We start from the raw sequence: 54,813 nt of genomic DNA, 5'->3' as shown, positions 1-54,813 counted from the left end.
CTGCCGCTGGAGTCGTTCATCCACGTCCAGATCGACCGCATCAGCGACGCCGAGCTGCTGGCCAAGCTGGAAGCCGAGCTCAAGCGCGTGCTGGCCGATATCCGCCTGGTGGTCAGCGACGAGCCGAAAATGCGCGAAGTGCTGGCCGGCATCGGCAAGGACCTGGCCAAGGTGAAGGGCGAGCGCGCCGCCGAAGCCAAGGAAGCCGTGGCCTTCCTCGACTGGATGGCCGCGCGCAACTTCCTGTTCATGGGCTATTGCGATTACGATCTGGTCAAGCGCGACGGCAAGGACAGCCTGAAGATCGTCAAGGAGTCCGGTCTTGGCATCCTGAAAGAGCAGGGCGACAAGGAATACTCCGCCAGCTTCGAACAACTGCCGCAAGAGCTGCGCGAACTGGCCCACCTGCCGCAGCTGATCATCCTGAACAAATCGCAGACCCGCTCCATCATCCACCGTTCGGCCTATGTCGACTTCGTCGGCATCAAGCGTTTCAACGACAAGGGCCAGGTGATAGGCGAGCGCCGCTTCCTGGGCCTGTACACTGCCAGCGCCTACCAGATGTCGCCCAAGGATGTGCCCATCCTGCGCCAGAAGGTGTCCACCGTCGTCAAGAACTGCGACTTCGTCGACGATAGCTACAAGTCCAAGACGCTGGGCTTCGTGCTGGAAAGCTATCCACGCGACGAGTTGTTCGAAATCCCGGCCGAAGTGCTGGCGCCGATAGCCGAAGGCATCGTCAGCCTGCAGGAACGCCCGCGCGTGCGGCTGTTCGTCCGCGCCGACCGCTACCACCGCTATGTCAGCAGCCTGGTCTACGTGCCGCGCGACAGCTTCAGCACCGAAGTGCGGCTGAAGATCGAAAAGGTGTTGATGAACGCCTTCAACGGCGCCAGCGCCGAGTTCAGCGTGCAGATCGGCGACGGCACCCTGGCCCGCGTCCACTACATCATTCGCACCGCATCCGCCAAGCTGCCGGAATTCCACGCCGCCGACATCGAGGCTGAAATCGCCCGCCTGGTGCGCGGCTGGAGCGAAGAGCTGCACCAGCAATTGGTGGAAGCCCACGGCGAAGAGCGCGGCAACGGCCTGTTCAACCGCTACAAGGATGGTTTCCCGCTGGCTTACCGCGAAGAATTCGCGGTGCGCAACGCGGTGCTGGACGTCCAGCATCTGGAGGCGATCTGCCCCGAGCAGCCGCTGGCGATGAAGCTGTACCGTCCCTTCCACCGCGTCGGCGCGGCCTTCAATCTCAAGCTGTTCCGCGAAGGCGAGCCGCTGGGCCTGTCCGCCAGCCTGCCCATTCTCGAGAACATGGGCGTCAAGGTGCGCGATGAGCATCCGTACTGCGTGAAGCGCGCGGACGGCAGCCAAGTGTGGATCAGCGATTTCGGCCTCGACGTCGGCGGTTTCGGCGAGCAGATGGCGCAGGACCAGGTGCAGCAGGACTTCCAGGAGCTGCTGGCCCAGGTGTTCGCCAAGCGCTGCGAAAACGACGGCTTCAACCGCCTGGCGCTGGTGGCGGGCCTCGACTGGCGCGAAATCTCGCTGGTGCGCGCGCTGGCCAAGTATCTGCGCCAGGGCGGCCTGACCTTCAGCCAGGCGTACATCGAGCAGTGCGTGGCCAACTACCCGGCCATCACCCGCAGCCTGGTCGAGCTGTTCTACGCCCGCCTGGACCCGGCAGGCTTCGACGACGACAAGGCCGAGTTGCTGCTGGCCGCCGTGCGCGGCATGCTGGACGGCGTGGCCAATCTGGACGAAGACCGCATCCTGAACGGCTTCCTGGCCGTGATCCTGGCCACCCGCCGCACCAACTTCTGGCAGAAGGCGGAAGACGGCCACTTCAAGTCCTACATCTCGTTCAAGCTGGAATCCAGCCAGGTTCCGTTCCTGCCGCAGCCGCGCCCGATGTTTGAAATCTGGGTCTACAGCCCGCGCGTGGAGGGCGTGCACCTGCGCGGCTCCAAAGTCGCCCGCGGCGGCCTGCGCTGGTCCGACCGGATGGAAGACTTCCGCACCGAAGTGCTGGGCCTGGTGAAGGCGCAGATGGTGAAGAACTCGGTGATCGTGCCGATGGGCTCCAAGGGCGGCTTCGTCGGCAAGCAACTGCCGGCGCCGTCCGAGCGCGAGGCCTTCCTGGCCGAGGGCATCGCCTGCTACAAGATCTTCATCTCCGCCTTGCTGGACGTCACCGACAACCTGGTGACCGGCCAGATCATTCCGCCGACCGACGTTCGCCGCCTGGACCCGGACGATCCGTACCTGGTGGTGGCCGCCGACAAGGGCACAGCGACCTTCTCCGACATTGCCAACGGCATTTCCGAGTCTTACGGCTTCTGGTTGGGCGACGCCTTCGCCTCCGGCGGCTCCGCCGGCTACGACCACAAGGGCATGGGCATCACCGCCCGCGGCGCCTGGGAATCGGTGAAGCGCCACTTCCGCCATCTGGGCATCAACACCCAGGAGCAGGATTTCAGCGTGATCGGCATCGGCGACATGGCCGGCGACGTGTTCGGCAACGGCATGCTGCTGTCCGAGCACATCTGCCTGAAGGCGGCATTCAACCACCTGCACATCTTCCTGGACCCGACGCCGAACGCGAAGAAGAGCTTCGCCGAGCGCGCACGCCTGTTCAATCTGCCGCGCTCCAGCTGGTCCGACTACAACCGCGAGCTGATCTCCAAGGGCGGCGGCATTTTCGAGCGCAGCGCCAAGTCCATCCCGCTGTCGCCGGAAGTGAAGGCGTGGCTGGAAACCAGCAAGGACAGCATGGCGCCGAACGAGCTGATCCATGAGATCCTCAAGGCCAAGATCGACCTGCTGTACAACGGCGGCATCGGCACTTACGTCAAGGCGTCCACGCAGAGCCACGCCGACGCCCGCGACCGCGCCTGCGATCCGGTGCGCGTCAACGGCAACCAGCTGCAAGCCCGCGTGGTGGCCGAAGGCGGCAACCTGACGTGCACCCAGCTGGGCCGCGTCGAGTTCGCGCTGGCCGGCGGCCGCATCGCCACCGACGCCATCGACAACTCCGCCGGCGTGGACTGCTCCGACCACGAGGTCAACATCAAGATCTTGCTGGGCGCGGTGATGCAGGCCGGCGACATGACGCTGAAGCAGCGCAACGAGCTGCTGGCCGAGATGACCGACGAAGTGGGCCATCTGGTGCTGCGCAACAACGTGCTGCAGACCCAGGTGCTGGCGATCAAGCGTCTGGAAGCCGCGTCGATGCTGTCCACCCATGCGCGGATGATCGCGCACATGGAAAAGACCGGCGAACTGAACCGCGAGATCGAGTATCTGCCGTCCGAAACCCAGATCAACGAGCGCCGCCTCGCCCGCCAGGGCCTGACCGTGCCGGAGATCGCGGTGCTGCTGGCCTACAGCAAGATTTCGCTGGATCAGGCCATCCTGGCCACCGATGTGCCGGACGACAAGGACTTCCTGCCGATACTGGTCAACTACTTCCCGAAACCGCTGCAGCAGCGCTTCGGCAAGCAGATGGAGCAGCATCAGCTGCGCCGCGAGATCATCGCCAACCAGCTGGCCAACCAGATCATCAACCGCATGGGCACCACCTTCGTGTTCCGGATGCAGGAGGAGTCGCCGTTCTCCGCGGCCGACATCGCCCGCGCCTGGTGGATCGCCAGCCGCGTGTTTGACGCGGAAAGCCTGTGGGGCCAGATCGAGGCGCTGGACAACAAGGTGCCGGCCGACCAGCAGATGCAGTTGATGGTGCTGGTGCGCACGCTGGTGGAGCGCGTGACCCGCTGGGTGCTGCGCAACAAGCGTCCGTTCGGCTCCGTTAACGCGGTGATCGAGCAGTACGCGTCCAAGGTGCAGAGCCTGCTGGCGCAGCTGCCCAAGCTGATTCCGGCCGCCGACTACCCGGCGGTGGCCGCGCTGGAGCAACGCATCGCTCACGCGAATCTGCCGCAGCCGCTGACCCAGGTGCTGGCGCGCCTTGAGTTCGCGGTACCGCTGATGGACATCATCGAGATCAGCGAGGGCAGCAAGCTCAAGCTGGAGCAGGTGGCCGCCAACTACTACCAACTGGGCAGCACGCTGCAGCTGGATTGGCTGCGCGACGCCATCACCGGCCTGCCGCGCGACAACCGCTGGCAGTCGCTGGCTCGTTCGGCGCTACGCGACGACCTGTACAGCGTGCACCGCAATCTGGCCCGACAGGCGCTGGAAGGCGTGTCGGCGGCGGACTTCGCCGCCAAGTGGCTGGTCAACCGCCAGGGCGCGGTGGAAATCTGCGGCCAGATGTTCGCCGAGCTGCAGTCGTTCAGCGCGCTGGACCTGGCGATGCTGTCCGCCGGCATGCGCGAGCTGAACAACCATCTGCTGGCCTGATGCTGATGTCCTGAAAATTCCGGCCGCGAGGGCGGAATGAAAAACGCCGCGAGGATTCCTCGCGGCGTTTTTGTTGATATTGCCGGAATATCGGATTTGCATCGGTTTTGTGGATTTTAGTAGCTCAAATGTCACTGAAATTGTGTATCTTTTCCGATCTCGACGTCATGCCGTGGCAGCGGCGGGCTTCGAAAGAACAATACACAAGGAGCAAGTGATGAAACTGATTCCGCTGGGCATGACCCTGAGCGCCGCGCTGGCGCTGGGCGGCTGCATGTCCGATTCCTCGTCCGTGGGCGCGACGCGCACCCAGACCGGCGACGAAGCCGCCGCCAGCCAGGTGGCGGTCAAGATGATCGCCTTCAACGATTTCCACGGCAACCTGGAAGCGCCGGGCACGCTGGCGATTCCCGATCCGAAGGACCCGAGCAAGACTGTCAAGGTGACGGCCGGCGGCGTCGACTATCTGGCCGCCTGGGTCAAGCAGCTGCGCGCGCAGTCGCCGAACACCGTGGTGGTGTCGGCCGGCGACCTGATCGGAGCCAGCCCGCTGGTGTCCGGCCTGTTTCACGATGAGCCGACGATAGAGGCGATGAATCTGCTGGGCCTGGACATCAACGCGGTGGGCAACCACGAGTTCGACGACGGCCAGGATGAGCTGCTGCGGATGCAGAACGGCGGCTGCAAGGCCGGCGCGGTTGAAACCTCCTGCTTGTACGGCGGCGGCTTCTCCGGCGCCAAGTTCAAGTTCCTGGCGGCCAATGTGCAGAAACAGGACGGCGGCACGCTGTTCCCGGCTTACGAGATCAAGAAGTACGGCAATATCCCGGTCGCCTTCATCGGCATGACGCTGAAGGGCACGCCCGACATCGTGTCGCCCACCGGCATCCAGGGCCTGAGCTTCAAGGACGAGGCCGACACCGTGAATGCGCTGGTGCCCAAGCTGAAAGCGCAAGGCGTGGCCGCGGTGGTGGTGGTGGTGCACGAGGGCGGCTACCAGAGCGGCAACTACAACGAGTGCAAGGGCATCTCCGGCCCCATCGTCGACATCGTCAAGAAACTGGACAAGGCGGTGGGGCTGGTGGTCACCGGCCACACCCACCAGGCTTACAATTGCCAGATCGATGGCCGCACTGTCACCAGCGCCAAGAACTACGGCCAGCTGTTCACCGAGATCAACTTCAAGCTGAGCCCGGCGACGCGGACTTTCGTGCCGGGGTCGATCCAGGCGGTCAACCGTCCGGTGACGCAGGACATCGCGCCGCTGGCCAGTATCAGCAGCCTAGTGCAGTTCTATCTGACCAAGGCCGCGCCCATCGCCAATAAGCCGGTGGGCACGCTGGCGGGCGCCTTGACCCGCACTGCCAGCGCGGCGGGCGAATCGACACTGGGTGACGTGCTCGCGGATTCCCAGCTGGATGCGGGCAGGGCGCAGGGCGCAGTGGCCGCCTTCATGAATCCGGGCGGCATCCGCGCCGACCTGGCGCCGGCGGCAGACGGCAGCATCAGCTACAAGCAGATCTACACCGTGCAACCCTTCGGCAACACCATGATGACGATGACGCTGACCGGCGCGCAGATAGACCGCCTGCTGGAGCAGCAATGGAGCAACCCGTCCCAGCCCAAGATCCTGCAGGTGTCGTCCGGCTTCAGCTACAGCTGGAGCCAGTCTGCGCCGGCCGGCAGCAAGGTGGACATCAACAGCATCACCATCAACGGCGTGAAGATCGATCCCGCAGCCAGCTACACGGTGCAGGTGAACAACTTCATCGCCGGCGGCGGCGACGGCTTCACCGTGCTGACAGAAGGCGGCAACCGCGTCGGCGGCGGGGTGGATGTGGACGTGCTGCAAAGCTATCTGGCCAAGCGCGCCAACTTGCCGGTGCCGGCGCTGAACCGCATCGTTCAGCTGCCATGAGCGATGGGCCTCTCCGCCTGCGGGCAGGTGGAGGGGCTCTGCGCCTGTTCAAAGTCCGGCGAGCGAGGGCGAGGCAAGGCGAAAACAGATGAAGAAGCGCAGCGCGGATACGGCGCGCGAGATTCCGAAGCTGTTCGCAACGCCGTGTCGCCGACGCGCGGCAGGCATTGGGCGGGCTTTCAGAAGTAGTCTATCTGGTCGGCGATGAGCGGGGATTCCAGCTTGCCGCCGGCCACCAGCTTCTCAAAGCCGCATACCTGGTCGCGGCCGTGGCTCTTGGCGTAGTAAAGCGCGCGGTCGGCTTGCTCCAGCAACTGGTCCGGCAACAAGCCCGGGGTGATGCGGGTGTAGCCGATGCTGATGGTGATGCAGCCCGCTTGGGGGAAAACGTGCCGCCGGACCGAGGCTCGGAAGCGCTCCAGCGCGACTTCGGCCGGTTCCGCGTCCCCGCATTCCAGCAGCAAGGCGAATTCTTCGCCGCCATAGCGGAACAGTCCGTCTTCTTCGCGGAAGCTTGCCTGCATCAGCTGAGCCATCAGCAGCAGCACCTCGTCCCCGACCATGTGGCCGAAGCGGTCGTTCACCTGTTTGAAATGGTCGATGTCCAGCAAGGCCAGCATATGGGTGGCCGCGGATTCCGCTTCATGCTGCAAGGAGGCGATCAGGTTATAGAAGCGCAGGTCGAACTTGCGCCGGTTGTGCAGGGCGGTCAGCATGTCGCGGTCGGCCTCGAACAGCAGCCGCAGGAAGTTCTCGTGTATCCGCGCCATCGCCAGCAGCATGTCCCGGTTGACGTCGGCGTCCGGACCGCAGTGGATGACCACCAGCGAGGTGATGTTGCCCATGCAGTGCAAGGGCAGACACAGGCCGCTGGGAATGCGCAGCAGCGCCGTGTTGTCGTGATGGGTGTGGCTGAACAGATCGCGCAGGAACGGGGAAGGGGGCAGCCAGCCGTCTGCCGGGGTTTCGCGGACCTCCGGCTTGCCAGACGCGGCCAGGGCTTCCAGCCGCCGGCAGAGATAGGGCGAGCCGTTGACCCGGCGGCAGGCGAACAGCTCCACCCTGTCGACATGCATCAGTTCCACTAGAGTGGACAGCAGGCTGGACTCCAGCATTTCCTGCTCGCGCTGCGAGGTCAGCTCGACCAGATTGTCGAGCAGCAGCTTGCTTTCATCCTGCTCCGCGGGAGGCGTCGGCATGGCGGGAACTCCTGGAATGGCCGTGATGCGGCGCGTCCGCGCCGCAAGTTCCCAGAATTATAGGCAAGCCGCCGAAGAAAACAGTCCTAGCCGCGACCAGTGCTGCCGAAGCCGCCGGCGCCGCGGTCGGAAGCGTCGAAGTCGTCGACGATATTGAAGCCCACCTGCACCACCGGCACGATCACCATCTGGGCGATGCGCTCCATCGGCTCCAGGCGGAACGGTTCCTGGCCGCGGTTCCAGACCGAGACGAACATCTGGCCCTGATAGTCGGAATCGATCAGGCCGACCAGATTGCCCAGCACGATGCCGTGCTTGTGGCCGAGGCCGGAGCGCGGCAGCAGCATGGCGGCCAGGCCCGGATCGTTCAGGTGGATGGCGATGCCGGTCGGGATCAGCTTGGTTTCGCCCGGCTGGATGGTCATCGTTTCTTCAGTGGCGGCGCGCAGATCCAGGCCGGCCGAGCCGGAGGTGGCGTAGGCGGGCAGATTGTCGCGCAGGCGCGCGTCCAGGATCTTGACGTCGATAACGGGTTGCATGGTGTTTCCTTGTGATGCGGGGCGGCCGGAAAGCCGCCCGATGGTTGATTCTTCAGCGCTTGGCCAGCAGGGCGGCCAGGTGGCGGACGATGGCGGCGGCCACGTCGTCCTTCGGCATCTGCGGCAGCGGGTGCTCGCCGGCGTCGTCCAGCAGCACCACTTGGTTGTCGTCGGCGCCCATCGCCTGCTGGGCGAGGTTGGCCACCAGCATGGGCAGCTTCTTGCGCCTGCGCTTGGCCTCGGCGAATTCCAGCAGGTTCTGGCTTTCGGCGGCGAAACCGACACAGAACGGCGCGGCGGGCAGGCTGGCGACGGTGGCCAGGATGTCCGGGTTTTCTTCCAGCTCGATCGTCGGCGCGGCGGCGCCTTTCTTGATCTTGTGCTCGCTGCGGTTCTTCACCCGGTAGTCGGCCACCGCCGCCACGGAAATGAACACATCGCTGCGGCCCACCTCGGTCAGCACAGCCTGTTGCATCTCGGCCGCGCTCTGCACGTCCAGCCGGCGCACGTTCAAGGGCGCGTCCATGCCGGTGGGGCCGGATACCAGCGTGACTTCGGCGCCGGCGTCGCGGCAGGCGCGCGCCAGCGCGTAACCCATCTTGCCGGAGCTGATGTTGGTGATGCCGCGCACCGCGTCTATCGCTTCATACGTCGGGCCCGCCGTCAGCAGCACTTTCTTGCCGGCGAGCAGCTTGTCGGCGAAAAAGCCGCGCAGCAGCTCGACGATTTCATGCGGCTCCAGCATGCGGCCGTCGCCGGTCTCGCCGCAGGCCTGGAAACCGTTGCCGGGGCCGAACACGGTCGCTCCGTCCGCTTCCAGCTGGGCGATGTTGCGCTGGTTGGGCGGGTTTTGCCACATTTGCAGATTCATCGCCGGGGCGACGATCAGCGGGCAGGTCCGAGCCGCGGCCAGCGTGGAGACCAGGTCGTCGCAAGCGCCGTGGGCCAGCTTGAACAGCAGGTTGGCGGTGGCTGGCGCGATCAGGAAGGCGTCGGCGCGGCGCGACAGCTCGATATGGGCCATCGCATTGCTGGGGCGCGGATCCCACAGATCGGTGTAGACGGTATGGCCCGACAGCGCCTGGAAGGTGGCGGGCGTCACGAAATGGGTGGCCGATTCGGTCATCACCACTTCCACTTGGTGCCCGGCCTTGATCAGCTGGCGGGTCAGCTCGGCCGACTTGTAGGCGGCGATGCCGCCGCCGATGCCGAGGAGGATGCGTTTGGCAGTCATCTCTATGGTTTCGAAATCAGCCGTAAACTGGCCATTCTAGCGGATTTGTCCTTTCGGGTGGTCGTGTCGTCGGCAGTTCATGCCAATGTTAATGTCATTGCCTGCTTCTATCTTGTTGGCCTGACCCCACAAACAATGCTATAGCCAGAAGGAGAGCGCGAGATGTCCATCGCCAGTTGGCCCGAGTCCGAGCGTCCACGGGAGAAGCTGTTGTCCCAGGGCGCCGCGACGCTGAATGATTCCGAATTGCTGGCCATCTTCCTGCGCACCGGCATCAAGGGCGTAAACGCGGTGGAGCTGGCGCGGCGGCTGCTGCAGGAATTCGGCTCCCTCTCGGCGCTGCTGGCCGCGCCGCTGCCGGCGTTCAAGGCCAAGCAGGGCCTCGGGGAGGCGAAATACGCGCAATTGATGGCCTGCACCGAGCTGGCGCGGCGGGCGCTGTCGGAGCAGCTGAAACTGGGCGACGCGCTGTCCAGCCCGCAGCAGGTGAGGGATTATCTGAGGCTGAGCATAGGCAGGCGGGAGGTCGAAACATTTGTTGTGATTTTTCTGTCGGCACAAAACCGGCTGATCGAAGTCGAAGAAGTGTTCAAGGGAACCTTGACCGAGACCCGGGTGTATCCGCGCGAAGTGTTGCGGCGGGCGTTGCGGCACAATGCGGCGGCGCTGATTATCGCGCATAATCACCCGTCAGGCGTCAGCGAGCCGTCCAGCGCCGATCGGGTGCTGACCGACACGCTCAAGCGGGCGCTGGAACTGGTCGATATCAGGTTACTTGACCATTTTGTCGTAACCGGCGGGCACGCGGAGTCGTTCGCCGAGCGAGGCTGGCTGTAAAGGCGTGTGAGCGCGGGGCTTGATGCGATGGCGGTTTGACAGTGCCGCTCCCGATGGCGGGGCCCGCGAACAATAACTGTCTGCTTGACCTTTGTTCTCCACCGCATCATAAGGAGGTCGTCATGAACATCCTGCGTTTGCTGAATGAATCGGATTACATTCAGGTCAACAACCAGTTCGTCAAGCCGGACTTCCACACGGTTTCAGAAGAGTTTTCAGACGACGACGACGTGGTGCTGGAGGCCACGCTGGATGGCCAGGAGCTGGTGCTGACCGTGGCCGACCTGACCGACGCCACGCCGCTGGCCGATGGAGGGTTCTGGCTGGAGGGCCTGGGCTACCTCCGTTTCCTGTCGCAGCAGAATCTGCATTGACGCTTAGTCTCCGCATTCCCCGATGGCCCGGCCGACGCCGGGCCATTTCGTTTGGCGGCCGTGGTTTGACCTGCCTCAACTCCGGCACGGGCGCGATGTTCTAGAGTGGCGGCTGTTATTTGCCAGTCATAAATCGGGAGCGTGGAGCGCGTATGCAAAAGTTCAGGATAGGCATGGTGGGAGTGGGGGAAACAGGCACGCCTTTGCTGAAGCAGTTGCTGGATGCGTCGTTCGTCGATCTGGTCGGCGTGGCGGATCTGGATCTGCAGTTGCCGGGCATTTTGCTGGCCAAGGAGCGCGGCGTGCCGGTGACCGATAACTTCATCGAGATCGCAGAGCAGGGCGAGCGCGTCGACATCATCATCGATGTCACCGGGTCGCGCAAGGTTAGGGAGGATTTGCGCCGTTACATGCAGTTTTCCGGCAACACTCATACCGTGATCGTGCACGAGCGGGTCGCCTTGCTGATGCTGTCGCTGGGCGCCGGCCGCTGGGTGGAAACCAGGCATGACGAGCTAAGCTATTGATCTGAAATGTTTGGAATGTGAGGCTGTCCCAGCGATAAGGGAGAGCTGCACGAGGGGATGCGGGAGGCTTGCGCCTCCCGCTTTTTTATTCTCCAGTCGGCGGTTCCGGCGGGGCCGCGTTCTTGTATGCTGAGAGTGTAGTCCGCGCGGTATGGCGCCGCGGGCTATCCTTCATCGCCGTGCAAGGGGAATTCAATGATCAAGCCATCTTCATCCGCCTGGCTGCTGCTATTGCTGCCCGGACTCGCCTTCGCCGCCCTTGGGCAGCGCATCGATTTATCGTCTTCCGCGCCGGTGGCGGGCCGTCAATTGACGGCGGCGGCCATCGGCGCGCCTTATCGCGTGGTGCAGGATCAGGATGCGGCGGGGCGGGTGATACGCCAATTTGTCGCCGGAGACGGCACGGTGTTCGCTGTAGCCTGGAGCGGAGCGACGCTGCCGGATCTGCAGCAGTTGCTGGGCGGCTACTTCCCCGCCTTTCGCCAGTCTCAGCAAGGCAATCGCCAGGGGCTGAACGGGATGCGGGGGCAGGTTGGCAGCTTTGTGGTGCAGTCCAGCGGCAGGCTGGGAGCATTTTCCGGCTTTGCCTACGACAGCGCGCTGTTGCCGGCGGGCGTGACGGTTGACCAGCTGAAATGAGGGCGAAACGATGCGCAGAATAATGTCGATATGCCTGATGCTGTTGTTGAGCGCCTGCGGTGGCGGCGGCGGCGGGGGGGGAGACAATCTGTCCAACGGCGGCAACAGCGGGAGCACTTCCGCCAATAGCGTGACGATGACGGTGGACTCGGGGCCAAGCGGCGCGCAGGGGGCGTTCAACATTCCTTATGTCTCGGTCACCGTGTGCGCGCCGGGCAGCACCAGCAATTGCCAGACCATAGATCATGTCCTCGTCGACACCGGCTCCACTGGCCTGAGGATACTGGGGTCGGCATTGAACTCCTCGCTGCTTGCCGGATTGGGCAGCCAGCAGGTGAGTAGCCGCCAGGTCGTGGAGTGCATGCAGTTTGTCACGAGCATCACCTGGGGCGCGGTCAAGCTGGCCGATGTCAAAATGGCGGGCAAGGTGGCGAGTTCGTTGCCGATGCAGGTGATATCTGACCCGGTTTACACCACGGTTCCTAGCGGCTGCGCGTCGCGGGGCACCAATGCCGGCAGTCTCGCCGGTCTTGGAGCGAATGGGATCATCGGCGTCAGCCAGGCTTTGCAGGACTGCGGCGGCAGTTGCGCGAACAGCTCGCTGAACAGCGTGTATTACCTATGCTCGGGAGCATCCAGTTGTGTCGGCGGCGCGGTGCCTGTTTCGCAGCAGGTGGCGAATCCGGTGGCGGCGTTCAGCGGCGATAACAATGGCGTATTGCTGCAGTTGCCCAGCGTGACTGTAACCGGGACGGCGACGGCGACGGGCTCGCTGATCTTCGGCATCGGCACGCAGTCGAACAATGCGATTCCAGGCGGAGCGCAGGCCTTCCCCGCCGCCAACGCCGGTTTTACCATCAACACCAGTTACAAGGGCGTCAGCTATTCCAGTTTCATCGACAGCGGCTCCAATATCCTGTTCTTCCCGGATAGCGGCATCAGTACTTGTACAGTATACAGCTCGACCTGGTTTTGCCCGTCCTCGCAGCAGAATCTGAGCGCGGTGCTGTCCAGCGGCTCCAGCAGCAGCACCATCAACTTCAGCGTGATCAGCGCGCAATATCTGACGAGCAACAACTATGCGGCCATGCCGGGCATTGCGGCGCCGGCCTCGGGCTCATTGTCCACTCAATTCGACTGGGGCCTGCCGTTCTTCTATGGGCGCAGCGTGTTCATCGGTTTTGTCGGCGGCAGCAATCCCTTGGGATCAGGACCTATGTATATTTTCTGATCTAGTCCGATCTTGCGGCGCAACAATATCTGATCTATAACGCAATCGTCATCACGATGACATCTCCTCTGTCTTTGTGCTTGAGGATAATGGCAAACAGGCCCGGAACATTCCGGGCCTTTTTTTGTTATATGGGCAGCACGAAATATCAGTTAAGCCGGCATTCGTTCCATGCTACATTTCCATGTCATTTTTATTTCGGAACAAGCGTGAACGCGGCGAAGAAGATACGCCAGTTGCTGGATCAGAGCGAAGAGCCGGAACAGGTGGAGGTGTTGCTGCAAATGGTGGCCGGCTTGCAACTGGGGCAGCCGTTCGACCTGAGGCGGTTGTGCGGGATCGAGCAGTCCTATTTTGAGCTGGGCATGGCGCTGTTGAAGGATTGGCATGCCGATCATCACATCGCCGCGCGCAGCAAGTTGGTCGAGTCCATTCTGGCGCGCGACCATGGCCTGCAGCAGCAGCTGTGCCATCTGGACGCCTCGGCCGGCTGACGCTTGCTGTTAGAATGGTCGTATTTGCGCGACGGAGACGACCATGCTGGCGGATGTGGAACTGGCCAAATCCTATCGTTTGTTGAACCACGGGCCGACGGTGCTGGTGAGCAGCGCGGCGGGCGGCAGGCGCAATGTGATGGCGGCGGCTTGGGCGATGCCGCTGGATTTCGATCCGCCCAAGGTGCTGGTGGTGGTGGACAAGTCCACCTATACCCGCGAGCTGATCGAGGCCAGCGGCGAATTCGTGCTCAACATCCCGTGCCGCGCCCAGGCGGCGCAAGTGGTGCAGGTCGGCAGCGAGAGCGGCCACGGGCAGGACAAGTTCGCCTCCAGCGGGCTGGAGCCCATGCCTGGGCTGAAAGTGGGCGCGCCGCGGGTGGCCGGCTGCATCGCTTACCTGGAATGCAGGGTGGTGCAGGAGCCGCATAACCAGCGGCAGTACGATCTGTTCATCGGCGAAGTCGTCGCGGCCCAGGCCGACAGCGAAGTTTACAGCGATGGCCGTTGGCATTTTGCCGATGACGCCAAGCGCAGCCTGCATTACATCGCCGGCGGCGCTTTCTTCGCCACCGGCGAGGCGTTCAGCGTGTAAGAAAAGAACCCGTTTATGATCGCGAACAGGCGCCAAACGCCGTGACTGTGATCCGATAAAAAAAGCCCGCCATCACGGCGGGCTTTTTTGTTGGCGTCGCGGCGCTTACTGCCAGTCCACCAGCGCGTACAGCTTCTTGCCGCGCTTGAGCAGCGAGTATTGGCCGAACAGGCGTTCGCCGTCGCCGATCGCGTGCTCCAGGCTGTCCACCTTGATGCCGTTGACGCTGACCGCGCCGCTCTGGATGAAGGTGCGCGCCTCGCTCTTGGACTTGGCCAGGCCGCCGGCGGCCAGCGCGTCGATCAGGCCGCTGGCGCTCTTGTCCAGGCGGATGGTCGGCAGGCCGTCCTGCGCCAGCTGGGCGAAGTCGTCGGCGGTCAGGCTGGACAGATCATTGCTGAACAGGCTGTGGGTGATGCGTTGCGCAGCTTCCAGCGCGGCCTTGCCATGCACCAGCGCGGTCACTTGCTCGGCCAGGATGCGTTGGCCTTCCGGCTTGCCCTCGCGGGTCTTGTCGGCCTCCTCGATCGCGGCGATCTCGTCCACCGACAGGAAGGTGAAGTAGCGCAGGAACTTGTACACGTCGGCGTCGGCGGTGGAAAGCCAGAACTGGTAGAAGGCGTAAGGCGAGGTTTTGCTCGCGTCCAGCCAGACCGCGTTGCCTTCGCTCTTGCCGAACTTGGTGCCGTCAGCCTTGGTGATCAAGGGCAGCGTCAGGCCGTACACCTGGGTCTGATGGATGCGGCGGGTCAGGTCGGTGCCGGCGGTGATGTTGCCCCACTGGTCGGAGCCGCCGATCTGCAGCTTGCAGCCGTGGCGGCGATACAGTTCGGCAAAGTCATAGCCCTGCAGCAGGCTGTAGGAGAATTCGGTGAAAGAGATGCCCTGGTCTTCGCGGGCGATGCGCTGTTGCACGGCCTCCTTCTTGATCATGGCGTTGACCGAGAAATGCTTGCCGATGTCGCGCAGGAACTCCAGTGCGCCCATCTGGCCGAACCAGTCGTAGTTGTTGGCCATGATGGCGGCGTTGCCGCCTTCGAAGGACAGGAAGGGCTCCACCTGCTTGCGGATTTTATCCACCCAGCCTTCGATGATGTCCGGGGTGTTCAGTTTGCGTTCGGTGGCCTTGAAGCTCGGGTCGCCGATCATGCCGGTGGCGCCGCCCACCAGCGCCACCGGCCGGTGGCCGGCCTGCTGGAAGCGCTTGAGCATGAGAACCGGGACCAGGTGGCCGAGGTGCAGGCTGTCCGCCGTCGGGTCGAAGCCGCAATAAAGCGTAACCGATTCCTTGTTCAGCAGTTCTTGCAGCGCAGCCATATCGGTGGTTTGCGCGATGAGGCCGCGGGCCTCCAGATCCTGAAGAAGGGCGGTTTGCGTCATTTGACTGGGTCTCCAACACGGTAGAAAACAACGGCCCGTTGCGGGGCCGTCATGGGATGCGGTTCCGGCGCCGCTTTGCGCCGCCGGGAAAAACGTCCATCTTAACCGAAAATGGAGCGAATTGCGCCTCCGGGCGTAGAATGGCCATACCCGTAGCATGGGCGGGTTTGCCCAGATGCCGCATTGCGGCAAAATGTCGGGCGGGAAATCAGGAAAGGAAAAAATCGATGTCGCAGCAGGTAAAGGTATGGGATGTCCCCACTCGTTTGTTCCACTGGACGCTGGTGGGATTGTTCTGCGCCATGTGGTACTGCGCGGAGCAGGGCGGCGAATGGCTGCAATACCATATCTATTGCGGCGTCGCGCTGGCGTCGCTGCTGGTGTTCCGTCTGATCTGGGGAGTGATCGGCAGCCAGACCGCGCGCTTTTCCAGTTTCGTGCGCGGTCCGAAAGCCATCCTGCGCTATCTGAAGGGCGAACTGCCGGAGCATGAAGCGCCGGGCCACAACCCTCTGGGCGGCTGGATGGTGGTGGCGATGTTGCTGGCGCTGGCCGCGCAGGTGCTGACCGGCTTGTTCGCCGCCGATGTGGACAGTTATCTGTACAATGGCCCACTGGCCAAACACATCGACAGTGGTCTGGCGGAATCCGCCACCGGCGCGCACAAGCTGCTGTTCAACGGCCTGTTGGGCCTGGTGGCGCTGCACATCGCCGCCATCGTCGTCTACCGGGTGGTGAAGAAGCAGAACCTGGTGGGGCCGATGCTCACCGGCTACAAGAGAATGGCCGGAGAGAAGCCTAGCCTGCGTTTCACGCACGGCGCGCTGGCTTTGGCGGCGCTGTTGCTGTCGGCCGGCGGCTTGTATTTCGCGCTGCTGCGGTAAGCGCCAGCCCATAGTCTGCGCCGTGTCGTCGAAAACGGCTTTCGCTTGCGTGCCGGTTGTCAGGTAAGCGGGATGAGGCTGCCATCGCGGCGGCGCGTCGGTTTTGCGGCGCGCCGCCGTTGTGTTTCAGCTTGTCAGCGGGGCCCCAGGATTTGCCGCAGGCTGTTGGCAGGCGGCGCGCCTTGCACCTTCTGCATTTTCCCTTTGTCATCCTTGAAGAAAATCATCGGCGTGGCGAACGCGCCGAAGCGCTCCATCAGCCGGTGGTTGCTGTCCAGCTTGGCCTGAACGGCTGGCGGAATAGCGGTTAATGGTTTGACGCCGCCGCTGGCGTGTTGCCGCTCGTGGCGGTCGAAAGCGGCGGCCGGGTTGCTGTCGCCCAGAATGGCCGCTGCCTTGCCGGGGCTGTCCGGTTTGATGATGCCCACCATGATATGGCGGATTTGCACTTTCCCGGCTTTGACCCAGGGGCGGGCATCATTCCAGAACTTGTTGCAATAAGGGCAGTTGGGGTCGGTGAAGGCGTAGAGCACGCGCGGCGCTTTGCTGTCTCCATCGGCGATCCAGAAACTGCCTTCCAGCTGTTGCCACCGCGCTTGACCGAACTGTTTGTCCAAGCCGGCCTGATTCCAGGCTTGCCCCTTGCTATCCAGCATGGCGCCGACAATGGCCTGCTTGCCGTCGGCGGTGAGGTAGATGGTTTGCGGCCGGCTCAGGTAGAGCGCGGCGTAGCCGGTCATGCCGCCGGGGGCGGCGAAGCGGTCCAGGATTTCATAGCCTTGCTGTTCCAGCGCCCGCAGTGGCGCGGGCAAGGGTTTGGCCGGTGCGGCCAGCGCGGGCAGGCTAAGCGGCAGGGCCAATAGTGGCAGCAGCCAGTTTCGGCGCGAGGTGGTCATCGGGTGTCCTTTGCGGAATGGGGGGCGTCGCGCAGCGCGGCCAGCTTGCTGGCCAGCGTGGCGGCGGAGAGTTCGCCCAAGTGGGTGGCGGCCAGGCGGCCTTGCGCATTGAAAAACAGGGTGGTGGGCAGCGCGGCGGAGCCGTATTCGGCGCCCAGCGCGCCGCCGGGGTCGAGCAGCACATGCCCCAGCCGCAATCCTTCCGTTTGCAGGTATTGATTGACCGTAGCGGCGTCCTCGCCTTGGTTGGCGAAGACGAAGCGGATGTCCGGCTCGTTTTGCTGGGCGCTCTGCAAGAGAGGCATTTCGCGGCGGCACGGCGGGCACCAGCTGGCCCACAAATTCACCACGGTGGGATGGCCTTGCGCCAGCGCCGGCAGCGTCATGGGCGAGCCGGACAGGCTGCGCAGGACTTGGCCGGAGAGCGGCGGGGCTTCCGTTCGGGCGAGCCAAGCCTCGGCGGAGGCCCAAACCAGCGCGCCGGCCAGAAGCGCAGCCGTGAGCGGCTGGCGCAGGGCGGGTTGCCTCCCGCCGCGCCACAGCGCCACGGCCAAGGCGCCCAGCGCGCCGGCCCACGGCGAAAAGCCGCCGTCGCGTAGGTCCAGCATGCTCCAAGGCTGCGTCCGGTATTGTTCGAACCAGATGGCGACGAAGCCTAGTCGCGCGGCCAGCGCGCCCCATAGCAGCATGTCGTTGAGATAGCCGGCCACGCTGACGCCCTGGCGGCGTCCGGCCAGCCAGCCTGCGCCATGGGCGGCCAGCAAAGCGCCGCCCAGCAGCGCGGCGGCAGCGGGAATGGCCAGCGGGCCTAAGTGGAAGCTCAGCATGGTCATCCTTGTTCTTTGGCCTGTTTCAGGCGGGCGAGGAAGGCATCGGCGCTTAACTTGCCGATGATGCGTTGCGCCCGGCGCTCTTTGCCGTCCGGGCCGATCAACAGCAATGTGGGCGGTCCCAACACCTGGCGCGAGGCCATCAGCTGGCTGCTGTCGTCGTTGGCTGCGGTGACGTCAGGGCGCAGCAGGCGCATGTCGGCCAAGGCTTGTCGCACGCGGGCATCGCCAAACACTTCATGCTCGATCTCCTTGCAGGCCACGCACCAGTCGGCGTAGTAGTCCACCAGCGTCCATTGCCCCTTGGCGCGGGCGGCGTCAAGTTCCCGTTGCAAGGCGGCGGGGCTGCGCAGCGTGGTGAAGGCATCCATCGCCGAGGCCGGCGCGCCGGCGCTTGAGGACAGGGAGAAGGCCAAAGGCTGCAGCGGGTTGCCTTGGCCGGCGGCCGCGCCCAGCAGCATGGCGGCAGACCACAATCCCAGCAAGACGGCGCTGCCGCGCAGCAACCATTGCCGGCCGCTGGCTTGCCAGGGATGGCTGATGCTGAACAGCCACACCGCCACGGCGAACAGCCACGCGCCGGACAAGGCCAACGCGGCGGCGGCGGGCAGCACCCGCTCCAGGAACCAGATGGCCATCGCCAGCAGCACAAAGCCGAAGGCTGCCTTGACGCGGTTCATCCACAAGCCCGGACGCGGCAGCAGCTTGGCCCCCAGCGCGCCCACCGCCAGCAGCGGCGCGCCCATGCCCAGGCCCATGGCCAGCAGCGCCAGGCTGCCTTTGAGCATGTCGCCGCTTTCGCTGATGTACAGCAGCGCGCCGGCCAGCGGCGCGGTCATGCACGGGCCAACCAGCAAGGCGGACAACACGCCCATGCCGGCCGCGCCGCCAAGGGTGCCGCCTTGCTGGCGCTGGCTGGCTTGGTTCAGACGGTCGCGGAAGAAGGCGGGCAGCTGCAATTCGTAGACGCCGAACATCGCCAGCGCCAGCAGGACGAACAAGGCTGCGAACACGCCTAACGCCCATGGCGTTTGCAGGGCGGCTTGCAAATTGGCCCCCATGGCGGCGGCAGCCGCGCCCAGCGCGGCGTAAGTCAGCGCCACCGGCAATACAAAAGCCAGCGCCAGCACGAAGCCGCGCTTGGGGCTGGCGCCGCTGCCGACGATCAGGCTGCTGAGTATCGGCACCATAGGCAGCACGCAGGGGGTGAAGGTCATCAGCAGGCCCAGGCCGAAAAAGGCCAGCAGCGCCCAAGCGATGCCCGCTTGCGCCAGCCGGTCGGCCAGCGCCTGGTCCTCGCCCTGCGCGCTGGCGTCGCTTGCGGCGGCATCCGGCGCGATGTCGGCTGCGGCGCCGGCCGGCGGCGCGTGGTTTTGCAGCGTGATCACGCGGCTTTGCGGCGGATAGCACAGGCCGGCCTTGGCGCAGCCTTGCCAGCCTATGCGCAGCTGGCGCGCTTGATTGGCTTGCGCCAGCACTTCCAGATGCTTGAAGTACACTTCCGACTCGCCGAAGAATTCGTCGGAAACGATTTGGCCCGCCGGCATTTCCAGCGATGGCGCGTCGCCGGCCGGCACGGCTTCCACTTTGATGTTCTTGCGGTACAGATAGTAGCCGTCGCTGATGTCCCAGCTCAGCTTGACCTGGCCGTCTCCCAGTTCGGCCACGCTAAGCCGGAACGCTTGCTCCGGCGGCAGAAAATCGGTTTGCGCGCCGGCGGGCGCGGCCCACGCCAGGGCGAGCAGGAACAGGCTCCAGATTAAGCGCAACATTGGCATCTCCTCATGGTTGGGATGCCGGGAAGCCTGCTGGCGGGGGATTAAGGCGGCGTTAACTATGGGATAATCCGCCGCGCGCAAGCTTGGCGACAAGGAGGGCGGCATGCGGGTATTGCTGGTGGAAGACAATGAGCTGATCGCGCTGGGCATCATCGCCGGTTTGCGCGCCCATGGCTTGGTGGCGGATGGAGTGAGCACGGCGGCGCAGGCCGAGGCGGCGTTGGCCACGCTGGACGCCGACGCCATGATTTTGGACCTGGGGCTGCCGGATGAGGATGGCATGCGCTTGCTGGCCCGGCTGCGCGCCAAAGGCGTCGCCTTGCCCATTCTGGTCCTCAGCGCGCGCGACGGCGTGGCGGACCGGGTGGCCGGGCTGCGCGCCGGGGCGGATGATTACCTGCTCAAGCCATTTGATCTGGACGAACTGGTGGCGCGCTTGCACGCCTTGCAGCGCCGTGCCGGCGGGCGCTGCGTGGATGCGATGGAGGACGGCCCTTTGCGGCTGGACCCGCTGCGGGGCGAGGCTTGGCTCAATGGCCAAGCGGTGTCGCTGGCGCGGCGCGAGCTGGCGCTGCTGGCGGCGCTGATGCAGGCGCGCGACCGCATCCTGAGCCCGGAGCAGCTCAAGGACCGGCTGTACGACTATAGCGAGGAAATCGAAAGCAACGCGCTCAACGTCCACATCCACCACTTGCGGCGCAAGCTGGGGCCGGACATCGTGGAGACGGTGCGCGGCCTGGGGTATCGCTATGGGCGGGCCGGCGCATGAGCTTGCGTCTGCGTTTGCTGCTTTTGATCGGCGTTTCGCTCAGCCTGTTGTGGGGGGCGGTGACGGCCTGGACCCTGCATGATCTGAATCGTCAGCTCAGCCGCACGCTGGACCAGCGGCTGGCGATGTCGGCGCAGATGGTGGCCGGATTGATGGCGCAGTTGCCGTCGCCGCGCGCGGGCGCCTTGCCAAGCTTTCCCGACATCCACGCCGGCATCGCCTGCCAGATTGTTTCGGTGCGCGGCGAGGTTTTGCTGCGTACCCCCGGCGCGCCCAAGGTGGCGGCGTCCCGCCCGCCGCTGGGTTACGCCGATCAGGTGATAGACGGCGTGCATTGGCGCAGCTACACGACGGAGGCCAACGGCCTGCGGGTAACCACCGCCGACAGGCTGACCGAACGCGACGCGCTATTGGCCAATGTGCGCTGGGCCGCCGCCGTGCCCTTCTTCGCCGCGCTGGCCGGCAGCTTGATCACCTTGTGGTTTGGCGTGCGCCGGGGCCTGCTGCCGCTGGAGCGCTTGCGCCAATCGCTGTCGCGCCGCGCGCCGGACGCTTTGGAGCCGGTGGATGCCCGTCATTTGCCCGGCGATTTGCAGCCCTTAGCCGCCAGCCTCAATGCTTTGCTGGAGAAAATGGGCCAGGCGCTTTCGCGCGAGAGGCGCTTGACCAGCGATGCCGCGCATGAGCTGCGCACGCCGCTGACGGCGATCAAAACCCATCTGCAAGTTGCCCGCATCACCCAGGGGCGGGATGCGAAGATAGCCTTGGAGCATGCGGAGGAGGGGGCGGACAGATTGCAAAACACCCTCAGCCAGTTGCTCACTTTGGCGCGGGTGGAGGGCGAGTTTGATTGGGAGGACGGCCATCCGGCCCTGGCTGGCGAAGTGGTGAGCCTGGCCGCGCGCGACGCCGCGCCGCGCCAGCCGGATCGCATCGCCATCGGCCCTTTGCCGCAGACTCCGCTGGCGTTGCCGCAGGCGCTGGCGGTGACCGCGCTGCGCAACTTGCTGGACAACGCTTTGCGTTATTCGCCGGCAGGCTCGCAAGTCAGGTTGAGCGTTTGGCGGGATGGGGCTTGCCTGCATTTTGAAGTCGCCGATCAAGGGCCTGGCTTGTCCGCCGAGGCCATGGCCCAGGCCACGCAGCGATTCTGGCGCGGAAGCCAGTCGGCGGCGGGCGGCAGCGGCTTGGGCCTGGCGATTGCGGCGGCCATCGCCGAGCGTTTTGGCGGGCGGCTGACGCTGCGCGCCGGAGAGGGGGGAGGCTTGCGCGCCATCTTGGCTTTGCCGGCGAGGGATTGATGTTGGCGGCGTGCCAGGTGTTTTGCGCGCGGTTGTCCCGCGCCAAAACTTTGAACAGACTCAAAACGATCCAAACGACAAAGCCGGCAAGCGCCGGCTTTTTGTTTTCCGCCGCGCCGGGCGCTTATTTTTCCGGGCCGCGGAAGGCGTCGTGACAGGTCTTGCAGTTTTGCGCCACTTGGCCGTAGGCCTTCTTGATGGCGGCCAGGTCGCCGGCTTTGGCGACGGCGGCGAGGTTGTCAACCGATTTCAGGAAGACGTCGCGGTCGGCCTGGAATTTGGCCGGCTGGCTCCAGATTTCCGGTTTGGCGCGGCTCTTGCCGGTGACGCTGTTCGCCGGGAAGTGCTTGAACGGTTCCGCGGCCAGCGTCTTCATCGCTTCCGCCTGCTGCTCGAACTTCGCCTTGTCGTAGGGCGCGCGCTCGCGCACCGCCATGCCCATCGGCTCGAACGATTGCAGCAGCATCTTCTTGAAGGCCTGGCTGCGGATCTCGGCCGGCGTGTCGGCGTGGGCGGCGGGAATGGCGATCGCTGCCAGCAGCAGCGCGGTCAATGTCTTGTTCATGGCGTCTCGAATGGATGGGCTATGCATTGTCGAATGCCGGCGCGCGCGGCGCCGAAAGCCGATTATATCGATGACGGCGGGAAATGGGGCCGGGTGGGCGGCCCAGATCAGGATCAATCCTTGCGGAAATCCTTGTGGCAGGCCTTACAGGTCTGCTGGGTGGCGCCGAACTGGGCCTTGATCGCGGCCAGATCGCCGGTCAGCGCCACCTGCTTCAGCTTGGCGGTGGCGGCCTTGTGGTTGTCGATGGCTTTCTGCCAGTCGGCGGGCTTGCTCCAGATTTCGGGCTTGGCGTCAGTCTTGCCCGCGCCGCTGCCGGCGGGGAAGTATTGCCAGGGTTGCTGCGACAGCTGTTCCAGTTTGGCGGCCTGCTTGGCGAATTCGTCCTTGTTGTAAGGGATTTCGCCTTTGACCATCTTGCCCATCTCGCCGACCACCGGCTTGTACTGCTTGAACGCCTCCTTGCGCTGGCTGGCCGGATCGGCGGCAAATGCCTGGCCGGCGACCAGCAGCGCCAGCGACGCCATTAACATCTTTTTCATCGAAAGCTTCCTTTTTTGGCATGAAAAGACGCCCGCAGCCTATCACAGCGGGCGGACCGTCAAAACCCGCATTATGTAAATGGTTGAATGGTTGTGATGTTATACAGTAACATTCGTTCATTATTCAGCCTATGCCTATCAATATGGACCCCACCGTCTATCTCGCCGCCGCCGAGCGCCATTGCGCCGCGCGCGGCAGCAAGCTCACCAATCTGCGCCGCCAGGTGCTGGAACTGGTGCTGAACCGCAGCGGCGTGGTCAAGGCCTACCAGGTGCTGGCCGACTTGCAGCAGCAGCGCGGCTCGGCCGCGCCGCCCACCGTCTACCGCGCGCTGGACTTCCTGGTGGAGCACGGCCTGTTGCACAAGGTGGATGCGCTGAACGGCTTCATCGTCTGCGAGCATTTTGATTGCCAGCACGAGAGCCTGATCCTGGTGTGCGAACAATGCGGCCGCGTCAACGAAGTGGACGCCGCCAGCGGCCTGGCCCGGCTGCGCGAGATGGCGCAAGCCGCCGGCTTCGCGCTCAGCCCGCAAAACCTGGTGCTGGCCGGACGTTGCCAGTCCTGTGCAGCCTGAATCTGAAGAAATCATGAACAAGACCAAAGTCAATCTGTTTACCGGCTTTCTGGGCGTGGGCAAGACCACCGCGCTGCGCCATCTGATCGCCAACCGCCCGCAACACGAGAAGTGGGCGGTGATCGTCAACGAGTTCGGCGAAGTCGGCATCGACGGCGCCGCGCTGCTCAACGATGAGCTGGCGGTGGCCGAGATCGCCGGCGGCTGCCTGTGCTGCGTCGCCGGTCCGCAAATGACCGCCACCGTGGCCACGCTGCTGCGCCGCGAGAAGCCGGACCGCTTGCTGATCGAAGCCAGCGGCCTGGCCCACGCCGCTGGCGTCATCGACGAATTGCGCGCCAAGCCCTTGGGCGAGGCGCTGGAGGTGGCCGCCGTGCTGACGCTGGTGGACCCGCGCCAGTTCATCCAGCCCGATTACCACCGCCAGCCGCTGTACCGCGATCAAATCTCCATCGCCGACGTGCTGGTGGCCAACAAGATAGACACCGCCGACATCCCGACCATGGAAGCCTTCCGCGCGCAGGCGGCGGCGCTGTTTCCGCCCAAGTCGCTGGTCGGCGAGGTGCGCGACGGCCAGCTGGACGTCGCCTGGCTGGACGCCGAGCTGGCGGCCAAGCCGCGCTACCGTCCGGCGGCGCTGCCTGATAACACAAGCGCGTGGCAATCGGCCGGCTGGACTTTTGAGCCGGAATTGAATTTCGACGGCGAGCGGCTGACGCGGCTGTTCGACGACCTGCCCGCCAAGGTGCCTGGCCTGGTTCGCGCCAAGGGCGTGTTCCGCGTGCTGGACAGCTGGGTGTGGCTGAACTGGGCGGCCGGGCAGTGGGGCGCCGCCCAGGTGTCCTGGCGCCGCGACAGCCGCTTCGAGCTGATCGCGCCGGAGTTCGACGCAGCCGCGGTGGAAGCCTGGCTGAAGGAGTGCCTGGAATGAGCGAACCGCATTCGCACGATCACGGGCACGGCCACGCGCCGCACCGCCATGTGACCGCCGCCAACCTGCGCCCGCCGCTGAGCCTGCTGGCCATGTCCGCCGTTCAGCGTGTCGCCCTGACGCTGCTGCCGCTGGCTGGCTTGTGGCTGCTGGTGTGGTGGGCGCTGAAGGAGCTGGCATGAGCATCATTCTGAACAATCTGACCGTCTCCTATCAGCGCCATCCGGCCGTTCATCATATCAGCGGCCGTTTCGCCGACGGCGACGCCACCGCCATCTTCGGGCCCAACGGCGCGGGCAAGAGCACCTTGCTGAAGGCGATGATAGGCGCGCTGACGCCGGATTCGGGCAGCGTGGACCTGAACGGCCACCGCCGCAGCGACATCGCCTACCTGCCGCAGCAGGCCGAGATAGACCGCAGCATGCCGGTCAGCGTGCTGGAGCTGGTCGGCACCGGCCTGTGGCACAAGAGCGGTCCATTCGGCCGGGTGGGGCGTGATGGCATGGCCCGCGCGATCGAGGCGCTGGAGCAGGTGGGACTGGCCGACTTCGCGCTGCGGCCGATCGCCGCGCTGTCCAGCGGCCAGTTTCAGCGCGTGCTGTTCGCCCGCATCCTGGTGCAGGACGCCAAGCTGATCCTGCTGGACGAGCCCTTCAACGCGGTGGACGCCAAAACCACCGAAGACCTGCTGGGCCTGGTGGCGCAGTGGCGGCGCGAGAAGCGCACGGTGGTCGCGGTGCTGCACGACGCTTTGCAGGTGAGGGCGCATTTCCCGCACACGCTGCTGATGGCGCGCGAGGTGATCGCCTGGGGAGACAGCGCCTCGGTATTGAACGATGACAATCTGCGGCGCGCGGTGGACACCGCCGCCCACTGGCAGTCCCAGGCCCCGGTTTGCGGCCTGGATGGAGCGAGAGCCTGATGCAACATTTGTACGATCTTCTGGTGTCGCCCTTCGTCGAATTCGCCTTCATGCGCCGCGCCTTGGCCGGTTGCCTGGCACTGGCGCTGGGCTCGGGCCCGATCGGCCTGTTTCTGGTGATGCGGCGGATGAGTTTGATGGGCGACGCGATGAGCCACGCGGTGCTGCCCGGCGCCGCCATCGGCTTCATGTTCGCCGGCCTCAGCCTGCCGGCGATGAGCCTGGGCGGCTTCGTCGCCGGCGTGCTGGTTGCGCTGCTGGCTGGCCTCGCCACCCGTTTCACCAGCATCAAGGAGGATGCCAGCTTCGCGGCTTTTTATCTGTTGTCGCTGTCGCTGGGCGTGCTGTTGGTGTCCAAGGGCGGCAGCAATGTCGACCTGATGCACATCCTGTTCGGCTCGGTGCTGGCGGTCGACGACGCCGCGCTGTACCTGGTGTCCGGCGTGGCCACGGTGACGCTGCTGACGCTGGCCATCATCTACCGGCCGCTGCTGCTGGAGAGCCTGGACCCGGTCTATCTGCGCGCGGTGGGCGCGCGCGGCGCCTGGTGGCATCTGCTGTTCCTGATGCTGGTGGTGCTGAATCTGGTGGCTGGTTTCCAGTCGCTGGGCACGCTGATGGCGGTGGGGTTGATGATGCTGCCGGCGATCACCTCGCGGCTGTGGACCGAGCGCATCGAGACCATGCTGGCGCTGGCGGTGGGCATCTCCTTCCTCAGCGGCCTCGGCGGCTTGCTGTTGTCTTATCACTTCGAACTGCCATCCGGTCCCGCCATCATCCTGCTGGCCGGCCTGGTCTACCTGTTGTCCTTGTTGTTCGCGCCGGTGGGCGGAGCCTTGCCCCGCTATATCCGCGCGCGGCATCTCGAATCTTGAACCGATAGGGGGAAATCCATGAAGAAGACTCTAGCTGCCTTGCTGCTGCTGGGCATGCCGGCGTTGGCGCTGGCCAAGGTGCCGGTAGTGGCCAGTTTCAGCATCATCGCCGACATGACCCGCGAGATCGGCGGCGACCGTGTGGAAGTGGTGTCGCTGGTCGGTCCGGACCAGGATGCGCACGTGTTCCAGCCGTCGCCGGCCGACATCAAGAAGGTATCCGCCGCCAAGGTGCTGGTGACCAATGGCCTGGGCCTGGAGGGCTGGATGACCCGTCTCGACAAAGCGGCCAACTTCCGCGGCGCGACCGTGGTGGCCTCCAAGGGCATCAAGACCCGTCAGGCGCCGGAAGAGGAGCACGCCGACGAGGATCACGGCCATGACCACGGCGACGTCGATCCGCATGCCTGGCACGACCCGGCGCGGGTGCAGACCTATATCAAGAACATCAGCGCCGGCCTGATCCAGGCCGATCCGGCCGGCAAGGCCGAGTACCAGCGCCGCGCGGCCGATTACGCCGCCAGGGTGAAGGCGGTGGACGACTGGGCGAAGCAGCAGTTCGCCGCGGTGCCGGCGGCCAAGCGCAAGATGCTGACCTCGCACGACGCCTTCGGCTATCTGGGCGAGCGCTACCAGCTGAAGGTGCTGGCGATCCAGGGCGTCAGCACCGAGTCCGAGGCCTCGGCCAAGGGTGTCGCGCAGCTGACGCGCCAGGTGAGGAAAGAAGGGGTGACGGCGATCTTCATGGAGAACATGAGCGACGCCAGGCTATTGAAGCAGCTGTCGGCTGAAGCCAAGGTGCGGATAGGCGGCAAGCTGTACGCCGACGCGCTGTCCGGCCCGAGCGGCCCGGCCGCCAGCTATCTGCAGCTGATGCGCTACAACGTCGACACCATCATGAAATCGTTCCGCTGACGAGCTGAATCAGCTTCCAGAAGCCGATTCCCGCCACGCCCAGGCCGGCCGCCAGCCGCACCGGGCGTTTTTGCATCCAGCGGCGCAGGCCGTCGGCGAACACGCCCATCAGCAAGAGATTGGGCAGCGTGCCCAGGCCGAAGGCCAGCATGGCCCCGGCGCCGCTCCAGGCCGAGCCGCTGGCCAACGCCGAGATCGACGCGCTGTACACCAGGCCGCAGGGCAGCCAGCCCCAGGCCGCGCCGACCGCGACAGCGCCGCCGGCCGACCGCACCGGCAGCATCCGGCCCACCAGCGGCTGAACCCGCCGCCAGACTGGTTGTCCCAGCTTTTCCAACGCGGTGACGGCCTGGGCGAATCCCGCCAGATAGAAGCCCATCGCGATCAGCATCAGATCGGCCAGCGCCGCCAGACCCAGCTGCCAGGCATGGGTGGAGGCCAGGCTGAGGCCGCCCGCCGCGAGTCCGCCCAGCAAGGCGCCGATCAGCGCGTAGCTGGCGACGCGTCCCAGATTGTAGCCGGCCAGCACCCGCCAGCGGGCGTAGCCGGGCGGCTGATGCAGGGTGAGCGCGGCGACGATTCCGCCGCACATGCCGACGCAGTGCCCGCCGCCCAGCAGGCCGGCGAGGAACAAGATCCAGAAATTTGTCTCAATCATGCCGCAAGCGCTTCAGGAAAGCTCTATGGTAACAGAGGGCATGACAGAGCGGCTTGAACGCGCCGATTTGGCTTGACGACGGGGTTTGCGGCGGTTTGTTCGATTCTTTTTGGCATTGTTGAAACAGTCATTCTACAAAAAAGGTTGAAGATAATTGTTTCGCCTACTGGCCAAAAGTACAGTTTGCAAAGAAAATGGCGGTTTGGGCGAGACAAGAAGGGCGGCGCTGTCTATAAGACGGACGCGGTCCAAGCCCGGAGCCAGGCTGGGATATGGGAGCGATTGCCGCGTAAGGCGGATCGATCCGGCCTGGGCTGCAATGAAAAGGAATGGGGATACATGAGGAACACAATATGGCCAGGTATCTGACACTTGAACGGCTGGGCAAATCGGCCATCATCACGCTTTCCAACCTGCCTGCCAATCTGCTGACGACCGATGGCCTGAACGAGCTGACGGCGACGCTGCAGGCGCTGAATGCGGATGATGACGTGCGTTCGGTGGTGATTACCGGCGCCGGCGACGCGTTTTTTTCCGCCGGAGCAGATTTGAAGCAGTTCGCCGCCGGCGACAAGGCCGCGGCGGATGTGGTGCTGCAGGCTTTCGCCAACGCGCTGCAGGCGATACGCGCCTATCGCGGCGTCACTGTGGCGGCCGTCAACGGATTCGCGCTGGGCGGCGGCCTGGAGTGCGCGCTGGTGTGCGACTACATCATCGCCGAGCGCGGCTCCAAGCTGGGCTTGCCGGAAGCCAAGGTCGGCCTGATTCCCGCCGCCGGCGGCACCAAGACGCTGGCCGACAAGGTGGGCGTGTCCTGGGCCAAGCGCATCATTCTGGGCGGCGAGGTGGTGTCGGCCGAGCTGGCGTTGAAGATAGGCTTGATCGAAGAGGTGGTGGATCAGGGCTTCGCCAAGATCGTCGCGGTCAGTCTGGCCAACAAGGTGGCGGGGCAGGGCCCGGTCGCGGTGGCCGCCGCGCGCAAGCTGATCGAAGACAGTCCCAATCTCAATCTGGACGAGCATCTGAAGCGCGAACGCGCGGCGACGCTGGGCCTGGTGGGCAGTTCGGAACAACTGGAAGGCGTGGCCGCCTTCCTGGCCAAACGCGCGCCCGGCTGGGCGCAGGACGACGACGACTGAGCCGTCGCCGCTTTGCGAGCCGATGTGACGACAGCCGCCTGCGCGCAAGTTTTGCCGCCGGCGGCTTTGTTTTGGCGGCGTCGGCCATGTTAGCCTAGCCGTCATTTGGCATATTCGGCCGCGGACGCCTGCGGCCGGCATCGCAGGGGAGAGCATGGAAATCTACCAGTTGCGCACCTTCGTCACCGTGGCCCAGCAAGGCCACCTGACGCAGGCGGCCGAGTTGCTGCATCTGTCGCAGCCGGCGGTGACCGCGCAGATCAAGGCCCTGGAGGAAGAAGTGGGCATGCAGTTGTTCGAGCGCAGCGCCGGCGGCGTCAGCCTGACCCGGGCTGGCCAGGAATTGCTGCCGCAGGCGCAGGGCGTGCTGGCCGCCGCGCGCGACATCATCAACCACGCCAAGCAGTTGAAGGGCCAGTTGTCGGGACAGGCGCGCATCGGCGTGACGCTGATGCCGGACATCCTGAAGCTGGGGCCATGGGTGGCGGCGCTGGCGGACGCCCACCCGCTGCTGGAGGTGAAGCTCACTCATGGCGTATCGGTGGATGTGCTGAACCTGGTGCGCAAGAAGGAGCTGGACGCGGGCTTCTATCTGGGCAAGAACCCCTATATGAACGTCAGCACCGTGCCTTTGCAGATGCTGAATTTCCGCGTCGCCTTGCCGCCGGCCTGGGCGGGGCATGCGGCGGAAGGGAGGCTGAAGGAGCTGGGCAAGTTGCCCTGGGTCGGCATCTCGCAGTTTTCCAGCTTGTCCAAGATCACCGCAGAGTTGTGGCGGGAACTCAATATCTCGCCTAAAAAGGTGGCGGAGAGCGATCACTTGTCTGTAATACTGGAGCTGGTGGCCGCAGGGGTGGGCGCGGCCCTGGTGCGCGAGGAGGACGCGCTGTCCTGGGAGGCCGCCGGGCGCGTCCGGCTGGTGCCTGATCTGCGCAAGAGCGCCGAGCTGCAGTTTGTCTATCCGGCCGACCGGACCGGCGATCCGGTGTTGGAAACCTTGTTGCGCGAGTTGCTGGCGGTCTGGGAGCTTCCCTGTCCGCAAGCGTGAGTCCGGGCGCGCGAGCGCCGTTGAATGAGGAGGCCGCATGGCCAGCTGGATAGTCGGAGCGATGGAAACATATTGCGGCGCGGTGGAGCAGGGGCAGCGCCGCTGGCTGGACGCTCAGCAGGAGGCGTGCAGCTGTTGGCTGTCGTCGATCACGCCGAGCTTCGCCCTGTCGGAAGGGGAGATGGAGCGGCGGATCGATGGCGGTCTGCTGGCGGGCGCCTCGATATGGCAGGCCCAGGCCGACATCCAGCGTGGATTGATGCTGGCCGCCGAGAGGCTGTGGACCGAGATGGGACGCAGCATCGCGCGGCAGCTGCCCGATGACGGGGCGGCGCCGATCGCGGCGGTGCGCCAGGCGCTTGAGGTGGGCTGCGCTTCCGGCGCAGCCTTGTCCACCGCGTCGCGGCAGGCCGGGCATTTTGCCGCCACCAACTTTTCCGGCATTCCGCTGAAAGCCGCCCGCGATGTGAGGCGGGTGCTGCGGCAATCCTGATCCGCGGTCGCCGCGGTTCGCGCAGGCGCATGGTATGCTGACCGCATCTCCCCGTAGAGGGGCATCAGCGGAAAGCGTGCGATGAGAATCCATGGCGCCTGTCACTGCGGCAATATTTCCTTCGAACTCGACTGGCCCGACGGCGCGGCGATCCCCGCTCGACGTTGCGGCTGCGGCTTCTGCCGCAAGCATGGCGGCGTCTGGACCGCCTCTCCCGCCGGCAGGCTGGAGGTGGCGCTGCGCAATCCGCAACGAGTGTCGCATTACCGCTTCGGCACTCGCACCGCCGACTTCCACATCTGTTCCGATTGCGGCGCCGCGCCGCTGGTCACCAGCGAGATCGGCGGCCGCTTGCGCGCCGTGGTCAGCGTCAACGCCTTCGAGACGCCTGGCCTGCCGCTGGGCGATGCGGCCGACGTATCGTTCGATGGCGAGAGCGAAGCGGAGAGGCTGGCGCGGCGCGCCCGCAACTGGATCCCCGATGTCCGCTTCGTCTGATCGCTTTCCCTTTATCCGGCTGGAGGCCTTGCCGGCCGGAGTGCTGGCCGATCTGGCCGCCGGCAGGCAGCCGGCAAGCCTGGGCCGCCGCTGCGAGGAGGGCGCCTTGCCGCCGCCGGAAGTGGCAAGCCGGGCATTGCGCTTGCTGGCGTCAGGCGTGGCCGAGCGTTGGAGCCTGCCCTACGCGATGATCGATGAGCGCGGCGCGATTGTCGGCGCGTGCGGCTTCAAGGGCGCTCCCTGTCTGGGGCTGGTGGAGATCGGTTACGGGGTGGCGCCGCTGCGGCGTGGGCGCGGCATTGCCGCCGCCGCCGTGAGGCTGTTGCTGGAGGAGGCGGTCATCCGCGGCGGCGCGCGCCGGGTGCTGGCGCGGATCAATCCGGATAATGCCGCGTCGTCTCGGGTGGCGGACAAGCTGGGTTTCGTCCGCGGCGAGGTGGCGCTGGACGACGACGGCGAGCCGCTGGCGCAATGGCTGTGGCCGCCTTCTACTGATTTTGCCCATGATGGAGAAGCGCCATGAAGCTGATCGGGATGTTGGATTCCCCTTATGTTCGCCGCGTCGCGGTTTCCCTGCAGTTGCTGGACCTTCCATTCGAACACCATCCCTTATCGGTGTTCAGCGCATTCGACCGGTTCCGGGAGATCAATCCGGTGGTCAAGGCTCCCACGCTGATCTGCGACGACGGCACGGCGCTGATGGATTCCACGCTGATCCTGCAGTACGCGGAGTCGATTTCGCCGGGGCGCAGCCTGCTGCCGTCCGATCCGCAGCGCCTGCTGCGTAGCCTGCGGGTGACCGGGCTGGCGTTGGTGGCGTGCGAGAAGAGCGTGCAGATCGTTTACGAGCGCAAGCTGCGCCCTGAAGACGCGCGCTACCAGCCCTGGCTGGAGCGGATCAGCAGCCAGTTGCTGGCCGCTTACGACGAATTGGAGCGGGAGCTGGCATCCGGCGTGCCGGATATCGGCGGCGGGGCCATTGATCAGGCCTGGCTGAGCACTGCCGTCTCCTGGCACTTCAGCAGGCGGATGACGGCTGACATCGTGCCGGAAGATGAGTATCCGGCGTTGGCCGCCCTGTCCGCGCGAGCGGAGGCGCTGGACGCGTTCCGGGCGGCGCCGTATGGCGATGGCGTGTACCCGGTCCGGTTTTAATGCGCTATCGCCCGCGCGTGCAATCGAAAGCTACGGCTCGATTTCAATGGCCCGGGGCAAAGCCGTGAGGCGCCGCGATGCGTTCACGCTGACTGCGTCCTGAGACAAGGGCAAAATAAAACGCCGCCGCATTTCACAATGCGGCGGCGCCGTCATTGGCGCTTGATGGAATTACTTCTGATGCGCGCTGTCGGCCACGATGCCGCGCACCTTGGCCACGTCGCCGGAGGCCACCGGGCTGGCGGCATTGCCCCAGCTTTGGCGCATGTAGGTGAGCACGTCGGCCACTTCCTGGTCGTTCATCTGCTGGGCGTAGCCCGGCATGCTGTATTCCCAGGCCAGGTGGCGGGTGCGGGCGTTGACGCCGCCTTCCAGCACCACGCGGATCAGCGAGGTGGCGTCGCGCGCCATTACCGCCGAGCTGCCGGCCAGCGCCGGCACCACCTTGTCATGCCCCTGGCCATTGGCCTGGTGGCAGGTGGCGCAGTTCTCGAAGAACAGCGTGGCGCCGGTGCGCACCGGGGCGATGTCGGCCGCGCCCGCGCCCGGCAGGCTCTTCAGATAGACGGCGATCGCCGACAGGTCGGCGGTGTTGATGTGCTGGCTGCTGTAGTGCACCACTTCCGCCATCGGGCCGAAGGCCGCGGTGTAGCGGTTGCGGCCGGTTTGCAGGTATTGCACCAGCTCTTCGGCCGACCAGCCGCCCAGGCCTTCGCGCGCGTCGCCGGTCAGGTTGCCGGCGTACCAGCCGGCCAGCTGCGCGCCGGTCAGGTAGCCGGGCTTCTTCTCGCTCAGCGCCACTTCCTGGAAGGCGACGCCGCGCGGGGTGTGGCAGGTGCCGCAGTGGGCCATGCCCTGCACCAGGTAGGCGCCGCGATTCCACTCGGCGTTCTTGGCGGCGTCAGGCTGGTAGCGGCTGTCGTCGTGGAACATCCAGCGCCACAGCGTCAGCGGCCAGCGCATCGACAGCGGCCAGGGGATGTCGCTGTCGCGGTTGGCCTGTTTCACTGGCTGCACGCCGTACATGAAGTAGGCGTACAGGTCGCGCATATCGTCGTCGTTGATGCGGGCGAACGAGGTGTAGGGCATGGCCGGGTACAGCGAATGGCCTTCCTTGGCCACGCCGCGGCGCAGCGCGCGGGCGAAGTCCTCGTAGCTGTAATTGCCGATGCCGGTTTCCTTGTCCGGCGTGATGTTGGTGGAGTAGATCTTGCCCACCGGGGTATCCATCGGCAGTCCGCCGGCGTTTTCCTTGCCGCCGGGCGCGCTGTGGCAGGCGATGCAGTCCGACACGCGGGCGAGGTAGGCGCCGCGGCGCACGCCCTCGGTGTCGACATGCGCCAGGGCGGCGTTCGCCGCACAGGCCAGAAGGGCCGCGAGGCCCAGGGTTTTCATCAGTTTCATCACGGTGTTCCTGTTAGCTCAGCTCGTTGACGGCGCGCCATGCCTGGTCGATGGCGGCGTGGGTGTACGGGTTCCAGTCGGAGTCGGAGTTGGCGATCGCTACCTTGCCGGCCGGGCGGCGGGCGGTGGCGATGATGCGCTTGGACTCTTCTTCGTCGTCGTACATCGAGTTGAGGAAGTAGGAATAGCCGTGAGACCAGCGGTTGACGGTGATGGCCGCGATGTCGCGGTTGTGGTCGAAGCCGGTGGGGCCGAGGATGCGTTGCAGCTGGCTGCGGATCATGCCCTCGTGCTCGGAGAACGGCATGGACAGCAGTTTGGCGCGGCCCATCTTCCACTGGGTGCGCGGGTCGAGGTTGGAGCCGGCGATGGTGGGCACGTAGACCATGTGCAGGCACATCGGCTCGGACGGTTTGCGCGGGTGTTGGTAGCCGCCCAGGTCCACCGGGTAGTCCATCTTGATGCGGCTGTACGGCATGGACGGACAGTACAGCTCGTGCACGCCCAGCTTCATGAAGCTGTCCCAGTTCTTCAGCACCACCTTGGTGTAGACCAGCGGCGCCTTGACGTTCATCGCCAGCGCCTGTTTCTGGTCGTTTTCCAGTTCCGGCATGATGTGCGGGATCATCATGTTGTAACAGGCCATCACCACGTGGCGGCCCTGCACGCGGTGCAGCCTGCCGCCCTTGTCCAGGTAGCCGACATCCACCGGGCCCTTGGCGTTTTCCACGCGCACCACAGTGCTGTTCAGGCGCAGCCGCACCGGATTTTCCGGCAGGTCCAGCTTGCTGTAGTCGAAGCGGGCCAGCACGATGTCGTTCATGTCCTTGCCCGGCGCCACTTGCGGGATCATCTTGCGCACCAGCAGGCGGGCGATGGACGCGTTGCCGTCCGGGAAGTGGTAGATGTAGGGGTCGCGCAGCTCGGCTTCCGCCTCGGCGCTGATCTTGCCCAGGCCGGCCACGCCGTGGAAGCCCGGCAGATCCAGGTTGCGCGCGTCCAGCGCCGGCAGGCCGTCGATGCCCACCGCCTGGAAGTCGTTGCTGCGCGACTGGAAGAAGCGGATCGCGGTGGCGCTCAGGCCGACGTGGCGGGACAGGTAGGTACTGTAGCTGATCTTGGCGAGATAAGCCTCGCGCTTGTTCTTGGGCATGTCGCCCAGGTAGTCGCGGGTGCTGGTGTGCAGATCGATCAGCGCGTCGCGGTCCTTCTTCGACATCGGGAAGTCGTTGATGAAGTCGCGGATCGGGCGCGCGTTCAGGCGCTTGGGATCGATGTCGTCCGCCACCTGCAGGTAGGGGTCGCCGCCGACTGTCTTGTCCACGCCGAAGTCTTCCTTATTGAAGAACACGCCGCGCGACAGCTTGAGGTCGGGGTAGAAATTGCGGTGGAAGTGGCTGGCCAGGCCATCGATGTCGATGGTCAGTTCCTTCATCAGCGCCAGCGCTTCCTTGCTGAACACATGCTTGGGCGACTGCAGCGATTCGGTGCCGCCGTAGCCCAGCATCAGGCGGTTGCCGACCTTGAACTCGTTGCGCTTGGCGTGGCCGCCGAAGTCGTCGTGGTTGTCCAGGATCAGCACCTTGGCCTGCGGATGTTTCTTGCGATAGTAATGCGCGGCCGCGAGGCCGCTGATGCCGCCGCCTACCACCACCAGGTCGTAATGCTCTTCCACCTTGGCGCCGCCCAGATTGAAAGCGTGGTGGGCGCGGCCCAGTTTGTGCGCGTTTTCGAAGGAGCCGTCATGGTTGCCGCGCAATCCTGTGAGCGAAGGCGGATAGTAGCTGGCGCTGATCTGTCGGGGTGCGGCACGGAGGATTTCCAGCGGAGTGAGCCCGGCAGCCACCGTCAGCGCGAAACCGTTTAGGAAGTCTCGTCGGGTAATGGACATGGCTTTTCCTGTGTTGTTGTTGGCATAAACCAGCAGCCTCTGCGTGCTGTCTGGCGTTCCATTATAACAAATTGTAAATATAGTTAATTTTTATGCCGTGGAAATGGCGGGCGGGGCGGGGAAATGGACAAGCCCGGCGGGGCCGGGCTTGGAAAGGCGGGGGATGGCAACGCGGCGGCGGGATCAGGCCTGGACGATTTTCTTCTTCAGCAGGCCCAGCGCCAATGCCGTGACGAGGGTGCCGGCAGCCAGCGCCGCCAGATAGCTGGCCAGGTGCTCCACCGCGTTGGGAATGGGCAGCACGAACACGCCGCCGTGCGGCACTTTCAGCTCCACGCCCATGGTCATCGAGATGGCGCCGGCCAGCGCCGAGCCGGCCATCAAGGCCGGAATCACCCGGAAGGGATCGCGAGCGGCGAAGGGGATGGCGCCCTCGCTGATGAAGGCCAGGCCCAGCACCGCGGCGGCCTTGCCGGCCTCGTGCTCGTCGACGGTGAAACGGTCGCGGAACAATCGGGTGGCCAGCGCGATGCCCAGCGGCGGCGTCATGCCGGCGGCCATCACCGCCGCCATCGGCGTGTAGACCTGGCTGGCGATCAGGCCGGTGGCGAAGGCGTAGGCCGCCTTGTTGACCGGGCCGCCCATGTCGAAGGCCATCATCGCGCCCAGGAGCGCGCCCAGGGCCAGCGCGCTGCTGCCCTGCATGCCCTTCAGCGCCTCGGTCAGCGCCGCCAGCACGGCGGCTACCGGCTGGCCCACCACGTAGATCATGAGCAGGCCGGTCAGCAGCGAGCCCAGCACCGGCAGGATCAGCACCGGCTTCAGGCCGTCCAGATGCTGGCCCAGTTTGATCCGGCGGTTCAGCTCCCGCGTGCCGTAGCCGGCGATGAAGCCGGCGACGATGCCGCCGAGAAAGCCCGAACCCAGGCTGGCGGCCAGCATGCCGCCCACCATGCCGGGGGCGATGCCGGGGCGGTCGGCGACGGAGTAGGCGATGTAGCCGGCCAGTATCGGCACCATCAGCGCGAAGGCGGACTTGGCGCCGATCTGGAACAGCGACCAGGCCAGCGTGCCCTTGTGCGCGTCGTCGAAGGCGTAGATGCCGCCCAACGCGAAGGCCAGCGCGATCAGGATGCCGCCGGCGGTGACGAAGGGCAGCATGAAGGACACGCCGGTCATCAGGTGGCGGTAAGGGCCGTCCTTGGCTTTTTCCTGGCTGGCGGTCTTGGCCGCGGCCGAGCTTGCGCCTTCCCATGGCCGCGCTTCTTCGATGGCGCGGCGGATCAGCGCCTTGCCATCGCCGATGGCGGCCTTGGTGCCGCTCTTGAACAGCCGCTTGCCGGCGAAGCGGTCCAGCTGCACCTGAGTGTCGGCGGCGATCACCACCAGATCGGCGGCGGCGATTTCGGCGTCGGTCAGCGCGTCCTGCGCGCCGACCGAGCCCTGGGTTTCCACCCGCATCGCGTGGCCCAGCGCCTTGGCGCCCTGGACCAGCCCCTCGGCCGCCATGAAGGTGTGGGCGATGCCGGTGGGGCAGCCGGTGATGGCGACAATGCTGAGGGCGCGCTCGGCCGCCGCCGAGCCGTCCAGCTGTGCGGCCGGATCGGCCAATACCGCGTCCAGCGTGGCGCGGCGCACGGGACGCTGCCCGGCGCGGCCGTCGTCGGGACAGTCCACCAGCAGGATCTGGCTGGAGGCTTGTAGGATGCCGGCGTCCAGCGCCGGCTGGCCGTCGATCTCGATGTCTATCCGCTTGCCTTGCCGCTGGGCGGCCTGGCGCAGCGCTTCGGCGGCCAGCCTGGCCTGGGTGCTGCGCTCTCCCGCGCGGATGATGGCGACGATGCTCATGTGTTTCCCCTGTTTCTCAGCGGGCGCGGCTCAAGCCGCGTCCAGGGTTTGCAGGCTGACGGCGGCGGCCAGCTCTCGTATCTGTTGTTCCGGCGGCAGGTGGGGGCCGACGCGCTGCAGCTTGGCGGCGGCGAAGGCCACCGCCAGCCTCAGGCTGTCGGCGGCGTCCAGTTCCTGGCTTTTGGCGGCGGCGAGGCCGGCCACCAGCGCGTCGCCGGCGCCGACGGTGCTCAGCGGCCGCTGCGGCGGCAGGCTGGCCAGCAGCGCGGCGTCGGCGTCCACCAGCAGCGCGCCCTGTTCGCCCAGCGATACCACCACCCGGCCGACGCCCATCCGCTGCAGGCCGCGCGCGCAGCGGACCACGTCGTCCAGGGCGGGCAGCGGGTGGCCGGCCCATTGCGCCAACTCCTCGCGGTTGGGTTTCACGCAGTCGGGCAGCGCCTCCGGCGGATTGGCCAGCATGGCGGCCAGCGGCGAGCCGCTGCTGTCCGCCAGCACCCAGGCGCCTTGCCGCTTCAGTTGGGCGCACAGCCGCGCCAGCGCGTCGCGCGGCAGGCCGGGCGGCAGGCTGCCGGCCAGCACCGCCAGATCGCCGGCGCCGACCTGGGCGAGGCCGGAGGCCAGCGCGGCCAGTTCGGCCTCGCCGGTCTCCGGGCCGGGCAGATTGATGTCGGTGGTGGCGCCGGTTTCCAGATCGGCCAATTTGATGTTGACGCGGCTGGCGCCGGCCACCCGTTGCATGCGGTCGTCGATGCGCTTGTCGGCGAACAGCTGCTCGAACGGGCCGCTGTTGTCGCGGCCGAGCAGGCCGTGGACATGGACCGGCAGGCCCCAGTCGGCCAGGCAGGAGGCGACGTTGACGCCCTTGCCGCCGGCGTTGACGTGGGCGGCGCGCGCCAGGTTGACGCTGCCCGCCCGCAGCGCGTCCAGGGTCACGGTCTGGTCCAGCGCCGGATTGGGGGTGACGGTGTGGATGGCGCCGCTCATGCCAGCGCCTCCAGCAATTGCCGCACTTCCTCGGCGCTGTCGCAGGCGAGTGCTTGCTCCGCCAGCTCCCGCAGCCTGGCGTGGCTGTGGCGGCGCAGCGTCGCCTTCACCGCGGCGATGTCGTGCGGGCTCATCGACAATTCGTCCACGCCCAGTCCCGCCAGCACCGCCGCGCCTTGCGGATCGCCGGCGATGCCGCCGCAGACGCCCACCCAGCGCTGGTGCGCCGCCGCGCCTTGCACGGTCTGGCGGATCAGCCTCAGCACGGCCGGGTGCAGGCTGTCGGCCTCGGCGGCCAGCTCGGGGTGCTGGCGGTCCATCGCCAGCGCGTATTGGGTCAAGTCGTTGGTACCGATGGAGAAGAAGTCGACATAGGGGGCGAACTGGTCGGCCAGCAGCGCGGCGGCCGGCACTTCCACCATGATGCCGATCGGCACCGGCGGCGCGTCCAGCTCCTTGCGCACGCCTTCGCACAGGCCCTTGAGGCGGGTGATCTCCTTCAGCGAGCTGATCATCGGGAACATGATGGACAGCGGCTTGCCGGCCTTCGCGGCGCGATACAGCGCGCGCAGCTGCGGCTCCAGCAGCTCGCGGCGGCTCAGCAGCAGCCGCGCGCCGCGCATGCCGAGGAAGGGATTGTCCTCATGTGGCAGGTTCAGGTAGGGCACCTGCTTGTCGCCGCCGATGTCCAGCGCGCGGACGATCAGCGGCCGGCCTTGCAGCGCCTGCTGCATCGCCAGATAGGTTTTCAGCTGTTCTTCCTCGTCCGGCGCGGCGTCGCGCTCCAGGAACAGGAACTCGGTGCGCATCAGGCCCACGCCCTCGGCGCCGGCCTCCAGCGCGGCGGCGGCCTGGTCCGGGCGATTGATGTTGGCGGCGATCTCTATGCGTTTGCCGTCGGCGGTCTGGCCCGGTTGCTGCCGCTCCGCCTGCTGCTTCTGCTGGTCTTCCCGCTGGCGCTGCTGCCAGGCGCGGGCGGAGGCGAGGTCGGCGTCGCTGGGGTTCAGGTATAGCCGGCCGGCGTCGCCGTCCAGGATGGCGGGGCTGCCGTCGGCCACATCCAGCAGCGCCGGGCCGGCGGCCACCAGCGCCGGCAGGCCCAGCGTGCGCGCCAGGATGGCGGTGTGGGCGGTGGGGCCGCCGTGGGCGGTGGCCAGGCCCTTGACGCGGGCGAGGTCCAGGCTGGCGGTGTCCGACGGCGCGAGATCGGCGGCCAGCAGCAGGGTGTCGGGGCCGAACTCGGCCGGCGCATGGCCTTGCAGCGCCGGGTCCAGCTGGAACAGCACCCGGCGGCCGACGTCGCGCAGGTCGGCGGCGCGGGCGGCCAGCAGAGGATTGCCCAGCGCGGAGATTTTCTCCGCCAGCCGCTCCACCGCCTGGTGCCACGACCACTCGACGCCATGGCCGGCCACCATCAGCTGGCAGCTGAGCGTGATCAGGTCGGTGTCGTTCAACAGCTCGGCCTGGGCGCGGAAGATGCCGGCTTCGCCGGCGCCCAGCGTCGCCTGGGTGGCGTCGGCCAGTTCGGCCAGCTGCTTGCGGGTGGCGGCCAGCGCCTCGTGCAGCCGGTCGCCGCCCTCGGCCAGGCTGATCGGCCGGTCTGGCACGTGCAGCTGGTGGCTGGCGAGGATGCGCGCGGTGCCGATGGCGAGGCCTGGGCTGGCGGCGATGCCGGGCAGGGAGATCAAGGGGCCGGCGGGTTGCCAGCCGGCGGTTTTGCGCGCGCCGGCGGCGCGCTGGGCGGCGATGGCGGCGGCGGTCTGCTCGGCCAGGCTGGCCTCGCGCATCGCTTTGAGCAGCTGGCGCACGCCGTCCTCGGCTTGCGGGCCGCGCGCGGACACGGCGACGAGGTCGCCCTGGCGCAGGCCCAGCTGTAGCAGCGAGATCAGGTTTTTGGCGTCGGCTACGCGGCCGCCGTGGCGCACTTGCAGCTGGGCGGGGCTGCGGCGCGCGGCCTCCACCCACAACGCGGCGGGGCGGGCGTGCAGGCCATTGGGGTAATCGAGCCGCCATTCATCGCAGGCGTCCAGGTCCTGCGCCTCGGCGTCCGGCGGCGGGTTTTCCGGCGCTTGCTCCAGCGCGGCGATCAGGTCGGCGCTGTTCTCGGTGGAGAACAGCGGCAGCAGCCGGGTCTCGTCCTGCAGCAGCCGGGTCAGCTGGCGCAGCATCACCAGGTGGTCGTCGGAGCGCGCGGCGATCGCGCACAGCAGGTGGGTGTGCTGGCCGGGGTTCCATTCCAGCCCGGCTGGAATCTGCAGGATGGCGACGCCGGTGCGCAGCACCATCGCGCGGTCTTCCACCATGCCGTGGGGAATGGCGATGCCGTTGCCCAGGTAGGTGTTGGCCACCGCCTCGCGGCGCAGCAGGCTGTCTATGTAGTCGGGCGCGATGCAGCCGGCGTCGGCCAGCATGCGGCCCGCCTCGCGGATGGCGGCCTCTTTGCCGGCGGGCTGGCAGCCCAGGCGTATCAGTTGCGGAGTGAGCAGGGCGTCGGACACGGCTTACCTCGTTTTTGGGCTCGATATGGCTGGCATTGAAAACGATTACATTTTTCCTGTCAATCAGACAGAACTGGTTAAAATCAAACTTGTGGCGCAATCCGGATAACTGTCGCTATTCTGCGCTTGCCAGCGGGTGTGCGCTGGCGCAACATCGCTTCCGTTAATTGAAAACGATTTCCAAAAAATGACTACCAGCATCAAGGATGTCGCGCTGCTGGCCGGCGTGTCGGTGGCCACCGTGTCGCGCGTGCTGGGCAACGGCCCGGTCAGCGCCGCGCTGCGCGCCAAGGTGGAGGCCGCCGTCGCCCAGAGCGGCTATCGGCCCAACCTGTCGGCGCGCCGGCTGCGTTCGCAGGCCTCTCGCACCATAGGCCTGATCGTGTCGGACATCCGCAATCCTTTTTTCACTTCGGTCAGCCGGGCGGTGGAGGATGTCGCCTATCGGGCCGGCATGCGGGTGATTCTGTGCAACACCGATGAGAATCCGGACAAGGAGGCGATGTACCTCAGGCTGATGCAAGAGGAGAGGGTGAGCGGGGTGATTTTCGCCGCTACCCGCGCCACTGCCGATTCGCTGGACGTCGCCGGTCTGGGCTTCCCTGTGGTGATGATAGACCGCGCGGGTCCCGCTGCCCGCTGCGACGCGGTGCTGCTGGACAACCGGACAGCGGCCGCGCAACTGGTCGAGCATTTGCTGGGCCGCGGCTATCGCCGCATCGGCGGCCTGTTCGGCAATACCAGCAGCACCGGCGCCGAGCGCCACGCGGGTTTTGTAGAGGCAATGCGGGGGGCGGGCCTGCCGGCGGCGGCGCGCTTCGTCGCGCCCAGCGCCGAGGCGGCTCAGGCCGCGGCTTCAGCGTGGCTGCGGGAGGCGGACGCGCCGGAGGCGTTGATCGCCAGCAACGGCTTGCTGCTGTTGGGCGCGGTGAAGGCAGTGCGCGAGGCTGGCATCGCGGTGCCGGGCCAACTGGCGCTGGCCGGCTTTGACAACGACAGCTGGACCGAACTGGCCGATCCCGGCATGACGGTGATCGAGCAGCCGGTCGACGAGATCGGCCGCGCAGCGATGGAAATGCTGCTGGAGCGGCTTGAGCGGCCGGAACGGCCGCTGCGCAAGGTGGTGCTGGCGGGCCGGCTGGTGGAGCGCGGCTCCAGCCAGCGTCGCGGCTGAGACGCGCCGCGTTCAGCGTATCGGGCCGGTGAGCCGGGTGACGGTATCGTCCTTGACGATGAAGTGGTGCCACACGGCGGCGGCGGCGTGCAGGATGCTCAGCCACAGCAAGACATTGCCCAGCAGTTCGTGCAGCTCCTTCAGGCTCTTGCCCAGCTCCGGGCTATTGGGCATGAAGGAGGGCAGGCCGAGGCCGAACAGAGCCACTTCGCCGCCCTTGGCCTGAATGAAGGCGATGCCCAGGATGGGCAGCGCCAGCATCAGCGCGTATAGCGCCCAGTGCCCGGCATGGGCCAGCAGCTTCATCAGCGGGCTGGGCGCGGGAGAAATGCCGGGCGGCGGATTGCCCAAGCGCCAGGCCAGCCGCGGCAGCACCAGCAGCAGGACGATCAGCCCGGCCTGAACATGGGCGTAGCCCAGGCCGCTGCGGACCGGGTCGCCCTTGGGAACGTTGCCTTTCAGCTCGATGAAGACCAGCGCGGCGATCACCGCCAGCGCGCACAGCCAGTGCAGCGCGCGGGCGACTTTGCCGTAACTGTGGGAGGTATTGCGCAACATGTCGGCTCCTTTAGTTTTGATTGGAACATGTTGCAAGCTTAGCCGGCCTAGCTTAAACCGGCCTTAATCCATTTCAAGAGGAGGGGAAAGCGCCGCTGCGCTCGGCGTCGCGGATCACGCCCTGCTTGTCGGTCGGCCGCCAGCCTTCCGGCTTCAGCACCTTGCCGTCGGCGCGGCGCACCACCTTGCCGTCCACGCATTTGCGCAGATTGGCGTCGTGTATCGCTTCGCACATCGCTTCCAGCGGCAAACCCTGCGACAGCAGCAGCCCGCACACCACATTGAGCACGTCCACCGCCTCGGCTGTCAGCTCGGCGCGGCTTTGCAGCTGCTGTTCCGGGGATTGCGCCGGCAGCGCGCGGTAGTCGGCCAGCGCTTGTTTGAGCTCGTCCAGCTCTTCATCCAGCATGGTTTGCCACATCGCCAGCTGTTCGGGCTGATATTCGGGACGGGAGGGGGAGGGGATGTCGAAGCGCCGCATGAAATCGCGGCGCATCCGGAACAGGTCGCTCATCGATAGACTCCTTTTGATGCATATATTGTGGAGTCTATCGATTAAATCATCAACATATTGTGATTATTGCGCCTGCAGCGCCGCCAGCGCCTGGAAGTAGTCCGGGAAGGTCTTGGCCACGCAGTTGGGGTCGTTGATGATGACCGGCACGCCCAGCAGCGAAACCAGCGAGAAGCACATCGCCATCCGGTGGTCGTCGTAGGTGTCGATCTGTGCGTTCGGCGTCAGAGCGGCCGGCGGGGTGACGCGGATGTAGTCCGGACCTTCCTCCACCGTCGCGCCCACCTTGCGCAGCTCGGTCGCCATCGCCGACAGGCGGTCGGTTTCCTTCACCCGCCAGCTGGCGATGTTGCGCAGCGTGGTGGTGCCGTCGGCGGCCAGCGCGGCCACGGCCAGCGTCATCGCCGCGTCCGGGATGTGATTGCAATCGAGATCGATAGCCTTGAGCTTGCCCTCGGCGCGGGCCTCGATCCAGTTGTCGCCGCGGCGCACTGTCGTGCCCATCAATTCCAGCGCCTCGGCGAAGCGCACGTCGCCCTGGATGCTGGCTTCGCCCACGCCTTCCACCCGCACCGGCCCGCCGGCCAGCGCGCCGGCCGCCAGGAAGTAGGACGCGCTGGAGGCGTCGCCTTCGACATAAATCTCTCCCGGCGAGATGTAGTGCTGGCCGCCCGGAATGATGAAACGCTGCCAGCCGTCGCGCTCGACGCGCACACCGAAGCGCGCCATCAGGTTGAGCGTGATTTCGATGTAGGGCTTGGAGATCAGCTCGCCCATCACCTCGATTTCGGACGCTTGGCCGGTCAGCGGCAGCGCCATCAGGAGCGCGGTGAGGAACTGGCTGGAAACGTTGCCCTTCACCTGGATGGGCCTGGCGCAGCGCACGTCGGCTGGGGAGATGGCCAGCGGCGGGTAGCCCGGCTGGCCGAGGTAGGCGATGCTGGCGCCGGCGGCGTTCAGCGCGTCCACCAGGTCGCCGATCGGCCGTTCATGCATGCGCGGCACGCCGGACAGCTGGTAGCTGCCGCCCATCAGCGCCAGCGCCGCGGTCAGCGGGCGGAAGGCGGTGCCGGCGTTGCCCAGGAACAACTCGGCGTTTTTCACCGGGAAGGGGCCGCCGCAGCCGTGGACGCGGAAATCGCGGCTGTCGCCTTGTTGTTCTATCTTCACGCCCAGCAGTTTCAGCGCGCTCAGCATGTGGCGGATGTCGTCGGAATCCAGCAGGTCGCGGACCATGGTGCTGCCGCCTGACAGCGCCGCCAGCAGCAGCGTGCGGTTGGAAATGCTCTTGGAGCCGGGCAGCTTGATGGAGCCGCCGAGGCGGACGCAGGGGGAGAGGTGCAGTTGTTCCATTGAGTGTCGCGCTTGTGTTTTCGGAATGGCGTTGCTTGATGCGTAAGGGACACTGTACCCGCCGCGCACGGCTGCGCGCAAATGGTGCGGCACCACACCATGCCACACCACTTGGGTTACAATGCGCGGTTTGGCCGGCCTGCGGCTGTCGCGACGCGCGGCGGTATCGGCAGGGTCTTGGCAGAATGCAACAGGATCAGATTCCGATGACAGTTCCGGTGATTACCATCGACGGCCCGTCCGCTTCGGGCAAGGGCACGGTGGCGGCCCAGGTCGCCGCGCGCCTCGCCTTCCATTATCTCGACTCGGGCTCGCTGTACCGGCTGCTGGCGCTCCACGCGCGCCGCCGCGGCATCGCCTGGGACGACGAGCCGGCGCTGGCCGAGGCCGCTGCCGGCTTGCCGGTGGAGTTTTCCGACGGCGCGGTGTGGCTGGAAGGCAACGACGCCAGCCAGGACATCCGCGCCGAGGAAATCGGCATCGGCGCGTCCAAGGTGGGCGCGCTGCCGGCGGTGCGCGCCGCGCTATTGCAGCGCCAGCGCGATTTTCGCGAATCGCCGGGCCTGGTGACGGATGGCCGCGACATGGGTTCGGTAGTGTTTCCGGACGCCATGTTGAAGATATTTCTGACCGCCAGCGCAGAGGAAAGAGCGAGTCGCCGTCATAAGCAGTTGATCGGCAAGGGGGAATCTGCTAACCTCGCCCAGATTATGCAGGACATTATCGATCGGGACGCGCGAGACGAGGCCCGGCCGGTAGCGCCGCTGCGCCAGGAGCCGGACGCCTTTTTGCTCGATACCACGGAGCTGACCATAGACCAGGCGGTCGACAAGGTCCTCGTGTGGTTTGAGGAAAAACAGGTTTCCGGCCATTGATTTTTTTAAGCGCGGGTTTTGCTGCATTGCAAAATCGGCGTGTGTTCAACCCTAACCCCGCAAGCCGCAAGGCCTGCAACCGAGAGTACGCTTGATGACTACCCTCTCCATGGAAAACTTCGCTCAACTGTTCGAGGAAAGCCTCACCCTGCACGATATGCGCGTGGGCGAAGTGATCACTGCTGAAGTCGTGGCAGTTGATTCCAACTTTGTAACCGTGAACGCAGGCCTCAAGTCCGAGTCCCTGATTCCGGCTGAAGAATTCAAGAACGACCAAGGCGTCGTTGAAGTTGCCATCGGCGACTTCGTTACCGTCGCTATCGACGCGCTGGAAAACGGCTTCGGCGAAACCAAGCTGTCCCGCGAAAAAGCCAAGCGCATGGCCGCTTGGGTTGAGCTGGAAGAAGCTCTGGAAGCCGGCACCATCCTGTCCGGCCTGATCAGCGGCAAGGTCAAGGGCGGCCTGACCGTCATGGTCAACGGCATCCGCGCCTTCCTGCCGGGTTCCCTGGTTGACGTGCGTCCGGTGAAAGACACCACCCCGTACGAAAACAAGCAGATCGAGTTCAAGGTTATCAAGCTGGATCGCAAGCGCAACAACGTCGTGGTTTCCCGCCGCTCGGTGCTGGAAGAAACCCTGGGCGAAGAGCGCAAGGCACTGCTGGAAACCCTGAAAGAGGGCGCAGTCATCAAGGGTATCGTCAAGAACATCACCGACTACGGTGCGTTCGTTGACCTGGGCGGCATCGATGGCCTGCTGCACATCACCGACCTGGCATGGCGCCGCGTGAAGCACCCGTCCGAAGTTCTGGCGGTGGGCGACGAAGTGGAAGCCAAGGTACTGAAGTTCGACCAAGAGAAGAACCGCGTATCCCTGGGCCTGAAGCAACTGGGCGAAGATCCGTGGGTGGGCCTGTCCCGCCGCTACCCGTCCGGCACCCGTCTGTTCGGCAAGGTCACCAACCTGACCGACTACGGCGCGTTCGTGGAAATCGAACAAGGCATCGAAGGCCTGGTGCACGTGTCCGAAATGGACTGGACCAACAAGAACGTACACCCGTCCAAGGTGGTTCAAGTTGGCGACGAAGTGGAAGTCATGATCCTGGAAATCGACGAAGACCGTCGTCGTATCTCCCTGGGCATGAAGCAGTGCCTGGCCAACCCGTGGAACGAGTTTGCCGACAACTTCCACAAGGGCGACAAGCTGAAGGGCGCGATCAAGTCCATCACCGACTTCGGCGTGTTCGTTGGCCTGCCGGGCGGCATCGACGGCCTGGTTCACCTGTCCGACCTGTCCTGGAACGAAGCTGGCGAAGAAGCTGTGCGCAAGTTCAAGAAGGGCGACGAGGTTGACGCCGTTGTTCTGTCCATCGACGTGGAAAAAGAACGCATCTCCCTGGGCATCAAGCAGCTGGAAGGCGATCCGTTCAACAACTTCGTTGCGATGAACGACAAGGGCGCCCTGGTGAAGGGTACCGTGAAGTCCGTTGACGCCAAGGGTGCGGTTATCGCTCTGGACACCGACGTTGAAGGCTACCTGCGCGCTTCCGAACTGTCCCGCGACCGCGTGGAAGACGCTCGCTCCATCCTGAAGGATGGCGATGCCGTCGAGGCCGTGATCGTTGCCGTGGACCGCAAGTCCCGCAACATCAGCCTGTCCATCAAGGCTAAGGACGCTCAAGAAGACAACGCCGCTCTGAAGAACCTGGCTGTTGACAGCGCCTCCGCCGGCACCACCAACCTGGGTGCCCTGCTGAAGGCCAAACTGTCCGGTTCCAACGAGTAATAGCGTCATGACCAAGTCTGAGCTGATCGCGAGGCTGTCTGAACGACTGGCCGAGCGCAATTCTCAGTTGGTCTACAAAGATGCTGAGTTGGCCGTCAAGACCATTCTGGACGCGATGGCCAACAACCTGGCGCAGGGAAGCCGCATCGAGATTCGCGGGTTCGGTAGCTTCGATCTGAACTACCGTCCGCCGCGGGTCGGCCGCAACCCGAAGTCGGGCACCAGCGTCTCGGTTCCTGAGAAATACGTGCCTCATTTCAAGGCCGGCAAGGAACTGCGCGAGCGCGTGGACTTGTCCCTTGTGGAACAGACCCAGGCCTGATCGCAGTTTTATCGGTCTACATGCTAAAAAGCGTCGCATATGCGGCGCTTTTTTCGTATTCGCGCCGCTTGAGCGGCTTGGGTTGCGGCGGGCTATCGTTTAGAATTGCACTCCGGCAAACTCATTGAGCGATCCCATGCGATATTTGTTGCGCATCGTCGAACTGGCCCTGTTGTTGCTGCTGGTCGCCGTCACCGTGCAGAACAGCCACTCAGTCGAATTCAAACTGTTCTTCGGCCAATCATGGTCGGCTCCGTTCATCGTGTTCCTGCTGCTGTTCTTCGTCGTCGGCGCCGTCGTCGGCCTGCTGGCCACCTTCAGTTTCTACCTGAAAACCCGCCGCGAGCTGTCGCAGTTGAAAAAAGAACTGCGCAATCGGCCTCCCGCCGGCAAGGTGGTCAACGATCCCAGCGACGCCATCGCCGATTGAGCTTGTCTTCACGGGGCATGGCCTTGACCCCGTTCTATCATCCCGAAAGGATTGCTGTTGGAACTCGATTTGTGGTGGCTGCTGCTGTTTCCAGCCTTTTTCGGCCTGGGCTGGTTCGCGGCCCGGGTGGATATGCGCACCGTGTTGAAGCAGGCGAAGTCGGTGCCGATTTCCTATTTCCGCGGCCTGGACGCGCTGGTGGAAGACAAGACCGACGTCGCGGCCCAGGCGTTGGCCGAAGTGGCGCGCCAGCAGGGCTCGGCGCTTGAGTTGCAGCACATCCTCGGCAAGCTGTACCGCAAGCGCGGCGAGAACGACCGCGCGATCCGCCTGCATCAGCAGATGCTGGATTCTTCCGATTTGCCGGGCGAGCAGCGCGATCTGGTGCGCAACGAGCTGGCGCAGGATTTCCGCAAGGCCGGTCTGGTGGATCGGGCGGAAGAAATCCTGCTCAAGCTCTTGAACGGCAATATGGCGCTGGCGGCGCGACGCCAGCTGCTGGACATCTATCAGCAGGATCGCGACTGGCAGAAGGCGATCGAGACCGCGCGCGAGCTGCGCAGCGACGCGCATTCGTTCCAGCACGAGGTCGCGCAGTTCTACTGCGAGTTGGCGCAGGGAGAGCTGTACAAGTCCGATCACAGCCAGGCCAGGCAATACGTGGCCGAGGCGCTGGCGGCCAACCGCAAGTGCGTGCGCGCCAGCCTGATCCTGGGCGACATCGAATTCGCTGAAGGCAATCTGGAGGCGGCCATCGCCGCCTGGCAAAACATAGAGAAACAGAACTACGAATACCTGGCGATGGCGGCCGAGCGCCTGTTCGACGCTTACGAAAAGCTGGGGCGTCCGCAGGAGGGCATCGCATTGCTGCGCGGTTATCAGCGCACCTTCCCGCAACTGGAGCTGACCGACCTCTTGTACCAGAAGATCGCCACCTATGATGGCGAGGCCAAGGCGCTGGACGGCGTGCGCGAAGCGGTGCATGCCCGTCCCAGCCTGGCCGGCGTGTACCGGATGATAGAAGCGCAGATGGACGAGCTGTCGCCGGAAGGGCGGATGGATGCCGAGGTGGCGCGCGCGCTGATCCTCAAGCATTCCCAGCGCCTCAGCGTGCACCGCTGCAAGTGCTGCAACTTCCGTTCGCGCGCCTTCTTCTGGCATTGCCCGGCCTGCGGCGAGTGGGAAAGCTTCACCGCCAACCGCTCGGAAAACTGAATCACGCGGCGCGTGGCTGCTTGAACGGCGCGCGCCGTTGCAATACTGAATGATGGAGCATCGATGAATCCCCTGATCGCACAGAGCGAGAGCCGGACGACGTCCCCGGTGGTGGTGGCGTTGGATTTCGCCGACGCGGATGGCGCATTGGCTTTCGCCAGCCGGCTGGACCCGGCGGAGTGCCGGCTGAAGGTGGGCAAGGAGCTGTTCACCTCCAGCGGCCGCCATCTGGTCGAGTCGCTGGCCGCGCGCGGTTTCCAGGTTTTCCTGGACATGAAATTCCACGACATCCCCAATACCGTCGCCCATGCCTGCAAGGCCGCGGCCGAGTCCGGTGTGTGGATGGTCAACGTCCACGCCTCCGGCGGCCGCCGGATGATGGAGGCCGCGCGCGAGGCGCTGGCCGCTTACAGCCAGCGCCCGCTGCTGATCGCGGTGACGGTGCTGACCAGCATGGAAGCGTCGGATCTGGCCGAGGTCGGCATCGATGTTCCGCCGCAGCAACACGTGCTGCGCCTGGCCACGCTGACCCGCGATTGCGGCCTGGACGGCGTGGTGTGCTCGGCGCAGGAGGCTTCCATGCTGAAGCAGGCGCTGGGCGGCGATTTCAAGCTGGTGACGCCCGGCATCCGCCTGGCCGACAGCGCTGGCGACGATCAGCGCCGCGTGATGACGCCGACCGCCGCCCTGGCCGCTGGTTCCGATTATCTGGTGATCGGCCGTCCGATCACCCGTGCCGCCGATCCGCTGGCCGCGCTGCGCGCCATCAATCAAGACATTTCCGTATTTCTGGGTAAACAATCATGAAAATCACGATAATTGGCTCGGGCTATGTCGGCCTGGTGACCGGCACCTGCTTGGCCGAGACCGGCTACCACGTCTGCTGCCTGGACGTGGATCCGCGCAAGATCGAAATTCTGCAAAGCGGCGGCATCCCTATTTTCGAGCCGGGCCTGGAAGACATGGTGAAGCGCAACGTGGCCGCCGGCCGTCTGCATTTCACCACTGATGTGGCGGCTTCGGTCGCCTTCGGCGAAGTGCAGTTCATCGCCGTCGGCACGCCGCCGGACGAGGACGGCTCCGCCGATCTGCAGTATGTGCTGGCGGCGGCGCGCAACATCGCCCGCCATATGACCGGCTACCGCGTGGTGGTGGACAAGTCCACTGTGCCGGTTGGCACGGCTGACAAGGTGCGCGCGGCCATCGCCGACGAGCTGGCGCAGCGCGGTGTCGACTTGCCGTTCAGCGTGGTGTCCAATCCGGAATTCCTGAAAGAAGGCGCGGCGATCGAAGATTTCATGCGGCCTGACCGCGTGGTGATCGGCGTCGATGACGACCGTGCGGCCGAGATCATGCGCCGCCTGTACAAGCCGTTTCAGCGCAGCCACGAGCGCGTGCTGCTGATGGACGTGCGCTCGGCCGAACTGACCAAGTACGCGGCCAATGCGATGCTGGCCACCCGCATCTCGTTCATGAACGAGCTGGCCAATCTGGCCGAGACCATGGGCGCAGACATCGAGCAGGTGCGCCAAGGCATGGGCTCCGATCCGCGCATCGGCTACCACTTCCTGTACCCGGGCGTAGGCTACGGCGGCTCCTGCTTCCCCAAAGACGTCAAGGCGCTGGTGCAGACCGCCAAGGAAAACGGCCATACGCTGCGCGTGCTGACCGCGGTGGAAGAGGCCAACGAGGTGCAGAAGCTGCGCCTGGTCGAGAAAGTGGTTTCCCGTTTCGGCGAGGATCTGTCCGGCCGTCGTCTCGCATTGTGGGGTCTGGCGTTCAAGCCCAATACCGATGACATGCGCGAGGCGCCCAGCCGCGTGATCGTCGAGGAGCTGACCCGCCGCGGCGCCGAGATCGTCGCCTTCGATCCGGTGGCGGCGCACGAGGCGCGGCGGGTGATGTCCGGCGTCAACGGCGTGGCGTTCGCCGACGACATGATGCAGGCGCTGCAAGGCGCGGACGCGCTGTTGATCGTGACCGAGTGGAAGATGTTCCGCGCGCCGGATTTCGAGGCGATCCGCCGCAGCCTGAAGCAGCCGCTGATTTTCGACGGCCGCAATATGTACGACCCGGCCTGGCTGCGCGAACAGGGCTTTGATTACCACGCCATCGGCCGTTGAGGTAAGCCATGAGTCTGATGCAAACCCTGGGACTGAAGCCCGCCACGCTGGCTTCCGCTCTGGCCAGGGCCAAGGTGCTGGTGGTGGGGGACGTGATGCTGGACCGCTACTGGTTCGGCGATGTATCGCGCATTTCGCCCGAGGCGCCGGTTCCGGTCGCCAAGATCGGCCGCAGCGAAGAGCGGGCAGGCGGCGCCGCCAACGTGGCGCGCAATATCGCCGGCCTGGGCGGCAGGGCCACCATTTTGTCGGTGGTCGGTGACGACGAGGCGGCGGACGCGCTGGAGAGACTGTTGAAGGCCGATGGCATCGTCACCTCGTTCAAGCGCGATTCCAACATCGCCACCACGGTGAAGCTGAGAGTGGTGGCGCGCCAGCAGCAGTTGATCCGGCTGGACTTCGAAGACGCGCCCAGCCATGAAATCCTGGCCGGCAAACTGGAAGAGTTCGCCGACATCGTCGCCGCGCACGACGTGGTGATCCTGTCCGATTACGGCAAGGGCGGCCTGACCCATGTGGCCGAGATGATCCAGCTGGCCCGCGCCGCCGGCAAACCGGTGCTGATCGACCCCAAGGGCGACGATTACAGCAAATACGCCGGCGCCACGCTGCTGACGCCCAACCGCAGCGAGTTCCGCCAGGTGGCGGGCGGCTGGAAGGACGAGGCCAGCCTGACCGCCAAGGCGCAGGCGCTGCGCGCCGAGCTGAATCTGGACGCGTTGTTGGTGACGCGCAGCGAAGAGGGCATGACGCTGTTCCGCGCCGACGGCGCGCTGCATCAGCCGACTTTCGCGCGAGAGGTCTATGACGTGTCCGGCGCCGGCGATACCGTGATCGGCACGCTGGGCCTGGCGCTGGCCGCCGGCCAGCCGCTGCCGGTGGCGATGAACCTGGCCAATGCCGCCGCCGGCGTGGTGGTGGGCAAGCTGGGCACCGCCGTGTGTTCGCAACAGGAACTGTTTGCCTTGTAAGCCGGCGCGCCGGCGGGAGACGCAATGACGAAGCTGACCGCGCAACAAATTGAAGAGGTGCTGGCCTTCTGGTTCGAGGCCAGCGACGACGAGGCCTTGGGCCGGCCGCGCGAGGCCTGGTTCCGGCGCGACGACGCTTTCGACGCCGAGATCCGCCGCCGTTTCCTGCCCTTGTGGCAGGCGCTGGCGGCCGGCGAGCTGGCCATCGACGCCGGCGACGCCCGCGCGGCGCTGGCCTGGCTGATCGTGGCCGATCAATTCCCTCGCAATCTGTTCCGCGGAGAGGCTAAGGCGTTCTCCAGCGACGAGAAGGCGAGAGAGGGCGCGCGGTCGGCCGTCGGCCAAAGGCTGGAGCAGACGCTGCCGCCGGTGGCGCGGGTTTTCTTCTACCTGCCGTTCGAGCATAGCGAGGACATGGCTGACCAGCGGCGGTCGCTGGAGCTGTTCGCCGCGTTGGACGCTGTCCTGCCTGGCTCCAATTATCTGGATTTCGCGCAGCGGCATGAGCGGGTAGTCGCCGAGTTCGGCCGCTTTCCGCATCGCAACGCGGCGCTGGGCAGAATCAGCTCGCCGGCCGAGCAGTCCTATCTGGCTCAGCCGGGCGCGGGCTTCTGAATTTCATCCGGACCCGAGGGTCCGCAGCAGAACTAAGGATCGACACATGACTATCGTCGTCACCGGAGCCGCCGGCTTCATCGGTTCCAACCTGGTCAAGGGTTTGAACCAGCGCGGCATCACCGACATCATCGCCGTAGACAACCTCAGCAGCGGCGACAAATTCCACAATCTGGTCGATTGCGAGATTTCGCATTACCTCGACAAGCACGAATTCCTGCACCTGCTGCTGGACGGCGAATACGAGGGCGAGCTGGCCGCCATTCTGCACCAGGGCGCGTGCTCCGACACGATGAACCACGACGGCAAGTACATGATGGACAACAACTACCAGTACACGCTGGCGTTGTTCGACTATTGCCAGCACGAGGAAATCCAGTTCTTGTACGCGTCCAGCGCGGCCACCTACGGCAAGGGCACGGTGTTCAAGGAAGAGCGCCAGTACGAAGGCCCGTTGAACGTTTACGGCTATTCCAAATTCCTGTTCGACCAGGTGCTGCGCCAACGGATGAAGGAGGGACTGAGCGCCCAGGCGGCGGGCTTCCGCTACTTCAACGTCTATGGCCCGCGCGAGCAACACAAGGGCCGCATGGCTTCCGTCGCCTTCCATCATTTCAATCAGTACCGCGAGCACGGCAAGGTCAAGCTGTTCGGCGGCTGGGACGGCTGGGACAACGGCATGCAGAGCCGCGACTTCGTGTCGGTGGAGGACGTGGTCAAGGTCAACCTGCATTTCCTGGACCATCCGGAGAAGAGCGGGATCTTCAACCTGGGCAGCGGCCGTTCGCAGCCGTTCAACGACGTGGCGGAAGCCACCGTCAACGCCTGCCGCCGCCATGAGGGCAAGCCGGCGCTGACGCTGGCCGAAATGATCGCGCAGGGCATCGTCGAATACATCGACTTCCCGGACGCGTTGAAAGGCAAGTACCAGAGCTTCACCCAGGCCGATATCGCGCGGCTGCGCGAGGCGGGTTACGGCGAGGCCATGCTGTCGGTGGCCGAGGGTGTGGACCGCTACGTCGATTGGCTGATCAGCCGCCAGGGTTGATCGCCTGGGCAGTGATGAAAGCCGCGCCATCTATAAAGATGACGCGGCTTTTGTCGTTTCAGCGTCCGGTGTTTTCCTGCTCCAGCCGCATGCGGGCCCGGGCATCGCGTTCGGCCAGCAGCATCTGGTTTTGCAGCGTGTCGGCGACAAAATCGATATGCCGCTCCGCCGCCAATTGCGCGGCGTCGGGCTGGCGATCGCGTATCGCCTGCCAGATCGACAGATGCTGCTCGCGCAGCGCCTCCGCCACTTCGCCGACGGCGAACAGATTGGCGATATTGTCCTTCACATGCCGCTGCAGCATGGCCAGCAGGCTGCCGGACAGATGGGCGAACAGCACATTGTGGGAAGCTTCGGCCACGGCCTGATGGAATTCGACATCGGCCTGCGCCTGCTCGGCCAGATCGCCGCTGCGATAGGCTTGCTGCAGCCGCTCCACGCAGCGCCGCAGCCGCTCCACGTCGGCCGGCGTCGCCCGGCTGGCGGCGCAGCGCGCCACCGTGCCTTCCAGCACGCGGCGGAATTCCAGCAGATCGCTGTGCAGCTCTTCGTGCTGGTTCAGCAGCTTTTCCCAAGGGTCGGAAAACGCCGTTTCCAGCCGGTCCGTCACCCAGGTGCCGCCGCCCTGGCGGCTGGACAACAGGCCGCGCGACGCCAGTTGCTGGATCGCTTCGCGCAGCGATGGCCGCGACACGCCGAACTCCTCGGCCAATTGTCTTTCCGGCGGCAACCGGTCGCCGGGTTTGAGCACGCCGTCGAGTATGCGTTTTTCCAGTTGCTGCACGATCATGTCGGACAGTTTGGGCAGGGTTACTTTGGGATAGGCCATGTGATGGAGAAATTGGTCTGACCGGATGACCGAGCATAGCACACAGCAATGCCGACAAATGCTGATTTTCCTGATTCACTGTGTCAGCAATGTCATGAGAATCAAGAGTGGAAAAATATTTTCGCATTTCGCTAAACTTTCGCCGCAAACCCAGGATAAGACTGTTATGTCGATTTCATAATCCTGGAGGGCGGTATGGTTGCAGTGGTGACAGGCGCGGGGCTGGGTTTGCACAACGGTTCGCTGGCGGCGCTGGGCGCGCCAGG

55 protein-coding genes (1 of these 55 only partly in view) are annotated in these 54,813 nt (G+C 65.4%); 35 read left to right on the top strand and 20 right to left on the bottom strand.

Annotated features, from left to right (window positions below):
• On the top strand, nt 1–4,362 hold the 3' portion of the coding sequence (locus VA599_RS23320) for an NAD-glutamate dehydrogenase (RefSeq protein WP_346790874.1). Its footprint begins 447 nt before the window's first position; only the last 4,362 of its 4,809 coding nucleotides appear in the window; its start codon lies beyond the left edge, outside the window; it ends in the stop codon at nt 4,360–4,362.
• A gap of 217 nt (nt 4,363–4,579) precedes the next feature.
• Nucleotides 4,580–6,280, top strand: coding sequence for a bifunctional metallophosphatase/5'-nucleotidase (locus VA599_RS23315; RefSeq protein WP_346790872.1), 1,701 nt, complete (start codon nt 4,580–4,582; stop codon nt 6,278–6,280).
• Between the two features lie 179 nt (nt 6,281–6,459).
• Here the strand turns inward: VA599_RS23315 and VA599_RS23310 are convergent, their stop codons facing one another.
• The 3 genes from VA599_RS23310 to coaBC all read right to left on the bottom strand — a co-directional run bounded on the left by VA599_RS23310 (nt 6,460) and on the right by coaBC (nt 9,252).
• Nucleotides 6,460–7,479, bottom strand: a complete 1,020-nt coding sequence (locus VA599_RS23310) for a GGDEF domain-containing protein (protein WP_346790871.1) — start codon at nt 7,477–7,479, stop codon at nt 6,460–6,462.
• Between the two features lie 86 nt (nt 7,480–7,565).
• Nucleotides 7,566–8,018 (bottom strand): dUTP diphosphatase, encoded by a 453-nt coding sequence (dut, locus tag VA599_RS23305; protein ID WP_021475736.1) that lies wholly within the window; start codon nt 8,016–8,018, stop codon nt 7,566–7,568.
• Nucleotides 8,019–8,070: 52 nt separating this feature from the next.
• The gene (gene coaBC / locus VA599_RS23300) at nt 8,071–9,252 is read right to left on the bottom strand and encodes a bifunctional phosphopantothenoylcysteine decarboxylase/phosphopantothenate--cysteine ligase CoaBC (protein ID WP_346790868.1); all 1,182 of its coding nucleotides are present in this window, start codon (nt 9,250–9,252) and stop codon (nt 8,071–8,073) included.
• Nucleotides 9,253–9,414: 162 nt separating this feature from the next.
• Between coaBC and radC the strand changes: the two genes are divergently transcribed.
• From radC to VA599_RS23265, 7 genes are all read left to right on the top strand, one after another.
• Entirely contained in the window at nt 9,415–10,089 is a 675-nt protein-coding gene (gene radC, locus VA599_RS23295; protein ID WP_021475734.1) for a RadC family protein, read from the top strand.
• Nucleotides 10,090–10,211: 122 nt separating this feature from the next.
• On the top strand, nt 10,212–10,463 hold the full coding sequence (locus VA599_RS23290; RefSeq protein WP_021475733.1) for a hypothetical protein: 252 nt from the start codon (nt 10,212–10,214) through the stop codon (nt 10,461–10,463).
• 152 nt (nt 10,464–10,615) lie between these two features.
• Entirely contained in the window at nt 10,616–10,990 is a 375-nt protein-coding gene (locus VA599_RS23285) for a Gfo/Idh/MocA family oxidoreductase (RefSeq protein WP_031295776.1), read from the top strand.
• Nucleotides 10,991–11,185: 195 nt separating this feature from the next.
• A complete protein-coding gene (locus VA599_RS23280) occupies nt 11,186–11,629 on the top strand; it encodes a DUF2844 domain-containing protein (protein ID WP_231154944.1) in 444 nt (147 codons plus the stop codon).
• Between the two features lie 37 nt (nt 11,630–11,666).
• Nucleotides 11,667–12,860, top strand: a complete 1,194-nt coding sequence (locus VA599_RS23275; RefSeq protein WP_346790866.1) for a DUF3443 domain-containing protein — start codon at nt 11,667–11,669, stop codon at nt 12,858–12,860.
• Nucleotides 12,861–13,069: 209 nt separating this feature from the next.
• On the top strand, nt 13,070–13,354 hold the full coding sequence (locus tag VA599_RS23270) for a hypothetical protein (RefSeq protein ID WP_021475729.1): 285 nt from the start codon (nt 13,070–13,072) through the stop codon (nt 13,352–13,354).
• Nucleotides 13,355–13,397: 43 nt separating this feature from the next.
• Entirely contained in the window at nt 13,398–13,949 is a 552-nt protein-coding gene (locus VA599_RS23265; RefSeq protein WP_021475728.1) for a flavin reductase family protein, read from the top strand.
• 105 nt (nt 13,950–14,054) lie between these two features.
• Here the strand turns inward: VA599_RS23265 and tyrS are convergent, their stop codons facing one another.
• The gene (gene tyrS / locus VA599_RS23260) at nt 14,055–15,329 is read right to left on the bottom strand and encodes a tyrosine--tRNA ligase (protein ID WP_021475727.1); all 1,275 of its coding nucleotides are present in this window, start codon (nt 15,327–15,329) and stop codon (nt 14,055–14,057) included.
• Nucleotides 15,330–15,556: 227 nt separating this feature from the next.
• Here tyrS and VA599_RS23255 point away from each other — a divergent pair, with 227 nt between their 5' ends.
• Nucleotides 15,557–16,213 (top strand): cytochrome b/b6 domain-containing protein, encoded by a 657-nt coding sequence (locus VA599_RS23255; protein ID WP_346790865.1) that lies wholly within the window; start codon nt 15,557–15,559, stop codon nt 16,211–16,213.
• Between the two features lie 134 nt (nt 16,214–16,347).
• On the opposite strand, the gene dsbG is transcribed toward VA599_RS23255, so the two are convergent.
• The 3 genes from dsbG to dsbD are packed head-to-tail and all read right to left on the bottom strand — an operon-like array spanning nt 16,348 to nt 19,711.
• Complete coding sequence (gene dsbG, locus VA599_RS23250) at nt 16,348–17,109, bottom strand: thiol:disulfide interchange protein DsbG (RefSeq protein WP_346790864.1); 762 nt, start codon at nt 17,107–17,109, stop codon at nt 16,348–16,350.
• Nucleotides 17,106–17,942, bottom strand: coding sequence for a redoxin family protein (locus VA599_RS23245; protein WP_346790863.1), 837 nt, complete (start codon nt 17,940–17,942; stop codon nt 17,106–17,108). Before VA599_RS23245 ends, dsbG begins: the two co-directional genes overlap by 4 nt.
• Nucleotides 17,939–19,711, bottom strand: a complete 1,773-nt coding sequence (gene dsbD, locus VA599_RS23240) for a protein-disulfide reductase DsbD (RefSeq protein WP_346790861.1) — start codon at nt 19,709–19,711, stop codon at nt 17,939–17,941. The genes VA599_RS23245 and dsbD overlap by 4 nt, the downstream gene beginning before the upstream one ends.
• Before the next feature lie 109 nt (nt 19,712–19,820).
• Between dsbD and VA599_RS23235 the strand changes: the two genes are divergently transcribed.
• Together VA599_RS23235 and VA599_RS23230 are read left to right on the top strand one after the other, a co-directional pair.
• Nucleotides 19,821–20,486: a response regulator gene (locus VA599_RS23235; protein ID WP_346790860.1), complete on the top strand. Its 666-nt coding sequence runs from the start codon at nt 19,821–19,823 to the stop codon at nt 20,484–20,486.
• Nucleotides 20,483–21,787, top strand: a complete 1,305-nt coding sequence (locus tag VA599_RS23230) for an ATP-binding protein (protein ID WP_346790859.1) — start codon at nt 20,483–20,485, stop codon at nt 21,785–21,787. The genes VA599_RS23235 and VA599_RS23230 overlap by 4 nt, the downstream gene beginning before the upstream one ends.
• Before the next feature lie 124 nt (nt 21,788–21,911).
• On the opposite strand, the gene VA599_RS23225 is transcribed toward VA599_RS23230, so the two are convergent.
• Together VA599_RS23225 and VA599_RS23220 are read right to left on the bottom strand one after the other, a co-directional pair.
• The gene (locus VA599_RS23225) at nt 21,912–22,352 is read right to left on the bottom strand and encodes a c-type cytochrome (protein WP_231154935.1); all 441 of its coding nucleotides are present in this window, start codon (nt 22,350–22,352) and stop codon (nt 21,912–21,914) included.
• 113 nt (nt 22,353–22,465) lie between these two features.
• Nucleotides 22,466–22,894, bottom strand: a complete 429-nt coding sequence (locus VA599_RS23220) for a c-type cytochrome (protein WP_031295766.1) — start codon at nt 22,892–22,894, stop codon at nt 22,466–22,468.
• A 143-nt stretch (nt 22,895–23,037) separates the two neighbouring features.
• On the opposite strand from VA599_RS23220, the gene VA599_RS23215 reads away from it, so the two are divergent.
• The 6 genes from VA599_RS23215 to VA599_RS23190 are packed head-to-tail and all read left to right on the top strand — an operon-like array spanning nt 23,038 to nt 27,115.
• On the top strand, nt 23,038–23,472 hold the full coding sequence (locus tag VA599_RS23215) for a Fur family transcriptional regulator (protein WP_346790858.1): 435 nt from the start codon (nt 23,038–23,040) through the stop codon (nt 23,470–23,472).
• Nucleotides 23,473–23,485: 13 nt separating this feature from the next.
• The gene (locus VA599_RS23210; protein ID WP_021475717.1) at nt 23,486–24,403 is read left to right on the top strand and encodes a CobW family GTP-binding protein; all 918 of its coding nucleotides are present in this window, start codon (nt 23,486–23,488) and stop codon (nt 24,401–24,403) included.
• Complete coding sequence (locus tag VA599_RS23205) at nt 24,400–24,585, top strand: hypothetical protein (RefSeq protein WP_021475716.1); 186 nt, start codon at nt 24,400–24,402, stop codon at nt 24,583–24,585. Before VA599_RS23210 ends, VA599_RS23205 begins: the two co-directional genes overlap by 4 nt.
• A complete protein-coding gene (locus VA599_RS23200; protein ID WP_021475715.1) occupies nt 24,582–25,325 on the top strand; it encodes a metal ABC transporter ATP-binding protein in 744 nt (247 codons plus the stop codon). Before VA599_RS23205 ends, VA599_RS23200 begins: the two co-directional genes overlap by 4 nt.
• A complete protein-coding gene (locus tag VA599_RS23195; RefSeq protein ID WP_346790857.1) occupies nt 25,325–26,200 on the top strand; it encodes a metal ABC transporter permease in 876 nt (291 codons plus the stop codon). The genes VA599_RS23200 and VA599_RS23195 overlap by 1 nt, the downstream gene beginning before the upstream one ends.
• Before the next feature lie 18 nt (nt 26,201–26,218).
• Nucleotides 26,219–27,115 carry a metal ABC transporter substrate-binding protein gene (locus tag VA599_RS23190; RefSeq protein WP_346790856.1) on the top strand — a complete coding sequence of 299 codons (897 nt, stop codon included), beginning with the start codon at nt 26,219–26,221 and terminating at the stop codon, nt 27,113–27,115.
• Here the strand turns inward: VA599_RS23190 and VA599_RS23185 are convergent.
• Nucleotides 27,096–27,773 carry a sulfite exporter TauE/SafE family protein gene (locus tag VA599_RS23185; RefSeq protein WP_346790854.1) on the bottom strand — a complete coding sequence of 226 codons (678 nt, stop codon included), beginning with the start codon at nt 27,771–27,773 and terminating at the stop codon, nt 27,096–27,098. The genes VA599_RS23190 and VA599_RS23185 overlap by 20 nt on opposite strands.
• 353 nt (nt 27,774–28,126) lie before the next feature.
• On the opposite strand from VA599_RS23185, the gene VA599_RS23180 reads away from it, so the two are divergent.
• The 6 genes from VA599_RS23180 (at nt 28,127) to VA599_RS23155 (ending at nt 32,106) form a co-directional block, all read left to right on the top strand.
• Nucleotides 28,127–28,912 (top strand): enoyl-CoA hydratase, encoded by a 786-nt coding sequence (locus tag VA599_RS23180; RefSeq protein ID WP_346790852.1) that lies wholly within the window; start codon nt 28,127–28,129, stop codon nt 28,910–28,912.
• Nucleotides 28,913–29,066: 154 nt separating this feature from the next.
• The gene (locus VA599_RS23175; protein ID WP_346790851.1) at nt 29,067–29,960 is read left to right on the top strand and encodes a LysR family transcriptional regulator; all 894 of its coding nucleotides are present in this window, start codon (nt 29,067–29,069) and stop codon (nt 29,958–29,960) included.
• Nucleotides 29,961–29,997: 37 nt separating this feature from the next.
• Nucleotides 29,998–30,453, top strand: a complete 456-nt coding sequence (locus VA599_RS23170) for a hypothetical protein (protein ID WP_021475709.1) — start codon at nt 29,998–30,000, stop codon at nt 30,451–30,453.
• A gap of 81 nt (nt 30,454–30,534) precedes the next feature.
• Nucleotides 30,535–30,951 (top strand): GFA family protein, encoded by a 417-nt coding sequence (locus VA599_RS23165; RefSeq protein WP_021475708.1) that lies wholly within the window; start codon nt 30,535–30,537, stop codon nt 30,949–30,951.
• Nucleotides 30,935–31,474: a GNAT family N-acetyltransferase gene (locus VA599_RS23160; RefSeq protein WP_021475707.1), complete on the top strand. Its 540-nt coding sequence runs from the start codon at nt 30,935–30,937 to the stop codon at nt 31,472–31,474. Before VA599_RS23165 ends, VA599_RS23160 begins: the two co-directional genes overlap by 17 nt.
• Nucleotides 31,471–32,106, top strand: coding sequence for a glutathione S-transferase (locus VA599_RS23155; RefSeq protein ID WP_021475706.1), 636 nt, complete (start codon nt 31,471–31,473; stop codon nt 32,104–32,106). The genes VA599_RS23160 and VA599_RS23155 overlap by 4 nt, the downstream gene beginning before the upstream one ends.
• 171 nt (nt 32,107–32,277) lie before the next feature.
• Here VA599_RS23155 and VA599_RS23150 read toward each other — a convergent pair whose 3' ends face one another.
• From VA599_RS23150 to ptsP, 5 genes are all read right to left on the bottom strand, one after another.
• Nucleotides 32,278–33,510, bottom strand: a complete 1,233-nt coding sequence (locus tag VA599_RS23150) for a c-type cytochrome (protein ID WP_346790848.1) — start codon at nt 33,508–33,510, stop codon at nt 32,278–32,280.
• A 13-nt stretch (nt 33,511–33,523) separates the two neighbouring features.
• The gene (locus VA599_RS23145; RefSeq protein WP_021475704.1) at nt 33,524–35,401 is read right to left on the bottom strand and encodes an NAD(P)-binding protein; all 1,878 of its coding nucleotides are present in this window, start codon (nt 35,399–35,401) and stop codon (nt 33,524–33,526) included.
• 183 nt (nt 35,402–35,584) lie between these two features.
• A complete protein-coding gene (locus VA599_RS23140) occupies nt 35,585–37,249 on the bottom strand; it encodes a PTS fructose transporter subunit IIC (RefSeq protein ID WP_346790846.1) in 1,665 nt (554 codons plus the stop codon).
• Nucleotides 37,250–37,279: 30 nt separating this feature from the next.
• On the bottom strand, nt 37,280–38,236 hold the full coding sequence (gene pfkB, locus VA599_RS23135; protein WP_346790845.1) for a 1-phosphofructokinase: 957 nt from the start codon (nt 38,234–38,236) through the stop codon (nt 37,280–37,282).
• Complete coding sequence (gene ptsP / locus VA599_RS23130) at nt 38,233–40,734, bottom strand: phosphoenolpyruvate--protein phosphotransferase (protein WP_104947599.1); 2,502 nt, start codon at nt 40,732–40,734, stop codon at nt 38,233–38,235. The genes pfkB and ptsP overlap by 4 nt, the downstream gene beginning before the upstream one ends.
• A gap of 187 nt (nt 40,735–40,921) precedes the next feature.
• Here ptsP and VA599_RS23125 point away from each other — a divergent pair, with 187 nt between their 5' ends.
• The gene (locus VA599_RS23125) at nt 40,922–41,908 is read left to right on the top strand and encodes a LacI family DNA-binding transcriptional regulator (protein ID WP_346790844.1); all 987 of its coding nucleotides are present in this window, start codon (nt 40,922–40,924) and stop codon (nt 41,906–41,908) included.
• A 12-nt stretch (nt 41,909–41,920) separates the two neighbouring features.
• Here the strand turns inward: VA599_RS23125 and VA599_RS23120 are convergent, their stop codons facing one another.
• The 3 genes from VA599_RS23120 to aroA form a co-directional block, all read right to left on the bottom strand.
• Entirely contained in the window at nt 41,921–42,466 is a 546-nt protein-coding gene (locus tag VA599_RS23120; protein WP_346790843.1) for a cytochrome b, read from the bottom strand.
• Nucleotides 42,467–42,539: 73 nt separating this feature from the next.
• Nucleotides 42,540–42,980, bottom strand: coding sequence for a pyrophosphohydrolase domain-containing protein (locus VA599_RS23115; protein WP_346790842.1), 441 nt, complete (start codon nt 42,978–42,980; stop codon nt 42,540–42,542).
• Nucleotides 42,981–43,043: 63 nt separating this feature from the next.
• Complete coding sequence (aroA, locus tag VA599_RS23110; RefSeq protein ID WP_346790841.1) at nt 43,044–44,333, bottom strand: 3-phosphoshikimate 1-carboxyvinyltransferase; 1,290 nt, start codon at nt 44,331–44,333, stop codon at nt 43,044–43,046.
• Between the two features lie 206 nt (nt 44,334–44,539).
• Between aroA and cmk the strand changes: the two genes are divergently transcribed.
• The 10 genes from cmk (at nt 44,540) to rfaD (ending at nt 53,718) form a co-directional block, all read left to right on the top strand.
• Entirely contained in the window at nt 44,540–45,208 is a 669-nt protein-coding gene (gene cmk / locus VA599_RS23105) for a (d)CMP kinase (RefSeq protein WP_346790840.1), read from the top strand.
• 94 nt (nt 45,209–45,302) lie between these two features.
• A complete protein-coding gene (rpsA, locus tag VA599_RS23100) occupies nt 45,303–46,994 on the top strand; it encodes a 30S ribosomal protein S1 (RefSeq protein WP_031296567.1) in 1,692 nt (563 codons plus the stop codon).
• A gap of 7 nt (nt 46,995–47,001) precedes the next feature.
• Entirely contained in the window at nt 47,002–47,316 is a 315-nt protein-coding gene (locus VA599_RS23095) for an integration host factor subunit beta (RefSeq protein ID WP_021477774.1), read from the top strand.
• Between the two features lie 136 nt (nt 47,317–47,452).
• Nucleotides 47,453–47,746 carry a LapA family protein gene (locus tag VA599_RS23090; protein WP_021477775.1) on the top strand — a complete coding sequence of 98 codons (294 nt, stop codon included), beginning with the start codon at nt 47,453–47,455 and terminating at the stop codon, nt 47,744–47,746.
• A gap of 57 nt (nt 47,747–47,803) precedes the next feature.
• Complete coding sequence (gene lapB, locus VA599_RS23085; RefSeq protein WP_021477776.1) at nt 47,804–48,961, top strand: lipopolysaccharide assembly protein LapB; 1,158 nt, start codon at nt 47,804–47,806, stop codon at nt 48,959–48,961.
• A 63-nt stretch (nt 48,962–49,024) separates the two neighbouring features.
• The gene (gene pyrF / locus VA599_RS23080; protein ID WP_346790838.1) at nt 49,025–49,768 is read left to right on the top strand and encodes an orotidine-5'-phosphate decarboxylase; all 744 of its coding nucleotides are present in this window, start codon (nt 49,025–49,027) and stop codon (nt 49,766–49,768) included.
• Nucleotides 49,765–51,084, top strand: a complete 1,320-nt coding sequence (locus VA599_RS23075) for a UDP-glucose dehydrogenase family protein (protein WP_346790837.1) — start codon at nt 49,765–49,767, stop codon at nt 51,082–51,084. Before pyrF ends, VA599_RS23075 begins: the two co-directional genes overlap by 4 nt.
• Nucleotides 51,085–51,092: 8 nt before the next feature.
• Nucleotides 51,093–52,055 (top strand): D-glycero-beta-D-manno-heptose-7-phosphate kinase, encoded by a 963-nt coding sequence (gene rfaE1 / locus VA599_RS23070; RefSeq protein ID WP_346790836.1) that lies wholly within the window; start codon nt 51,093–51,095, stop codon nt 52,053–52,055.
• A 24-nt stretch (nt 52,056–52,079) separates the two neighbouring features.
• Nucleotides 52,080–52,670: a DUF924 family protein gene (locus VA599_RS23065; RefSeq protein ID WP_346790834.1), complete on the top strand. Its 591-nt coding sequence runs from the start codon at nt 52,080–52,082 to the stop codon at nt 52,668–52,670.
• A gap of 46 nt (nt 52,671–52,716) precedes the next feature.
• Nucleotides 52,717–53,718 (top strand): ADP-glyceromanno-heptose 6-epimerase, encoded by a 1,002-nt coding sequence (rfaD, locus tag VA599_RS23060; protein ID WP_346790833.1) that lies wholly within the window; start codon nt 52,717–52,719, stop codon nt 53,716–53,718.
• Nucleotides 53,719–53,776: 58 nt separating this feature from the next.
• On the opposite strand, the gene VA599_RS23055 is transcribed toward rfaD, so the two are convergent.
• Nucleotides 53,777–54,547: an FCD domain-containing protein gene (locus tag VA599_RS23055; RefSeq protein WP_346790831.1), complete on the bottom strand. Its 771-nt coding sequence runs from the start codon at nt 54,545–54,547 to the stop codon at nt 53,777–53,779.
• 75 nt (nt 54,548–54,622) lie between these two features.
• Nucleotides 54,623–54,813, bottom strand: a 191-nt coding sequence (locus tag VA599_RS23050; protein ID WP_346790830.1) for a hypothetical protein, incomplete at its 5' end; no start/stop codon positions are given.

It is taken from the genome of Chromobacterium indicum (assembly GCF_039708975.1).
Classification (GTDB): Bacteria; Pseudomonadota; Gammaproteobacteria; order Burkholderiales; family Chromobacteriaceae; genus Chromobacterium; species Chromobacterium piscinae.
Note: the sequence above shows the minus strand (reverse complement) of the source record. Positions and strands in the feature narration are given on the sequence as shown.

Excerpts from the sequence above, each read along its gene's own strand:
- VA599_RS23315 (WP_346790872.1), top strand. The coding sequence starts at position 4,580 with ATGAAACTGATTCCGCTGGGCATGACCCTGAGCGCCGCGCTGGCGCTG.
- VA599_RS23310 (WP_346790871.1), bottom strand. The coding sequence starts at position 7,479 with ATGCCGACGCCTCCCGCGGAGCAGGATGAAAGCAAGCTGCTGCTCGAC.
- dut (WP_021475736.1), bottom strand. The coding sequence starts at position 8,018 with ATGCAACCCGTTATCGACGTCAAGATCCTGGACGCGCGCCTGCGCGAC.
- coaBC (WP_346790868.1), bottom strand. The coding sequence starts at position 9,252 with ATGACTGCCAAACGCATCCTCCTCGGCATCGGCGGCGGCATCGCCGCC.
- radC (WP_021475734.1), top strand. The coding sequence starts at position 9,415 with ATGTCCATCGCCAGTTGGCCCGAGTCCGAGCGTCCACGGGAGAAGCTG.
- VA599_RS23290 (WP_021475733.1), top strand. The coding sequence starts at position 10,212 with ATGAACATCCTGCGTTTGCTGAATGAATCGGATTACATTCAGGTCAAC.
- VA599_RS23285 (WP_031295776.1), top strand. The coding sequence starts at position 10,616 with ATGCAAAAGTTCAGGATAGGCATGGTGGGAGTGGGGGAAACAGGCACG.
- VA599_RS23280 (WP_231154944.1), top strand. The coding sequence starts at position 11,186 with ATGATCAAGCCATCTTCATCCGCCTGGCTGCTGCTATTGCTGCCCGGA.
- VA599_RS23275 (WP_346790866.1), top strand. The coding sequence starts at position 11,667 with ATGCTGTTGTTGAGCGCCTGCGGTGGCGGCGGCGGCGGGGGGGGAGAC.
- VA599_RS23265 (WP_021475728.1), top strand. The coding sequence starts at position 13,398 with ATGCTGGCGGATGTGGAACTGGCCAAATCCTATCGTTTGTTGAACCAC.
- tyrS (WP_021475727.1), bottom strand. The coding sequence starts at position 15,329 with ATGACGCAAACCGCCCTTCTTCAGGATCTGGAGGCCCGCGGCCTCATC.
- VA599_RS23255 (WP_346790865.1), top strand. The coding sequence starts at position 15,557 with ATGTCGCAGCAGGTAAAGGTATGGGATGTCCCCACTCGTTTGTTCCAC.
- dsbG (WP_346790864.1), bottom strand. The coding sequence starts at position 17,109 with ATGACCACCTCGCGCCGAAACTGGCTGCTGCCACTATTGGCCCTGCCG.
- VA599_RS23245 (WP_346790863.1), bottom strand. The coding sequence starts at position 17,942 with ATGACCATGCTGAGCTTCCACTTAGGCCCGCTGGCCATTCCCGCTGCC.
- dsbD (WP_346790861.1), bottom strand. The coding sequence starts at position 19,711 with ATGTTGCGCTTAATCTGGAGCCTGTTCCTGCTCGCCCTGGCGTGGGCC.
- VA599_RS23235 (WP_346790860.1), top strand. The coding sequence starts at position 19,821 with ATGCGGGTATTGCTGGTGGAAGACAATGAGCTGATCGCGCTGGGCATC.
- VA599_RS23230 (WP_346790859.1), top strand. The coding sequence starts at position 20,483 with ATGAGCTTGCGTCTGCGTTTGCTGCTTTTGATCGGCGTTTCGCTCAGC.
- VA599_RS23225 (WP_231154935.1), bottom strand. The coding sequence starts at position 22,352 with ATGAACAAGACATTGACCGCGCTGCTGCTGGCAGCGATCGCCATTCCC.
- VA599_RS23220 (WP_031295766.1), bottom strand. The coding sequence starts at position 22,894 with ATGAAAAAGATGTTAATGGCGTCGCTGGCGCTGCTGGTCGCCGGCCAG.
- VA599_RS23215 (WP_346790858.1), top strand. The coding sequence starts at position 23,038 with ATGGACCCCACCGTCTATCTCGCCGCCGCCGAGCGCCATTGCGCCGCG.
- VA599_RS23210 (WP_021475717.1), top strand. The coding sequence starts at position 23,486 with ATGAACAAGACCAAAGTCAATCTGTTTACCGGCTTTCTGGGCGTGGGC.
- VA599_RS23205 (WP_021475716.1), top strand. The coding sequence starts at position 24,400 with ATGAGCGAACCGCATTCGCACGATCACGGGCACGGCCACGCGCCGCAC.
- VA599_RS23200 (WP_021475715.1), top strand. The coding sequence starts at position 24,582 with ATGAGCATCATTCTGAACAATCTGACCGTCTCCTATCAGCGCCATCCG.
- VA599_RS23195 (WP_346790857.1), top strand. The coding sequence starts at position 25,325 with ATGCAACATTTGTACGATCTTCTGGTGTCGCCCTTCGTCGAATTCGCC.
- VA599_RS23190 (WP_346790856.1), top strand. The coding sequence starts at position 26,219 with ATGAAGAAGACTCTAGCTGCCTTGCTGCTGCTGGGCATGCCGGCGTTG.
- VA599_RS23185 (WP_346790854.1), bottom strand. The coding sequence starts at position 27,773 with ATGATTGAGACAAATTTCTGGATCTTGTTCCTCGCCGGCCTGCTGGGC.
- VA599_RS23180 (WP_346790852.1), top strand. The coding sequence starts at position 28,127 with ATGGCCAGGTATCTGACACTTGAACGGCTGGGCAAATCGGCCATCATC.
- VA599_RS23175 (WP_346790851.1), top strand. The coding sequence starts at position 29,067 with ATGGAAATCTACCAGTTGCGCACCTTCGTCACCGTGGCCCAGCAAGGC.
- VA599_RS23170 (WP_021475709.1), top strand. The coding sequence starts at position 29,998 with ATGGCCAGCTGGATAGTCGGAGCGATGGAAACATATTGCGGCGCGGTG.
- VA599_RS23165 (WP_021475708.1), top strand. The coding sequence starts at position 30,535 with ATGAGAATCCATGGCGCCTGTCACTGCGGCAATATTTCCTTCGAACTC.
- VA599_RS23160 (WP_021475707.1), top strand. The coding sequence starts at position 30,935 with ATGTCCGCTTCGTCTGATCGCTTTCCCTTTATCCGGCTGGAGGCCTTG.
- VA599_RS23155 (WP_021475706.1), top strand. The coding sequence starts at position 31,471 with ATGAAGCTGATCGGGATGTTGGATTCCCCTTATGTTCGCCGCGTCGCG.
- VA599_RS23150 (WP_346790848.1), bottom strand. The coding sequence starts at position 33,510 with ATGAAACTGATGAAAACCCTGGGCCTCGCGGCCCTTCTGGCCTGTGCG.
- VA599_RS23145 (WP_021475704.1), bottom strand. The coding sequence starts at position 35,401 with ATGTCCATTACCCGACGAGACTTCCTAAACGGTTTCGCGCTGACGGTG.
- VA599_RS23140 (WP_346790846.1), bottom strand. The coding sequence starts at position 37,249 with ATGAGCATCGTCGCCATCATCCGCGCGGGAGAGCGCAGCACCCAGGCC.
- pfkB (WP_346790845.1), bottom strand. The coding sequence starts at position 38,236 with ATGAGCGGCGCCATCCACACCGTCACCCCCAATCCGGCGCTGGACCAG.
- VA599_RS23125 (WP_346790844.1), top strand. The coding sequence starts at position 40,922 with ATGACTACCAGCATCAAGGATGTCGCGCTGCTGGCCGGCGTGTCGGTG.
- VA599_RS23120 (WP_346790843.1), bottom strand. The coding sequence starts at position 42,466 with ATGTTGCGCAATACCTCCCACAGTTACGGCAAAGTCGCCCGCGCGCTG.
- VA599_RS23115 (WP_346790842.1), bottom strand. The coding sequence starts at position 42,980 with ATGAGCGACCTGTTCCGGATGCGCCGCGATTTCATGCGGCGCTTCGAC.
- aroA (WP_346790841.1), bottom strand. The coding sequence starts at position 44,333 with ATGGAACAACTGCACCTCTCCCCCTGCGTCCGCCTCGGCGGCTCCATC.
- cmk (WP_346790840.1), top strand. The coding sequence starts at position 44,540 with ATGACAGTTCCGGTGATTACCATCGACGGCCCGTCCGCTTCGGGCAAG.
- rpsA (WP_031296567.1), top strand. The coding sequence starts at position 45,303 with ATGACTACCCTCTCCATGGAAAACTTCGCTCAACTGTTCGAGGAAAGC.
- VA599_RS23095 (WP_021477774.1), top strand. The coding sequence starts at position 47,002 with ATGACCAAGTCTGAGCTGATCGCGAGGCTGTCTGAACGACTGGCCGAG.
- VA599_RS23090 (WP_021477775.1), top strand. The coding sequence starts at position 47,453 with ATGCGATATTTGTTGCGCATCGTCGAACTGGCCCTGTTGTTGCTGCTG.
- pyrF (WP_346790838.1), top strand. The coding sequence starts at position 49,025 with ATGAATCCCCTGATCGCACAGAGCGAGAGCCGGACGACGTCCCCGGTG.
- VA599_RS23075 (WP_346790837.1), top strand. The coding sequence starts at position 49,765 with ATGAAAATCACGATAATTGGCTCGGGCTATGTCGGCCTGGTGACCGGC.
- rfaE1 (WP_346790836.1), top strand. The coding sequence starts at position 51,093 with ATGAGTCTGATGCAAACCCTGGGACTGAAGCCCGCCACGCTGGCTTCC.
- VA599_RS23065 (WP_346790834.1), top strand. The coding sequence starts at position 52,080 with ATGACGAAGCTGACCGCGCAACAAATTGAAGAGGTGCTGGCCTTCTGG.
- rfaD (WP_346790833.1), top strand. The coding sequence starts at position 52,717 with ATGACTATCGTCGTCACCGGAGCCGCCGGCTTCATCGGTTCCAACCTG.
- VA599_RS23055 (WP_346790831.1), bottom strand. The coding sequence starts at position 54,547 with ATGGCCTATCCCAAAGTAACCCTGCCCAAACTGTCCGACATGATCGTG.